This window comes from Amycolatopsis sp. NPDC059657 (assembly GCF_042734395.1).
GTDB lineage: Bacteria > Actinomycetota > Actinomycetes > Mycobacteriales > Pseudonocardiaceae > Amycolatopsis.
Map to the genome: position 1 here is coordinate 39,892 of NZ_JBHWEB010000017.1, position 54,173 is coordinate 94,064.

Genomic DNA, 54,173 nt, shown 5'->3' on the forward strand with positions numbered 1-54,173 from the left:
GGTCTCCCCCCCCCGCGGCTCCCCCGGCCCCCCGCTTTTTTGGGGTGGTTTGTTTCCCCTCGGTCCCCCCCGGCGGGCAACACTCACGAGGCCCTAGCAGCGGCCGAGCATGTCCGTCAGCGCGGTCTTCTCGGCCGAATTGATCGTCAGCTTGTACTTGTACTTCGAGCCGACCCACATGCGGGCGTAGGTGCACCAGTAACCGGTGAGCGGCGGCTTCCAGGCGTCGGGCGACTTGTCGCCCTTCTGCTGGTTGACGTTGTCCGTGACCGCGATGAGCTGCGGGCCGGAGAGATCGTTGGCGAAGGCCTGACGCTGCGCCGTGGTCCATTTCGCGGCGCCGGTGCGCCAGGCGTCGGCGAGCGGGACGACGTGGTCGATGTCGATGTCGGAGGCCGCTGTCCAGGTCGCGCCGTCGTACGGGCTGACCCACTTGCCGCCGGTCGGCGCGCAGTCGGAGCCGGTGGTGACGCCGATGCCGTCGCGTTTGAGGACGACCTCGCGGGTGTTGCAGCTGTTGCCCTGGTCGATCCAATGCGGGAACAGGGTGCGGCTGTAGCCGTTGAGCGTGCCGTCGGGTGCGACGGTCAAGGTGGTGAGGTTGGACTTCGCGGTGGCGGCGGACGGGATACCCGGTGGGGTGGCGTCGGCCGCTCCGGCGATACCGACGGTGAGCATCGCGCTGATGCCCAAAGCGGTCAACGAGCGACGAACCAGGCGAAACGTTGGCATGGGCTGCCTCCGTGTCGAGTGCAGGGACAGCTAACCCTGGCTCACGGAAGTGACCTCGGCAACACTTGTGGGTGACATTTGGTTAATGGCTAACCAACACCGCGTACCAGGCGCAGGTCCTCGGTGTGCCGATACCAGGTCCACCGGTTCAGCGCGCGCGGGTGCACGACGCCGTCGTAGATCGGCCTGGTCGGGATGCAGCCGAGCTGGAACGCGCGTGACTCGAAGTCCGCCGGGCGCTTGAAGAAGGCGCCCTTCACCACGCGCACCGCGAGCCCCGGTCCTGTCCCGCTCGGCTCGACCTCGATCGACCGCGCGGGGCCACGCAGCGCGAGCTTCTCGTCGCAGTACGCCACGCCGCGCACGGTCGGGATCCGGCCGCGGCCGACCAGCACGCCGCCCGCGTCGTCGCGGATGAGCGGGACCGGGTCGGCGTCGCCACGGACAGCGAGCGCGAGCGCACGCAGCGGATCCGTCGGCAGGCCCCAGATCTCGGCGACCGCGGACTCCGGGTCGGTCGGCACGAACCCGACCGACACGCCAGCCAACTGTTCTTTTCGTAACAGTCGCAGCACCACCGCCGCGAGGTCCGCGTCGGACCCGCCGACGATCAGCCGGTCGCTTTCGCCCAGCAAGGGGTCCACATCCGCCTTGCCGGGACGTGACGGCAGCCGCACGGTCCTGACCTCGTCCACGTCAGGAATTTTCTCCGTATCGGGTCCACAAGCCAGCACCAGTCCCCGCACGCCAGCGGCCTCCGTTACGCTCATGCACCGGCATTCGCCTGCGCCCTTGTCTGTCGAACATCAGGAGTGTCACATGCCGGCCATCGTGCTCATCGGCGCCCAGTGGGGCGACGAAGGTAAGGGCAAGGCCACCGACCTGCTCGGCGACCGCGTCCAGTGGGTCGTCCGCTACCAGGGCGGTAACAACGCCGGTCACACCGTCGTTCTACCCAACGGCCAGGACTTCGCGCTGCACCTCATCCCGTCGGGCATCCTCACGCCCGGCGTCACCAACGTGATCGGCAACGGCGTCGTCGTCGACCCCGGTGTGCTGCTCGAGGAGATCGCCGGGCTCGAGGCACGCGACGTCGACACCAGCCGCCTGCTGATCTCCGCCGACGCGCATTTGATCATGCCGTACCACGTGGCGATCGATAAGGTCACCGAGCGTTACCTCGGTAGCCGCAAGATCGGCACCACCGGCCGCGGCATCGGGCCCTGCTACCAGGACAAGATCGCCCGCGTCGGCGTCCGTGTGCAGGACCTGCTCGACGAGAAGATCTTCCGCCAGAAGGTCGAGGCCGCGCTGGAGTTCAAGAACCAGGTGCTGGTCAAGGTGTACAACCGCAAGGCACTCGACGCCGACGAGGTCTGCGACGAGGTGCTCGCGGCAGGCGAGAAGTTCGCGCACCGCATCGCCGACTCGCGGCTGCAGCTCAACCAGGCGCTGGAGCGCGGCGAGACGATCCTGCTCGAGGGCTCGCAGGGCACCCTGCTCGACGTCGACCACGGCACGTACCCGTTCGTCACCTCGTCGAACCCGACCGCGGGCGGCGCGAGCGCCGGTTCCGGTATCGGCCCCGGCCGGATCGGCACCGTGCTGGGCATCCTCAAGGCGTACACCACGCGCGTCGGCTCCGGCCCGTTCCCGACCGAGCTGCACGACGAGTCCGGCGAGTACCTGCGCAAGACCGGCGGCGAGGTCGGCGTGACCACCGGCCGCGCCCGGCGCACCGGCTGGTTCGACGCGGTCATCGCGCGGTACGCGGCGCGGGTCAACGGCATCACCGACTTCTTCCTCACCAAGCTCGACGTGCTGTCCGGCTTGGAGAAGGTTCCGGTGTGCGTCGGCTACGAGGTCGACGGGTTCAAGACCTACGACATGCCGATGACGCAGACCGACGTGCACCACGCCACGCCGATCTACGAAGAGCGTCCCGGCTGGTTCGAGGACATCTCGGCCTGCCGCACCTTCGAGGAGCTGCCCGCGAACGCCCGCGCGTACGTCGAGTACCTCGAAGAGCTTTCGGGCGCGCGTATCTCCGCGATCGGTGTCGGACCGGGCCGCGAGCAGACGATCGTGCGGCACGAGTTCATCTAACGGGACATTTCATCTGGCGAGACGAGGAATAACCCCGGCCGGACCGGGTTGCCCCTGCCATGACCATTGGGGTAGCCCTTCCGTCCGGGGACACGGACGGCGCGAGCAATCTCGTCGAAGAGCTCATCGACCAGACCAGGCAGGCCGCGGCCGCCGGTATCGACTCGGTGTGGTTCTCGCAGCTGCAGAACTACGACGCGGTGACCGTGGCCGCGCTCGCCGGGCGTGAAGTGCCCGGCATCGCGGTCGGCAGCTCGGTCGTGCCGATCTATCCCAGGCACCCGCTGCTGCTGTCTGCGCTCGGCCAGACCGCGCAGGCGGCGACCGGCGGGCGGTTCACGCTCGGCGTCGGCCTCGGCTCAGAGAAGCTGCTGAAGCCCGCGTACGGCGTCGACTACCCGCCGCCGATCCGGCACCTGCGCGAGTATCTGACCGCGCTGCGGCCGTTGCTGAACGGCGAAGCGGCCGAGTTCGACGGCGAGCTCCTCAGTTCGCACCCGTTCGCCCCGACGGCCGTTCCCGGCTCGGCGCCGGTCCCGATACTGGTCGCGGCGATGGGCCCGCAGGCGCTCAAGGTGACCGGCGAGCTGGCTGACGGGACGCTGCCGTTCCTGGCAGGGCCGCGTGCGCTCGCCGAACTCATCGTCCCGGTCATCAACGCGGCCGCTGAGTCGGCAGGGCGGCCCAAGCCGAAGATCGTCGCCGCGTTCCCGGCCATCGTCACGAGCGATGTCGACACCACCCGTGAGAAGGCGGCCGCGAACCTCGCATTCTACGACTCGATCCCGTCGTACCAGAAGATCCTTGCCGCGGAAGGTGTTTCGGCCGCGCACGAGCTCGCGGCGATCGGCGACGAGGAGACCGTGGCCGCCGCCATCCGGCGGTACTTCGACGCGGGCGCCACCGAAGTGGTCATCACTCAGGCCGGTATCCACTCGTCCGAAGATCGGCTGCGCACCTGGAGACTGGCCGGTGACCAGACATTGGTGCACTCGAATTGATCGGGGTTGCCGATAAGCGGGTTTAGCGTGGCGCATGACCATCGGTGTGACCATCCCGGCCAGTGACACATACGCTGCCGCCAATCTCGTCGACGAGTTGGTGGTCCAGACCAGGCAGGCCGCCGACGCGGGGCTGAGCTCGGTCTGGTTCCCGCAATTGCTGGACTACGACGCCGTCACGGTGGCCGCGCTGGCCGGCCGGGAGGTTCCCGGCATTTCGGTCGGAACGGGTGTGGTGCCGCTTTATCCGCGGCACCCGTTGCTGGTGTCCGCGCTCGCGCAGACCGCGCAGGCGGCCACCGGCGGGCGGTTCACGCTAGGTCTCGGGCTGGGCGCGAGGCCGTTCCTGGAGCCGGTTTTCGGGCAGCCGTATCCGTCGCCGATCGAGCATCTGCGTGAATACCTGACCGTGCTGCGGCCATTGGTCAACGGCGAGGAGACCGAGTTCGACGGCGAGACCGTCAGCCTGCATCCGTCGATGCCGACGGCCGTGCCCGGTGCGAAGCCGGTGCCGATCATCGTGGCCGCGATGGGACCGCGTGCATTGGCCGTCGCTGGTGAACTCGCCGACGGGACCCTGCCGTATTTGGCGGGGCCCCAGGCTTTGTCGGCGAACATCGTGCCGGTGATCGGCCGGGCGGCCAAGTCGGCGGGCCGCCCGGCGCCCAAGGTCATCGCGGTGTTCCCGGCCGTGGTCACCCGCGAGGTCGACGCGACCCGTGAGGTGCTGGCCGAGCGGCTCGCGGTGTACGAAACGATTCCGTCTTATCAGCGAATCCTTGCCGCGGAAGGGGTTTCGCACGCGGCCGACCTGGCGGTGATCGGCAACGAGGAGACGGTCGCGGCGGCTGTACGGCGGTACTTCGACGCGGGGGCGACCGATGTGGTGATCAGCCAGGCGGGTGTCCGTTCGAGCGAAGACCGCCTGCGCACGTGGCGATTGCTGGGTGAGCTCAACAAACGCTGACGACCGTCGAGAGCGCGCCCTGCCAGCCGCCCGCCTTCGCTCGTACGGCGAGGTAGCTTTTCTGGTTGTTCACGGGGAAGTTCGGCAGCGAAGTCGCGGTCGTCGACGTGATCTGAGGGCTGCTCAGGTTCGCCTTGGTGTCGAGGTAGACGTCATACGCCGATGCGCCGGGGATCGCGGGCCACGAGAGGTTGGCGTTGCTGTTGGAACCGTTGCAGGCATTGGCGGTGGCCGTGAGCGCCGGCGCGGCCAGCGTGCCCGCCTTGCCGTAGGCGGAGCCGGTGTTCGACGTCGACCACGCCGCACCGGCTTCGCCCGCGAGCACCAGGATCGCCGCCAGCGCGAGTACGGCGATCCTGGTCATCCGCTCACCACCGTGACCGTCACCGGGATGGTGAAAGTGGCGTTCTGGCAACCGTTGTCCGAAGCCGTCGACATGGTCACCGCGTCGGCCAGCGTCAGCGTCGCGCTGCCGTTGGCGGCCACCGAACCGGACAGCGCCTGTGTGGTGAACGTGACCCCGGTGACCGAGCAGGAGCCGGACCCGCCGGTCGCGGTCGCCGCGCCCGCACCGGCGATCGTGGTGACCTTGACGGGATACGGGTTCGGGTTGTTCACCAGCACCTTGGCGGTGCCCTTGCCACCGGGGTACAGGTCGCCGGTGGTCACCGCGGTGACGCCGGTGGTCGGCGCCAGCGCGGAACCTGCCTTCGCCGACGCGGTGCCCGCGCCGGTGGAACTCCAAGCGGCGTAAGCGATTCCGCCGGTGAGCGCGACGGCCGTGACGCCGCCGACGATGAGGTAGTGCCGAGGCCGGAGCCTGCGCTGGGTGACGCGTCGGTGCGAGGTCATGATTTCGTGGCCGTTCCGGAGTAGGTCAGCGGGAAGGTGACGTTCTTGCAGGCGTCCGGCGCGGCGACCGCCAGATGGGTGGTCAGCGCGACCTCGGCGAACCCCTGCTTCGGCACCACGAGTGCCGTGGCGAGCGGGTCGACCCTGACCAAGTCGGGCCGGCACGCGGGGTTCGAGGTCGCGGTGACCGTCGCGGTCAGCGCGGTGACCTTGATCGGGAAGTTCTCGGTGTTCCCGATCCGCACCCACCGTGCGCCGGTGGCGCCCGGGTACAGCGCGGTGCTGCGCCCGGGCACGTCCGAGACCGTGAACCCCGCCTTGCCGGCTGACTGCTGCGGGACGCACGCCGCGGTCAGCGCGAGTGTCACCGCCAGGACGGCGTAACGCATCAGGCCGCGGAGGCCAGCGTGGCCGTCAAGTTGAGCGAGAAGGTCTTGCCCTGACAGGCATCGTCGGCGTCGGTTGTCATGTGCGCTGTGAGCGTGTACGTCGCCGAACCGTTCGCGCCGATCGTGCCGCTCGGGTTGCTCACGGCGTCGCTGGTGACCGAACCCGCGCCACAGCCGCCGTCGGCGGCCGAGCTGCCGGTCGAAATCGAGGTGACCTTGACGGGGTAGGAGTTCGGGTTGTTCACGGTGATCGTGAAGGTCTTGGCGGCGCCGGGGTAGAGCGCGTCCGAAGTGCCGGTCGGCGAAATCGTGGAGTTCAGCGCGGTCGTCGAAGTGACGGAGCCGGAACCGGCGCCGGAGCTGGACCATGCGGCGTACGCGACGCCCGCCATGGTCAGCGCGCCTGCGGCGGCGAGAGCGATCGCGGTCTTCTTGCTGAACTTGCGCATCAACGGCTCCTCGGTGAGTTCCTTGGGGAATACCGAGAATTCTGCGGGTAACGCGATTCGCGCGCGGCGGTAAACCGGCCCGGTTTTGCTTGCCCCTAGGCCCCTTGTGATTCGAATCGGCGCCTGTTATGCGCGAGTTCGCTCGTGATCGGCATGTATTCGAAGCGAGATCACGAACAATGTAACGGCCTCATCCGGCGCGTGTGCTGAACCTCGACGTCAGCGTGAGCTCCTCCAAATCCAGCTCCCGCAAGACCTTGCGAAGGATGTCGTCATCGAGCCTGCCGGCCTCACGTTCGGCGATCATTGCCTCACGCTGGATGACGAGCAGTTCGCGGCGCGCCTTGGCGAATTGGGCTTGCGGGCTGGCGACGCGTTCCTCCGCCGACAAGGAAATGCCGGCGGCGGCGAAGCGATAGCGGCTTTCGATGAGGTTGTCGAGGCGCTGCCTGATCTTTTCCACTTTCTCCTGCGGTACGTCCATAGTGGACACCCGCTCGCGCATGATCTCCGCGAGCCGCTCCTTGGCGGCCGCCTGCGCGACCGTGCGGGCGGCCATCTCCTCCTCGGCGTCGCGGATCGCCTCGTCGGGGTCCGCCACTTTCAGCTTCCTGATCAGCGCGGGCAGGGTGAGGCCTTGGATCAGCAGCGTCCCGATCGCCACGGTGAACGCGAACAGCTGGATCTCGGTGCGGCCTGGCACGTCGACGGGGATACCGGTCGCTGCCGCCAGCGTGACCACGCCTCGCATGCCGGTCCACGAGACCACCGCCAGATGCCGCCACGGCGGCACCGCGCGTTCGCGGCCGAACAGCCGTGCCGTCTGCGGGAGATAGCTCGAAATGAACACGGCCGGTATCCGCACGAGCATGGTCACCATCAGCACGACCAGCGCGCACCACAGGAGCGTGCCGTCGGACCGGGCGGCGGCGTGCGCGTTTTCGAGCACGAACGGCAGCTGCAGGCCCATCAACGCGAACACCAGCGCTTCGAGCAGCACGTCGATCGACGCCCACACCGACGAGTCCTGCATACGCGTCGCGGGACTGCCGTACCGCAGTGACTTGTGGCCGAGGTAGAGGCCCGCGGCGACGACCGCGAGCACGCCGGAGCCGTGGATGTGCTCGGCGGCGACATAGGCGGCGAACGGAACGATGATGCCGAAGGTCGACTCGATCAGCGGATCGTCGAGCTTGTGGCGGATCAGCCCGACGAGCACGCCGATCACCAGCCCGATCCCGATGCCGACCACGGTCGCGACGGCGAACACCACCACACCGCCGCCGATCGACCCCGCCGTGCCGAGTGCGGCGGCGATCCCGATCTTGTACAGGGTCAGCGCGGCGGCGTCGTTGACCAGGCTTTCCCCGGTGAGCACCGCCATCACCCGGCGTGGCAGGCCGAGCCTGCGGCCGATCGCGACCGCGGTCACCGCGTCCGGCGGGGCGACCACGGCGCCGAGCACCAGCGCCGAAGCGAACGGCAGGTCCGGCAGCAGCAGGTGCACGACCAGTCCGACCACCAGCGCGGTGACCACGACCAGTGCCACGCCGAGCGAGATGATCGGCCGCAGGTTGCTCTTGAAATGCGCGACCGAACTCTCCAGCGAGGTCGAGTAGAGCAGCGGCGGTAGCACGACCGTCAGCACCAGTTCCGGCTCCAGTTCGACCCTCGGCATGCCGGGAATGAACGAGACGCCGAGCGCGACCACCACGATCAGCAGCGGCGCCGACTGGTTGAACCGGCGCGCGAACGCGGTCAGGCCGAGTGAGCCCGCGAGTACGGCCATCAGGGTGAGCAGCTGCATGGGTGACCTCCAGCGCTGATCTTCGCCGACCCGCCGTCCCGCCGCGCGGAAAGGGGTTCACAGTTCTTCTGGTGAGTGGAAGTAATCTGGACTACACTGTGCGCTATGCGAATGCTTGTGCGCACTTAGAACAAGTGCTCTTGACGGAGGTTCCCGATGCCGGAGACAGCTGAGAGAAGTCGCTGGGTGGTCCCGCTCGCCTGGTCCGCCGTGCTCTTGGACGGCTTTGACCTGGTGGTGCTGGGTGTGGTCGTCCCGGTGCTGCTGGCGGGCAAGGTATGGGGGCTGACGGCGGGCTCGGTGGCGGTGGTGTCGACGTTCGGACTGGTCGGCATGACCATCGGCGCGATGGCCATCGGCACGATCACCGACGTGATCGGCAGGCGCAAGGCGTTGATCATCGCGGTGGCCGCGTTCTCGGTGTTCACCGCGTTGTGCGCGGTGGCACCGTCGGCGTTCTGGTTCGGGCTGCTGCGTTTCCTGGCCGGGCTCGGCCTCGGTGGCTGCCTGCCAACGGCCATCACGCTGGTCACCGAGCATTCACGCCGCGGAAAGGGCAGTAGTGCGGCGACCACGGTGATGACCGGGTATCACGTCGGCGCGGTGCTCACGGCGCTGCTGGGCATCTCGGTGATCCCGGCCTTCGGCTGGCAGGCGATGTTCGTCATCGGCGCGCTGCCCGCGGTCGTGCTGGTCCCGTTGATGGTGCGCTACCTGCCCGAGTCGGAAGCCTTCAAGCAGGAGGAGACCAAGCCGGGCGCCGAGGTGGTCGGCAAGCTGTTCAAGGGCGGGCTGTTCCTGTCGACGATCGCGTTCTGGGTGACCTCGTTCATGGGCCTGCTGCTGGTCTACGGCCTCAACACCTGGCTGCCGCAGATCATGCGCGTCGCCGGTTACCCGCTGGGCGCCGCGCTCGGCCTGCTGCTCACCTTGAACCTGGGCGGCATCGTCGGCCTGCTCATCGCCGGCTACGTCGCGGACCGCGTCGGCGTCCGCCGCTCGACCATCACGTGGTTCGCCGCGGCGGCGGCCTTCTTGGCTCTGTTGAGCGTGAAACTGCCCTCGGTGGGCCTGTATGTGGCGGTCTTCCTGACGGGCATGTTCGTGTTCAGCGCCCAGGTGCTGGTCTACGCCTTCGTCACTCGGACCTACGGCGCCGAAATCCGCGCCACCGGCCTCGGCTGGACCGCGGGCGTCGGACGGCTCGGCGCCATCACCGGCCCGCTGCTCGGCGGCTTCCTCCTCGACGCGGGCATCGCCTACCCCTGGGGCTTCTACGCCTTCGCCATCGTCGGCGCACTGGGCGCCGCCAGCATCACCCTGGTCCGCACCCGCTCCCGCACCCCCGTCGCCTAACCCACCCCTCGTTCCGCCAAGGAAAGGTCAGTGCCAGGTCGGCCTAGCGTGCCGACTTCCCAGGTACGCGTGTCGACTCCCTGGGTACGCGTGTCGACTCCCTGGGTACGCGTGTCGACTCCCTGGGTACGCGTGTCGTCCATCTGTGCACGGGTGGCGTCCGTCTGCGCACGCCTTCGGCTAAGGGGTCGTGAGTGTTGCGGCCGGTTCTAACCGGCCGTACCACTCACGACTCGTGTGTCGGCGCGAGTGGGAGATTTGCTCCGTTGGGTGCATTAATTCCTCCACTCGCTCGCCCCATCCACCCTTGGCACGTGACAAGGGGCGCCCTTGCGACGCTCTGGGTGACAAGGGCCGCCCTTGTCACCCAGACCGGTCGCAACGCTCACGACCCCAGGCGGCGGTGGCGGGTTGACGGGACGCGCAGGATCGTGGCGTCGGCCGGGCTCAAGGACTTGGCGAGGAAGACGGCGGCGCCCCAAGACCGGATCAGCGTCCGGGACTCTGCGATCAGCAGCAGGTCCGTCTCGGGGTCGGTGGCGAACTCGATCGCGTAGCGGAGCAAGGACGTGCAGCGCTGGGCGACGTCGTCGGCGATGACCTCGGTCGCCCACGCGGTGATGCGCAGGTCGTGGTCGAGCGCGAAGCGTCGGCAGTTGTCGCGGAGTTCCGCGAGGCTCGCGGCGGCGGAGGACGCCGTGCAGCAGTAGGCGGTCGCCGACGGCAGGCGCGCCAGTTTCGGGTGCCCGAAGAGAATCATGGGTAGCCCCTTCCCACCCACTCAGTGTGCGGAAGGAATAAGGGGACGTCAGCGGCACAACGGCCTTGAGCGGAAGATCCGTTAGCCTCTTGTTTTCAGTACAAGCGGGTGATAATCGGCCGTTCGGCGGTAACCTCTTGCGCGTGATCGGTGACTCCGACCGTCGAGAGCAGTGGCTGCGTGCCTCCCAGGACATCACGGGCGCCTTGTTGTCCGGCGATGATCCGCGCGCCGCGCTGCGTGTCGTCGCCGAGCGGGCACGCATGCTCGCGAACGCGCCCATCGCCGTCATCGCGGTGCCAGACGAGGACAATGCGGCGAACCTCATTTTCGACGTGGTGGACGGCGTCGGCATGGGCGGCGAAAAGGTGAACGGCTTGTCGGTGCCGATCGCCGAAACGGGATCGGGGCACGTCTATCTCAGCGGCCGGTCAATGATTTTCAATCAATACGGCACTAAGGTTCGCGCCAGGTCGAAAGACCCCGAAAATGAACTGCCGGAGCGGGTCACCGAACTCGACTCGTCCGTGGCCGTTCCGCTTTCCTTCGCCGACGAGGTGCTCGGTGTGCTGCTGCTGGCCCGGCTCCACGGTCAGCCCGAGTTCACCAACGCCGATCTGGAGCTCGCGGAGAGCTTCGCCGCGCACGCCGCCGTCGCGATCCAGTTCGGCCGCGCCGCCGAAGCCAGGCGGATGCTCGCGATCTTCGAGGACCGCGACCGGATCGCGCGCGATCTGCACGACCTGGTCATCCAGCGGCTGTTCGCCATCGGACTCGGCCTCGAAGGCGTCAGCATGCAGACGGAGCCGAAGACCGCGGACCGGCTGACCGCGTTCACCAAGCAGCTCGACGAGACCATCCGCGAGATCCGCCGCACGATCTTCTCGCTGCAGGAAGAGCCGGACGGCCAAACAAGCCTGCGCACGGAAATGCTCCGCTGCGTCCGCGAGGTGACGGCCGCGCTCGGGTTCGAACCCAGGGTCTCCTTCGACGGCCCGCTCGACTCGCTCGTGCCGGACGTCGTCCGCCCCGATCTGCTCGCGACGCTGCGCGAGGCGTTGTCCAACGCCGCGCGCCACGCGAAGGCCTCGGCCGTCGACGTCGACATCCGCGTCGACCGCGGTGGCACCGAACTCGTCCTGTCCGTCACCGACGACGGTGTCGGCCCGCCGGTCGAACCGGGCAGGCGCAGCGGACTTTCCAACCTCGCGAGCCGGGCCGAACGCTGGCATGGCGCGTTCACCTTCAAGCCGGCGCCCGGTGGCGGCGCCGCACTCAACTGGACCGTGAAACTACCCCGGGAGGCCCGAGTATGACGATCTCCGTGTTCCTGCTCGACGATCACGAACTGGTCCGCGAGGGCCTGCGCACCGTGCTCGAGAACGCGGGTGACCTGGAGGTCGTCGGTGAGGCAGGCTCGGCGGCCGAGGCGCTGGTGCGGATACCGGCCGCCAAGCCGCAGGTCGCCATCCTCGACGTGCGGCTGCCGGACGGCGACGGCGTCACCGTCTGCCGCGAGATCCGCTCGCTGCTCGACCCGCCGCCCGCGTGCTTGATGCTCACCTCGTACTCCGACGACGAGGCGCTGTTCGGCGCGATCATGGCCGGCGCCGCGGGCTACCTACTCAAGCAGATCTCGGGTATGGATCTCGTCGCCGCCGTCCGGACAGTTTCGGACGGCGGTTCGCTGCTCGACGCCAAAGTCACCGCGACGGTCATGAGCAGGCTGCGCGGTGAGACCGGCGCGACCGACCCACGTTACGCCTCGCTGAGCCCGCAGGAGCAGCGCGTGCTGGCCCTGATCGCCGACGGCCTGACCAACCGCGAGATCGCCAGGCGGCTTTATCTCGCGGAGAAGACCGTGAAGAACTACGTGTCCGCTGTCCTGCACAAACTGGGCCTGACCAGGCGAACAGAGGCAGCGGTCTACGCCGAACGCAACCGTCCGAAGGGGGCGTCTACTTCTGAGTAGGGTCCTTCGGCCCTGGTTGCTCCTGCAGGCATCACCGAAAGTGGAGATCACCGTAGTGGGTGAATGCAGGAGTGAACATGTTCGATTCAGTCGGTCCGGAGGTGTTGGACCGCCTCGCGTGCCTGGAGCTGCTGGGCAGCGTTGGTCTCGGCCGGATCGTCTACACCGAACGTGCCATGCCCGCGATCCAGCCGGTCCAGTTCACCGTGCACGAAGAAGCCGTGATCATCCGCGCGAGCCCCGGCGGCAAACTGTCCGCTGCGGCTCGCGGCGCGGTGGTCGCGTTCGAAGCAGGCTCCTTTTCGGACGATCTCTCCAGTGGCTGGAGTGTCCGGGTGGTCGGCCAGGCCACCGAGATCCGCTGCCCGCAAGAAGTCGCCATGCTCAAAGGCATTTCACTGCCCGGCTGGTCACCCGCGCCCGACGACCTCTACCTCCGCATCCCCATCGAGGTCGTGTCCGGCCGCCGCATCCGAGATGACCAGAACGGCATAAAGCCCGCTCTATCCCAGTAGCTTTTCGAGCTGATCGGGGATGACCGAGCCGTCGGGGCGCAGTACGGGGCCCGCGCTGCCGTCGGGGTTCGTGTAGGCCGTCGTCGAGCAGGGGTAAGGCGAGGTCTTGGCCGGCAGCGGCTGGATGAACATCGGGTTCACCAGCCATTTCCCGTCGCCGTCGCCGAACGCGTGGCACATCAGCTCGGCCTTGTTCCGGTTGATCACCAGCCGGAGTCCGCGCGCGTCGCCGGTGAACGTGACGTCCGTGGTCGAGTCGCCTGCCGCGAACACCTGACGGCCACGCGTGGTCCACGCCGCCGGTCCGCGCTCGCCGAAGATCTCCTGGTTGATCCAGCAACGCTTGCCGTCGATGTACGTGATCGCGGCGCCGTCACCACCGCACGGCACGAGCCGCGCGGTCTGCTTGCCGCGCGAGATCTCCGTGCGCACGCCGATCACCCGGCCGGGGGCGATCCCGACGCCGGACGCCCACACCTTCGCGACCACGTCGGCGGACGCCGACACGATCCATACGTCGTAGTGCGCGCGCTGCAGCGCGCGGATCAAGTCGCGCTGCTGGTCGTAGTAGCGCACCCAGCCGGTCACCTGCTTGCTGCCGACCCGCTGCGTCGTCCCGATCGGCGCGGCGAGATTTTCCCGCCTGGCGGCCAAAGTGAACGCCGCGAGCTCCCACGGCGTGTGCCCGGCGAGCAGCTGCGCGGCCCACGCGTACTGCGGTTCCACCCGACGGTGGTTCCAACCGGCGAAAGCCGCCTTGCCGCCCGAGGTCTTGCCGTCGGTGTAGATCGACAGGATCTCGTCGGCGCACCGGGTGTCCAGCCCGCTTGTCCACAAAGGACCGCTGCCGCAGTTGGCCGCGAGCGAAGCGGCCGCGTCATCGGTCAGGAAAGCCGACGTGGATTTCCAGTCGCGCGGTGCCACGATCTTGTTGTTGCGCAACATCCAGAACGTCATCGCATCGCCGATGTCGTTGCGCACCACGGTGTTGTCCCAGTCGAAGACCGCGACCCCACGCTCGGTGCAGATCATCCGCTGCAACTCGGCGTGGTTCTGGCCGTACCAGGCCGGATCCGCCTTGAGCTGCGGGCAAGCCGGGTGGCGTGCCGGCGCCGCTTGTGCGGGCGGCGCCACGAGTCCGAGTACCGCGGCGACCGCCGCCAGCACGCCACCCAGCTTCATCCCAGCTCCTTGAGTTCCTGTTCGACGGCGGCCAGTTCCGCCTCGGAACCTTGCACCTTCGGTCCCTTGAACCACTTCCGCGCGGACAGTACCCACCACAGCGCCGCGCCGCCGAGCACGACGAGGAACGCGATCGGGGTGTAGTTGAAGCTGTCCACGGTGACCGGTGCCGCCTGCGGCAGCATGAACAGCACGAAGATCAGCGCGACCCAGATGGTCGCCACGATGCCGACCGGCTTGCCCCACTTGCCGAGGTTCCACGGGCCCTTTTCGAAGTCGTCGCCCTTGCGGACCCGCAGGAACACCGGGATCACGTAGGCGACGTAAAGCCCGACGACCGCGATCGACGTCACCGCCGCGTAAGCCGTCGCGCTCCACAGATACGGCAGCGCCAACAGCAACGCGCCGCCCGCGGCGAGCCAGACCGCGTTGGTCGGGGTCTGCGTGCGCTTGTTGATCTTGTGCCAGAAGTTCGATCCAGGGATCGCGCCGTCGCGGGCGAAGGCGTAGATCATCCGCGAGTTCGCGGTCACCGAAGCCATGCCGCAGAACAACTGCGCGCCGATGCAGATCAGCAGCAGCAGCTTGCCGGTGGTCGCGCCGGTCGCGTCGATGAAGATCTGTGCTGGCGGCACGCCGGTGGCCGAGCCGACCGAACCGTCGTAGTCCTGGATCGCGAAGGTCAGCCCGATCAGCAGGATCCAGCCCGCGACGAGCGAGACGAGGATCGAGTTGATGATGCCGCGCGGTCCCGCTTTGGCCGCGTTCTTGGTCTCTTCGGTCATGTGCGCGGACGCGTCGTACCCGGTCAGCGTGTACTGCGCGAGCAGCAGCCCGAGTGCGAACACGTAGACCGGAGAGCCCCAGCCGGTGTTGTTCACGAAACTGCCGAACACGAACGACGCGCTCTGGTGCTTGTCCGGCACGACGATCAGCACGCCGACGATCACCAGCACGCCGAGCAGGTGCCACCACACGCTGATCCCGTTGAACAACGCCACCAGCTTCACGCCGAAGGTGTTCAGCGCGCCGTGCACGACCAGGATGATCGCGAGCAGCAGGATGGTGTGCCCCGGTGTCGCCGCGTACCCGAACTGCAGGTCCAGGAAGGCGTTGAGGAACAACGCGGCGCCGAAGTCGATACCGGCGGTGACCGCGATCTGCCCGATCAGGTTGAACCAGCCGGTGAACCACGACCACGCGGCGCCGTTGCTGGGCGCCAGTTTCGCGGCCCAGTAGTACAGCCCGCCCGCGGTCGGATAGCTCGAGCAGACCTCCGCCATGCCGAGGCCGACCAGGATGACGAACACGCCGACCAGTGGCCAGCCCCAGATCATCGCGGCCGGCCCGCCGGTCTTCATGCCGAACCCGTAGAGCGTCAGGCAGCCGGAGAGGATCGAGATGATGGTGAACGAGACGGCGAAGTTGGAGAACGCCGACATCGTGCGTTTGAGCTCTTGGGCGTAACCGAGCTTGTGGAGGAGGGCGGCATCGTCGTCGGCGGCGCTCTGCTTGTCTGACACGTCCATGGGGCACCCACTTAAAAGGTATACGGACAGACCATTGAGACCCGCCGAAATTAGACCCCGCTGCTCAGAGGTGTCAAGGCCCCGTCAAGAACTCGTCCGCAGGCTACGGAACCTGGCGTGGAACACCCATGGAACGCCCGTGGAACGCCTTGAGGGTGAAGGCGCGGCCATCGGGCCGCCGCCAGTCCACAAGGAGAAGCAGCATGAGCACCTCCAGACCCTGGAAGCGCCGCATCACGCGGGCGGCCGCCATCACCGCCGTCGGCGCGAGCGCACTCGTCATGTCCGCTGTCCCGTCGATGGCCGCGCAGAAGTGCACCGGCGCGGCCGAGGCCAACGTGTGCCTGTCCATCGACCGGCTCTCGAACGGGGAGTACGCGGTCCACCTCGGCATCGACTGGCACATCAGCAAGTCGGACGCCGAGGCGATCATCCTCGGCGGCGGGCCGCTCCGTGCCGAGATGATCGGCGACGACGCGTTCTCCGACGATCACCTCTTCGACGTGCCGCTGACCGACGCCGGCGCTTCCGACGGATTCGGCCTCAGCATCGACTTCGACCGCGTCGTCCCGGCGTTCTTCCTCGACGAGGACAACACCCCGTTCGACCGCACGGACGAGGTGTTCGGCCGGATCAAGATCACCGACCGGCGCACCAACTCGACGCGGACGTTCGACACGCCCGAGTTCGTCCAGCGTTTCTGATTCGCCGTTTCGGTGCGGTGGTCACGGCCCGGTGGCGAACTCCGCCTCGAGCTGCCGGGCCGGTGGCCACGCGCCTTCGAAGACGTTGGAGACGACCGTGTGCGTGATGCCGCGCACGGGGTCGTGGACGCTGCGGAACGAGACGCCGGGATCGCCGCCCTGCAGCATCACCACATCGTCGCGGTGGCGCCAGAAACCGAGTGCGTAGCCGGCGCCGCCGTGCTTGGTCTCGGGCGTGCGCCGCCGCATCACCTCCGGCACGTCCGGGATCAGCTTCCCGGCGAACAACGCCTGCCAGAAGGCGTGGAAGTCGGCGACCGTGGTGTAGATGCCGCCGTCGCCGTTGCCGCGGACCGGCAGGTCGAAGAGGTTGGACCGGGTCTCGGAGACATAGCCGGTCGCCATCCGGCCCAGAGGTTCGTCCGAGCGCAGGAATTCGGTGTCGTGCATGCCGGCGGGCACGCACACCCGCTCGCGCACGAGATCGTGGAACGGCACGCCGCTCACCCGCTCGGCGATCAGCGCGAGCACGACGAAACCGCCGTTGCAATAAGAAAAGTCGGTGCCTGCGGCGAATTTCGTCGGATAACCGTCGAGTATCGGCACGAAACTCTCGGTCGTGTCGAGCAGCGCGACATTGAAGACCGGTTCTTCTTCGGCGTCTTCGTCGTAGTAATCGCCGATCCCGGAACGGTTCGCGAGCAAATGCTCGACGGTGACGTCGGCCGCGATCAACGGCAGGTCGTCGCCGAGCACCGAACGCGCGGTGGTCGACAGCGAGAGCGAGCCGTCGGCGATCAGGCTCAGCACGGTGACCGCGGTGAGTCCCTTGGTACCGCTGGCGATCGCGAAGCGGGTGTCGACGGTGTTGGCGACGCCATGGCCGCGATGCGCGAAACCATAGGCCTTCGCCAACACCGTCTCACCGCCGCGATCAATGCGGATCACGCCGGAAAAGTCCTGGGGAGGTTCGATCATTCACCCAGGATCGACGGTCTCAGCGGAAAGCGCGAACGCTTTCCAGAGCCGTGTCCGGCTGGTCGGCGAAAAAGCCGTCGATTCCTGCCCTTAAGTACGCCTCTTCTTCCGCGAAGACGTTCCCGTAGCGCGCCGGGTCGGCCGACGAACGGAGGCCGACCGGCAGGAAGTTGTTCTCGTTGCGGAAGGTGTACGGCTGCACCTGCAGCTTGGCGGCGTGCGCGTCCTTGACGAGCGCGGTCGGCTTGGTGAGGTTGCCGGTCGCGTCGAGCGGGATGATCTGCGCCTTCTCCGGGCCGAGGTAGGTGGCGTAGCGAGCGATCTCCTTGAGCCCCGCCGGCGTCACCAGGTCCTTGTACGTGCGCGGGTCACCCTTCGCGACGAAGTCGGCAGGAGCTCCGGTCGCCGAGGTCAGCTGCAGCAGCGGCACCCTGAGCTGCTTGTGCAGCTCGATCAGGTTGGACACCTCGAACGACTGGATGATCACCGGCGCGTTCGGCCGGTTGAGGCCGTTGCGCTTGAGGATGTCGACCAGCTTCGGCTCGGTCGGGTTGCCGAGCTTCTGGAAGTAGGTCGAGTGCTTGACCTCGGGGTAGGTGCCCAGCGTGCGGTGCAGTTCGCGGCCGAGGCGCTGGGTGAGGTCGAGCACCTCCTGGTAGGTCGCGATCTGGTAGCGGCCGTCGTAGAGCTGGTTGTTCGGGCGGAACTGCGGGATCCGCTCGGTCGCGCGCAGCGTCTTCAGCTCGGCGAGGGTGAAGTCCTCGGTGAACCAGCCGGTCAGCGGCGCGCCGTCGACGATCTTGGTCGTCTTGCGGCCGATGAACTCGGGGTGCTTCGAGACGTCGGTGGTGCCGCCGATCTCCGGCTCGTGCCGCGCGACCAGCTGGCCGTCCTTGGTCGGCACGAGGTCGACGTCGACCCAGTCGACGCCCTGGCGGAACGCGAGCTCGTACGAGGCGAGCGTGTGCTCCGGCCGGTAGCCGGGCGCGCCCCGGTGCCCGACGACGACGGCGCCGTCGCGGTGGTGCCCGTAACTGTCCACGCCCTGTTCCTCCGCGTTCGCCGCACCCAGTCCCGCGACCCCGATGACGGCCAGTCCCGTCAGTGCGAGCACGCCCAGTCGCCTGCGCATCATGAATGACCTCTTCCTTAGGGAGACTGGAGACCTACCGCGACACCCTTGTTCGCGCAAGCGACCAACGACGGTCTCCGGGCTGACCAGCGAGTGAACGCCGAGTGCCGAAATTCGCGGACGCCGGGAGGCCGACTACGCTGCTCTGCGTGCGCGTACTGGTAATCGGGTCCGGGGCCCGAGAGCATGCCCTCGTCCTCGCTGTCGCTCAGGACCCTGCCGTCACCGCGCTGGCCTGCGCGCCAGGCAACGCGGGGACGGCTGGTGTCGCCGAGCAGCTCGGTGTCGACGCCGTCGACCCGGAAGCCGTCACGGCGCTGGCCAAGAGCTGGAAGGCCGACCTGGTCGTCGTCGGCCCCGAGGTCCCGCTGGTCGCCGGTGTCGCCGACGCCGTGCGCAAGGCCGGTATCGCCTGCTTCGGCCCGTCGGCAGCCGCCGCGCGCATCGAGGGCTCGAAGGCCTTCGCCAAGGACGTGATGGCCGCGGCCAACGTCCCGACCGCGCACAGCGAGATCGTCGACAACCCGGCGAAGCTCGACGCCGCGCTCGGCCGCTTCGGCCCGACCTGGGTGGTCAAGGACGACGGCCTCGCCGCAGGTAAGGGCGTGGTCGTCACCCCGGACATCGACGTCGCGCGCAAGCACGCGCTGATGCTGCTCGACGGCGGCCACCCGGTGCTCCTGGAGTCCTTTTTGGATGGCCCGGAGGCCTCGCTCTTCTGCTTCGTCGACGGCAAGACGGTCGTCCCGCTGCTGCCCGCGCAGGACTTCAAGCGCGTCGGAGACGGCGACGCGGGCCCCAACACCGGCGGCATGGGCGCCTACGCGCCGCTGCCGTGGGCGCCGGAAGGCCTGGTCGACGAGGTCGTGCGCGACATCGTCCAGCCCGTGGTCGACGAGCTGGTCAAGCGTGACTCGTCGTTCAGCGGCCTGCTCTACGCCGGCCTCGCGCTGACGTCGGAAGGCCCGTCGGTCATCGAGTTCAACTGCCGCTTCGGCGACCCGGAGACCCAGGTCGTGCTGGCGCTGCTGCGCACCCCGCTGGCCGGGCTGCTCAAGGCCACCGCCACCGGCAAGCTGCACAAGCAGCCGCCGCTCGAGTGGGACCCGGGTGCCGCGGTCACGGTCGTGGTCGCCGCCGACGGCTACCCCGGCAAACCGCGCACCGGCGACGTGATCTCCGGCGGCGAGATCGAAGGCGTGCTGCACGCCGGCACGCGACGTCGCGACGACGGCGCCGTGGTGTCCTCCGGTGGCCGGGTGCTCTCGGTCGTCGGCACCGGCAAGAACCTCAAGGCCGCGCGCAAGCAGGCCTACGCCACGGTCGAGCGGGTCCACCTGGCAGGCTCGCACCACCGCACCGACATCGCGTTGCTGGCGGCCAAGGGCGAGATCACCACCCCGGCTTCGTGAAACTTAGCTCGCGCCTACATCGGGGTTGGTAGCCTCGGAATCCGAGACCGGTCGGCTACCGTCCGTAGGAGGGGTGCGCGCACATGTCCGGAACCACCGCTGTCCACGAGCTCAACTCGACCGTGCCGACGGTGCCCGGGATGGCCGATATCCAGGTCGACCCGGACAAACTGCTCGCCGTGGCCAAGATCGTCGAGGACCAGGCCAACGCGTTGCAGGACAAGCTGCGCGAACGTCTCGGCGAGCTGCACATCGACGCTCCCTCCGACGACGCGATCAGCACCTACGCGACCAAGGCGTGGAACATGCTGGTCTCCGACGGGGACCAGTCGTACGCCAAACGGGTGCGCTCGTACGTCCAAGGCCTGCGTGACCTGGTCGAACAGCTACGCGAGGCGGCGAAGCGGTACAAGCTCGGCGAGGACGAGAAGACCGCGGCGTTCGGGGACCGCGGTGTCCATCGCGCGTAGCGGGGTGATCGTGGCCGTGCTGGCGCTGGCCGCCTGCGGATCCGATCCGGTCGTCACGCCGACGACCGAGTCGGCGCTGTCCTCGTCGCCCGCTCCGGTGTCCAGGCCGAGCGAGCTGTCGCTCACCGGCGTCGACGCGTGCTCGTTGCTCACCGACACCCAGCTGGACCAGCTCAAGGTCAACAGCAAGCCACGGAAGACGGCCGAGGGCTGCTCCTTCGACGCCGATCTGACCAAGCCGTACTACTCGTACGGCGTGACGCCCGTCGCCGCCGACCTCGAGGCCTGGGTGAGCGGCGACCGGCGCAAATCCAGCATGACCGTCGAACCCGTGCAGGTCGACGGCTTCCCCGCGCTGCGCAACTACCGCGCGAGCGCCGATCCGAGCGACTGCGAAACACTGGTCGGCGTTGCCAAGGGCCAGACGATGGTGGTGCAGGCGTTCCCGGTGAGCGGCGGCTTCGGCCAGCAGCAGCTCTGTGACATGTCCCAGCAGGCGGCGGAACTCGCACTGCGGACCCTGAAAGCGAGGCCCTGATGGACTTCTCGGACATCGCGGCGGTGGCGGAGACCATCCGCGGCAACCGGTTCGACGGCATGACAGACAACTCGCTCGCCGACGAGATCGACAAGTTCCGCCGCGGCCCCGGCATCAAGAGCATCGGCTCCGCGGTCGACGCGCTCAAGGCGGTCAGCGGCGCGCTCGCAGACACCGACAAGACGTTGCGCGACGAGCTGGCCAAGCTCGGCGTCGAATGGCAGAGCCAGGCCGGTGGCCAGGCTGGCCAGGTCTTCGCGAAGGAGGCCGGGTTCTCCGTCGACGCCAAGTCGAAGGTCGACCACGCGTCCGAGCAGCTCTTCGCGCAGGGCGAGGGCTTCGTGCGGACGCTGCACAAGCTCCCGGACTCGGCGGTCGTGCGCAAGGGCGCCGGCGGGTTCACGCTGAAGGACAACCTGCTCAGCCTGATCGGCTTCGAGACCGATCACTCGCGCGACGTCGCGGCCGCCGCCAACGCGCGTGCGCAGGCCGTCGAGGCGATGAACGCGTACTCGGTCTCCAGCGGCGACAACCTCGCGACCACGCAGGTGCTGTCCGAGCCGGAAGGCCTGCGCATGGGCTCCGGCCCGACCGGCCCGAGCCCGGCGGACCTCGGCGGCGCGGCCGTCGACGTCGGACCCGGCCCGGAGGTCAAGGAGAGCACCAAGGCAGCCCACATCTCGACCACCCACAAGCCGCCGGTGGTCACGCCGCCGCCCACGGGCGGCCCGACGCCGCCGATCGGCATCCCGGCCCCTGACTGCGACCCCGTCACCACGCAGCCGGTCGCCAAGGCCACCGTGCACGAGACCAAGCCCGCGTCGAACGCCACCGCCCCCGCGGCGGCCAGGCCCCCGGTCATGCCGAGCGCACCCGGTGTGCCTGGCGTTCCCGGCATGCCGTCCGCCCCGATCGCGGGCGGCTCCCGTCCCGTCGCCGGTGGTTCGGGCCCGATCGACGACGTGCTCGGCGGTTCGACCACGTTCGACGGCCTGCCGACCAGCGGTGGCCAGGGCTCGAGCTCGGGAGCCCGCAGCGGCCTCGGTGGCGGTTCGGCAGCCCTGCCCGGCCTGACCGGCGGCGCCGAGCAGCACCTCGGCAAGGGCAAGCTGATGGGCTCCGGCCCGCAGGCCCCGCTCCCGCAGTCCGACGGCGGCAAGCCGTTCACCCCGATGCCCAAGCCCGCGATGTCGGCAGGTGACATGGGCTCCGGTGCGGCGGCCATCGCGGCAGGCGGCGCGGGCGCGGCCGTCAGCGGCGAGCCCGAGAAGCGCCGCGGTCCCCGTGGCCCCGCCCGTGCCGGCAACGTCCCGCTCGCGGAGCTGCCAGAGGAAGAGCAGCGCAAGCTACGCGGCGCGGACAAGCTCAACACCGAGCAGCGCAAGCCGAAGCCGGGCCTGCTTTCCGAGGCCGCCCCGCAGGAGCAGGACGCCGAGCACATCCGCCGTTATGGCGTCGACGACAAGGATCTCTTCGCCGACCAGCGCATGGTTTCGCCCGACACGATCGGCGACGAGACCTAGGATGCCGACGAACAACGACAGCGTGGTGCTGTCCGCGCTGGAATTCGACATGCTCTGGGAGGCCGAGCGCCTCCCGCAGCGTCACCCCGCGCTCGACGTCCCCACCCCCGGTTTGACGTACGCCGAGCGCGCCTCCCTGATCGAGCAGGCCTGGGAGTCGCTCGCCGAGCGCGGCCTGGCTCGCGGCCACAAGGCGTCCGGCGAGCTCATCGACATGCTCAACCTGTTCGCCCACCCCCAGACCGCCATCGACGTCTGGGTCTGGACCGACCGCGAGATCAAGGGCCAGGCGGTCAGCGTCGGCCGCGACGCACTGCTCGGCGTCGTCGACAACGGCGAGCTCTGGCTCATCCCGGCCCGCCCGGACACCCTGGTCGAGGCCGCCGTCTCGGTCGCGGGCGTCCTCGCGCCCGGCATCGGCCAGTCGATCAGCGTCCCCCACGAGTCACTGGTCGCCGCCGACGCGGAAGCCGCTGGCGAGGCGAAGGCTTTGGTCACCGCACTCGAGGACCGGGGCTTGCCTCTGTGGCAGAGCCAAGAGCTCGCCGGGATGCTTCTCGGCCAGGAGGCGCGCGGGCAGTTCGGCGTCGAGCGACGTGGCCGTGACGGCATCTCCCATCGGGCCGACCGCGTGGTGTCGTTCTTCGACACCGACGCCGGGCGGTACCTGTTCCAGCTGGCGCGCAACACCGACGGACGGGACTGGGCGACTGTCACACCCGCCGACAACGCGTTGCTGGCAGGCAAGGTCTGGGATCTGCTCGACCGCCTTTAGGGCTTGGGTAGCTTGGGTGCGATCGCTTTGATCAGATCGGCCGCGTGCGCGCAGCTCTCCTCGTTCAGGCTTTCGTCTTGGTACCAGAATTTCGCCTCGACTATTTCGCTTTTGGACTGGGATATGCTCCGGTGTTGAATGTAGGCGCTGCACCTTCCTTTGTCGGGCTTGTCCACGTAGCCCTTCTCGTCGCCGAGATCGACACTGGCCATGCTTTCAATGCTCGGTTGTATAGTCCGTTTATTTCTACGGTCACCGTCGCCGCATTGCTTTGCCAGTCGCAAGCACGTAAGTCTGTCGGTCGCGCGGGTGCGTCGAAGCCCGTCGTGGCCTTGATGACTTCGGCGGTCAACACCGTGCAAGGATCGGTCGTTACCAGGCTTCCCTGTGGTTGATCGAGCAGGGGAGGCGTGGTCGTGGCTTTGTCCACCGCAGACCGAAGAATGACGAGCGCGGCTTCACAATTCTTTCCGTCCGCCAGGTTTCGAGCTGTCGTCGTGATGCCTGACGGGGGAGATTTGACCATTAAGGCGGCGGCTGAGCAATAGTTCGACTGGTCTGTCTTCGATACAGAGAATCCGTTTATTTCCCCGCTTGCCGTAGGATAGTTCCCCTCTGGAATTCCAGTGGCGCCGACGGTGAAAGACGGTTTGTCTGTGCCCTTCTCTTTTGAGGACGTGGTGCACTCTCTCCAGTTGCTTATCCTGATTTCCGATGTTGGGTCATACTTCGCCACGTCGTTCCGGTTGATGAGCGCGCAGACATCGAGGAGCCGCAGCTTTTCCACGGAGATGCCGGTACCGGTCGTGCTCGAAGTGGTGGGTCCGGCGCCAAGTGTCGTGGGTGCGTCGCGATTCAACGCCTTGACGCCGACGATCGTCGCCGCGATCAGGACGATCGCGCCGGCGAACGCCCCAACGGCAAGACCCCATCGCCGTCCCTGTTTTCTCGCGGGCGCTGCCGCAGTGGCTTGGGGCGGCGGCAAGGAGAGTACGTGCCGCACCGCCGTCTTCTGCTTGGCGATCAGACTTTGGACAGCCGGCGGCCATGGCGTGGCGGTAGGGACCACCGGGCCCAAGAAGTCGAGAATCTGAGCCGGAGTCGGGCGTTTCGCGGGATCTTTCGCGAGGCACGGCTCCGCCAGGCGGCGAATCGCCGGATGGACCATTCGCAGGTCCGGCTGGGAATGAACGACGTTGTACAACGTTTGCGGCGTCGAGGTTCCGGTAAATGGCCCTTGGCCAGTGGCGGCCATCACCAAGAGCGCACCGAGCGAGAAGACGTCACTCGCGGGGGTGACCGGCCTGCCGTCAGCCTGTTCGGGTGACATGAACCCGGGTGAGCCGATGATCGAGCCGGTGTGCGTCAGTTCCGAGCCCGCGTCGACCGCCCGCGCGATGCCGAAGTCGATGACTCGGGGTCCGTCATCGGTGAGCATGACGTTGCTCGGTTTGAGATCGCGGTGGATCAACCCGACACGGTGAATCTCGGTGAGCGCTGACGCGAGGCCGACGGCCAGGAACCGAATGGATTCGACTGGAAGTGGCCCGGCCGCGTCGACAGCCTCCCGAAGCGATGGACCGGCGACGAACACAGAGGCCAGCCACGGTGTCGCCGCCTCCGGATCGGCGTCCATCACGGCGGCGGTGTAGGCGCCCGACACCATGCGAGAGGTTTCGACCTCCCGCCGGAAGCGGGATCGGAACCCCTCGTCGTGAGCGAAACCTGGATGGACCTGCTTGAGCGCGACCAACCGGCCGTCCTGTCCGACGCCCAGCAGCACCCGTCCCATGCCACCTTCACCGAGTAGAGCGACCAGGCGATAGCGCCCGACTTGCCGGGGTTCACCCGGATTCAACTGTTTCACCGCACCCCCTCCTCCCGGAGTGGATGCTACAAAGCGTGTCCGTGCCGTGCCCGACGCACATCCTCGGGTGAGAGTTGCGCGGATCCGCACACGGAGCGCAGTCGAGGTCATACAGTATGCGCGGGAACCGTCTTGGCCGGAGTTGCGTCTGACCAGGCGGACGCAGACTTCTTGCGAAGGGGATGACAACCGTGCCGAAGTACGACCTGGAGTCGATGCGAATCGCGGCTGGGCAGGTGGAGAAGCTCCAGCACGAGTTCGAAGAGTCGAAGAAGAAGGTCACCGGCTTCGAACACGAGAACGACAACCCCTTCAAAGGCATGACCGGCGCCGACGACGCGCACGGGGCGACCGACGAGTTCAAGAAGGGCGTCCACAAGGAGTTCGACGCGGGCGGCGCGGTGATGGCGGGGACCGCGAGCGCGCTGCGCAAGGCCATGCAGCTGATGCAGGAAGCCGACCAGATCGGCGCGGACAACGTGACCTTGCACGAAGACAAGAGCCGGAAAGCGTGAGCGTCGTAAACGGGGACGGCGAGGTAAGGGGGCGACGTCGTGTCGGGTAAGACTGGAGTGGAAGCTCCGGAACACACAGACAACTGGGGTGACGTGACGGCGCAGGCCGAGCGTGTCCAGAATGTCAACATCGAGGCGATTTCGGCCGCTTCGCAGCAGTTCGCCAAGGCCGCGGAAAACGCCGACGACCACAACACGTCGTTGACGAATTCAGTCAAGCCGCTGGGCAACGGGGTCTGGGAAGGCGCGGCCGCCGAATCGTTCTTCAACTACGTCAAGCAGGTCACCGCCGCAGGCGACAAGGTTCGTGATCACCTGCAGGAGGTCAGCAAGGATCTCCAGGATCTGGCGAACCAGCTCGGCGACATCAAGAACCAGGCTTTGACAAAGCGTGACGGGGCCGCGAAGGAAATCGGTCTTCGCAACGAGACCGTCATGAACGGCGCGATGCAGACCGCCCGCACACAGCAGGCTCTACATCTTCAGCACGAAGATCAGCCCGCGCCGAACCCAAGCCCCGCGGAAATCCTCAAGAAGCTCGAGGCTGACAACCACACGACCGCGGCTACCGCGGCCGAAGCTATGAAGACTTTGGTCGACTCCGCCGACCAGAAGATCGGCGAGTCTCAGAAGCTGATGAAGACTCAGATCGAGGGCGGCTATTCCTCGGTTCCCTTGCCAGGCAAGGACGGCACGCTCCCCAAGCAGACCGGCGGCATCCATTCGAACGGCGCCTCGCACGGTGGCGGCGGCAGCAGCAGCGGCGGTGGCGGTGGGCTCGGGCCGAGCGGTGCGCCGCCGTCGACGACTCCGCCGGGCAATGTGCAACAGTGGATCCAGGAAGCCATCAAAATCCTGCAGGCCAACGGGATTCCGGTGACCGACGCCGACATCAGCAAGATCTGGACGATCATCGAGAAGGAGTCCGGCGGCAATCCCAACGCCATCAACAACTGGGATTCCAATGCTGCCAAGGGAACGCCGTCGAAGGGCCTGATGCAGTGCATCGACCCGACCTTCAACTCGCACAAGCTGCCCGGCCACGACAACATCTACAACCCGGTCGACAACATCATCGCCGGTGTCCGCTACACCTTCAGCCGCTACGGCGGCTTCGACGGGCACCCCGGGCTGAAGTCGATGTCGCACGGCGGCGGCTATCAGGGCTACTAGCGGCTCTGGGGTCGTGAGTGTTTTGGCCGGTTAGAACCGGCCGTACCACTCACGACCCCAAGTCCTTAGGCGACCACCTGCACCTCGTCCCCTCGTTGGAGCGCGGCGAAGAAGCGCTCCGAGTCCTCTTTGGACAGATGAAGGCAGCCGTGTGAGTACTCGGTGAGACTGCCCTCGTGGAAAGCCACACCAGGGTAGAAGAAGACCGAGTTCGGCATCGGCAGGTTGTACTGCCGCGACCGGTAGACCTTGTTCTTGCGATCCACCCGCCAAGTCCCGACCGGCGTCGGATCGGCAGGCCCGCCCGGCATGGTCGGCACCGGCCCGTGCACGACCTGTCCGCCTTCGAGCAGCCAAGCCAGCCGCTGCGAGAGGCTCACACAAGCCCGCGCCGTCGCGCCGCATGGCATGACCGGGGCAGGGGGTGGCGTTGACGTCGCGACCGCGTGCTGCGGGGCCGCTGGTGGCGGCGCGGGCGCAGGGATCGGCGCGGACACGGCCGGGGAGCACGCGGTCAGCGTCAAGGCGAGCAGCAAAACACAGAAGCCCCTGTTCATGACCTCCTCTACGAGTGAGCACCCCAAAAGGTTTAGCGTGACGGCCATGGTCGACTTCCCCGGGCCCGCCGCCCGGTCCAATGTGCCGCCGTTCCACGTGATGGACGTGGTGTCCGCCGCGGGCGCGCGACAGCGCAGTCATGGCGATCTGGTGAGCCTCGCCGCCGGTCAGCCGACGGCCGGTGCGCCCGCTCCGGTCCGCGCGGCCGCCGAGAAGGCGTTGCGGAGCGGGTACCTCGGCTACACCGAGCAACTGGGCATCCCTGACCTGCGCGAAGCCATCGCCGGGCACTACGGCACTCGCTACGGGCTCGACGTCAGCCCGGCGGATGTGGTGGTCACCACCGGCTCGTCCGGCGGGTTCCTGCTCGCCTTCCTCAGCGCGTTCCAGCCGGGTGACCGGGTCGCGATGGCACGCCCCGGCTATCCCGCGTACCGGAATCTCTTGAAGGTGCTCGGCTGCGAGGTGGTCGAGTTCGCCACCGACGAGAGCACCCGCTTCCAGCCGACGACCGAGTTGCTCGACGGGCTCGGGCCGATCAGCGGGCTGATCGTGGCCAGCCCCAGCAATCCGACCGGCACGGTGCTGCCGCCCGGTGAGCTCGCCGCGATCTCAGGCTGGTGCGCGTCGCGCGGTGTGCAGTTGATCAGCGACGAGATCTACCACGGTATTTCGTTCGGTGCGGAGCTTGACTGCGCGTGGCAGTTCAGCCGGGAGGCCCTGATTCTCGGGTCGTTCTCGAAGTACTTCGCCATGACCGGGTGGCGGATCGGCTGGATGCTGGTACCGCAACGGCTGCATCGCGCGGTCGACGTGCTGACCGGCAACTTCACCATCTGCCCGCCCGCGATCGCCCAGCACGCCTGTGTCGCCGCGTTCACGCCCGAGTCGTACGCCGAGGCCGACGGTCACGTCGAGCACTACCGTGCCAACCGCGATCTGCTGTTCGACGGTCTGCGTGGCATCGGGCTCGACCGTGTGGCGCCGGCGGACGGCGCTTTCTATGCCTATGTCGACGTTTCCGAGCACACCACCGACAGCCTCTCGTGGTGTCAGCGGCTGCTCGCCGACACCGGTGTCGCCATCGCTCCCGGGGTCGATTTCGACCCGGTCGACGGCGGTCGTTTCGTCCGGTTCTCCTTCGCGGGCGCGCGGGAAGACATAGAGGAAGGCATACGGCGGATCGGCGCTTGGCTTAAGTGACCAGGTCAGGGGGAACCCTGGTCGTTCCCTGAACGTTGGCCGGAAGACGGGTGTTTCCGGTCCGCACGTGGCAGCCTGATGACAAGGGCCACGGGGGTCCGGAACCGAGCGGAGGAATGTCATGTTCTGGAAGATCGTCGGTGCGTTGATCGTCATCTGGCTGGCGTTCACCGTGCTCGGATTCGTGATCAAGGGCCTGTTCTGGCTGGCCATCATCGGTGGCGTGCTCTTCCTGGGCACCGCCGCTTACGGCGCCATCAAGGGCAAGAACGACCCCAAGCGGATCAAGTACTAAGGCTTGCGGCCTACCCCGCCGAGTGTCGTGAAGTTGCAGGGCGAGAGCGGCGTGAACCGCGGCCCGTCCGGCCACCACTCGTGCGGGTAGGTCAGGCCCGGCTCCACCAGGTCGAGGCCTTCGAAGAAGGAGGCGATCTCGGCGCGCGTGCGGTAGAGCGTGTCGAGACCGGTGCCGCTGAAGCGGTCCTGCAATGACTGGGCGACGTCGCTCGACGCACTGCCGTCGCCGGGGTTGAACTGATGCGCCAGCACCAGGTACGAGCCAGGCGCGAGCACGTCGATGTAGGTGCGCACGATTTCCCGCGCCTGCGCGAGATCTTCGATGTGGTGGATGATCGCGCACAGGATCAGGCCGACCGGCCGTTTCAGGTCGATATGCCTGGTCACGTCGGGATCGTTCAGCGTCTCGTGTGGCTTGGTGAGGTCGTTGCCCGCGATGTGGGTGAAGTCGTTTTCCCCGAGCAGCTGTCGTCCGCGTTCCTGCACGACCGGGTCGTTGTCCACGTAGACGACCTGCGCGTGCGGGTTGTAGCGCTGCGCGATCGTGTGCGTGTTGTCCGAGGTGGGAAACCCGGACCCGAGGTCGATGAACTGCTCGATGCCGACCTGGTCGGCGAGGAACCGGACCGTCCGCTTGAGCCAGTCGCGCAGTTCCCTGGCCATCACCAGCGCTTCGGGCGCCAGCTCCAGTATTTGACGCAGCACCTCCCGGTCGGCTTCACGGTGTTCGTGACCGCCGACCAGCGCGTCGAAAACCCTGGCGATGCTGGGTCTGTCGAAGTCCGCGGGAGACGACATGAGCAACCCCGTCGTGACATGCGTCCGGCATATGACGGGGTCCACTGTAGGCCATTCTGCTCACCGCGGGTGAGCAGAAGGCCCTGCACCGTCACATTGGGCTAACCCACCTGGCTTTTCGCGCTTTCCGCGCCCAACCAGCGGTGTGCCTTCCAACCCGCGGCGACGGCGCCGTCGACGTTGACCTGACGGTCGTCGAAGAACAGGCAGTCGGACGGCTCGGCGCCCAGCTTCGCGGCGACGAAGTCGTAGATCCGCTTGTCCGGCTTGGCGAAACCGAGGTCGCCGGAGAAGACCAGCGTCCGGAAATGCGCGGCCCAGGCCTGCCGCTCGACGACCCTTCCCATGGTGACCGGCGCGTTCGACAGCAACGCGAGCGCGACGCCTGCCTCGGCCAGCGCTTCCAGCAACTCGATGGTCGACGGTTCGACGTCCAGCCAGCCCTCGATGTCGAGCGCGGTCAGCTCGTCGGAAAGCGACTTGTCGACGCCGACACCGAGCGCGGTGCCGATCCCGCTCCAGTACTCGAGATCCGGGCAGCCGCGGTCGTAGACGTCACGCAGTTCCCAGTACGGCGGCTCGAAATCCGCCAGAGCGACACCCATGGTCGCGGCGAGTTTCGGGATCGCCTGTGTCCGCTTGACGATGACCTCGCCGTAGTCGAAGACGGTCCAGTTCACGACGCACTCCCTGTCTTGATCCGGCTCAGAGCGTCTTCGACAGCGGTCGGAGCGAGATCGCGATGCAGCACGAAACGCACCCTTCCTGACATCGGGAGCGCGAGAATTCCCAGTGTTCCCAAGTGATCCAGCGCCATGCGGAGGTCGGGAACGCCGGCGAGGACGATGTTCGTCTGCGGGGTTTCGACCTCCCAGCCGAACTCGTTGAGCCCGGCCGCGAGCCGCCGCGCCGCCTCGTGCGTCTCGCCGAGATCGCCGACCCGGTCGAGCGCGACCAGGCAGGCCGCCGCGAGGATCCCGCCCTGGCGCACGCCGCCGCCGAGCATCTGCCGCATCCGCCTGGCGCGGTCGACGAACTCCACGCTGCCCGCGACGACAGAGCCGACCGGCGCGCCGAGTCCCTTGCTGAAACACGCCGAAACCGAGTCGACGCCGACGGTCAGCGCCGCGGGCGGCACGCCGAGCGCGACGGCCGCGTGCCACAGCCGCGCTCCGTCGAGGTGGACCTTCAGTCCCTTGTCACGCGCGGCGGCCACGAGTTGCGCGTGCTCGTGCGGCGGGGTGACCGCGCCGCCTGCAGCGTTGTGCGTGTTCTCCAAGCACAGCAACGTGGTCCGCAGCGTGTAGTACGGCCCGTCCGCCATGCCGACGGCCATCTCCACCGCTTCGGGCGTCGGACGGCCGGGGCCCGCGTCGTGCTCCAGCGTCTCCGGCATGCCACCCGCGAGCCAGGCCGCGGAGCCGAGCTCGTTGTTCAGCACGTGCGCCCCGCGCGTCGCGAGGAAGCGGTCTCCGCGTTTCAGATGCAGGCTCAGCGCGATCAGGTTGGCCATCGTGCCGCTCGGCGTCCACAGCGCGTCGGGCATGCCGAGCACCTTCGCGGCCCGCTGTTCGAGCGCGCGTACGGTCGGGTCGGTGTCGATCACGTTGTCGGCGACTTCCGCCGACGCCATCGCGGAGCGCATCGTTTCATCGGGGCGAGTGACGGTGTCGGAGCGAAAGTCCAGCTGAGCTGCGGTGAAGGTCACGGTTCGATCACATCACAGACTGCGACACGCTCGCAAACGGTCCGGTGGTGCAACCGTGGACGCCCTCGGTTCCGTCTACCACCTCGAACGCGAAAGAGCGGAGAACACAGGCGCGTGAACCAGCGCGACGAGCAGGAATTCGCGGAGTACTTCGCTGCGAAGCGCGACTCCGTGCGCCGAACCGCGTACATGCTCTGTGGCGACTGGCACAAGGCAGACGATCTCGCGCAGACGGCGTTCGTGGCTCTGCATCGGAGGTGGACGAAGATCCGGGACCGCGCGGCGACGGACGCCTACGTCCGCAAGACACTGGTGCGCGCCTCGATCGACGAGTCGAGACGGCCATGGCGCCGCGAGCGGGACACCGAAGTCCTGCCGGAGCCCGACGTCGTCGGTGATCGGCTCGATGATCAGGTGGCGACCAGGCAGGATCTGATCGTCGCGTTGCGTCAGGTGCCGCCACGGCAGCGCGCGGTGCTGGTGTTGCGCTTTTTCGAGGGGATGGACGTCAGCGGGGCCGCGAAGGCGCTCGGCTGCAGCGAAGGCAATGTGAAGAGTCAGACGGCGCGAGGACTCGCGAACCTGCGCGAGGTGCTCGGTGAGGAGGTGGAGACCAATGGATGACCGCGAACTGGAACGTATGTTCGCCGGGGCGTCAGTGGAACCGCCGCCCCCGTCGTTCGATCACGGCGATATCGTCAGCGAGTCGAAGAAGATCACCGCCCGGCGGCGCAAGACGCTCGGCGTCGCTGGGACTTTTGCCGTACTTGTCCTTTTCGGTCTCGGCGCGATCCGGCTGTCCGGCGTGATCGGCGGAATGGAGGAGACGGCAAGCGCACCAGGGAATGCCGCCGTTGACACCCAATCGGGTGGTTCGGCGCAACCTCTCGACTCCTCCGGGCGTCCCACTAGCGGTGGGGAGAAACAAAGCCTTCCCAGCACGACTCCCATGCAGGGGGGTGACGTGTCAGGGAAGAACGGCCCCCATGGGGCCGGTAGCGCCTTCGGGTGCGAAGCGGCGGACGGACAGCTCGCCACAGCCCTCGCTGGCGAGCTGTCCGTCCCCGTGACGGCCCCCAGTATCGGCGGCTTCTGTGAGACGGCGATGCGCTCGGCCAGGTTCCCCGTCGACGGCGGCGAATTGACCATCGCGCTCATGCAGCCCGGCACCGCCGTTCCGCAGGCGACGGACTCGGCGACCGCCTCCGCGACCACGGCCACAGGGCTGACACTGGTCGTGCGCAGTGTCTCGACCACCGGAAATACCACGCCACCGTTCGCGGCCGACCTCTCCCGCGCCGTGAACCGGCTGGCCGCCCGGTTCTAAACTGGTCCGCCATGACCGCAGCAGCCAGCACGCCCAAGGGTGAGCGACGACGCGCCGCGCTCGTCGAAGCCGCTGCTCAGCTGCTCGGCGAGGGCGGGTTCGACGCGATCCGCCACCGCGCCGTCGCCGAGCGTGCCGACCTGCCGCTGGCGTCGACGACGTACTACTTCGACTCACTCGACGAGCTGGTCACCGCGGCCGTCGAGCACTACTCGTTCACCGAGCTCGCGGAAAGCCGCAAGCGTATCGAGGCCCAGTCCGACCCGGCGAAAGGCGTCGAAGGACTGCTCGACCTCATCCTGTTCATGCTGCTCGGCGACGAGACCGGCGACACCGAGGCCGACAACGAAGCCGTCGTGCTGCGCTACGAACGGCTGGTGGCCACCGGCCGCCGGAAGTACCTGCGGCCGGTGATGCGCAAGATCACCGTCGAGTTCAACGCCCAGCTCGGCGAGATCTTCTCCCGTGCGGGCCGCCCGATGTCGCCCACCGGGGTGGAACGCCTGGTCGCGCTCGTCGACGGCGCGGTGGTCAACGCCTTGATCGAGATCGACCCCGATCCGCGCGGGGTCGCGAAGCGGATGCTGCTCGCCGAACTGACCTGAGTATCTTGGGGTCGTGAAGCCTCGTATCGCGAACGTTCTGGCCGCCCGCTACGCCTCGCCCGAGATGGTGACGCTCTGGTCGGCGGAGGAGAAGGTCAAGCTGGAGCGCAGGCTCTGGCTCGCCGTGCTGCGTGCGCAGGCCGACCTGGGCGTCGAGGTCGGCGAAGGCGTCGTCGAGGACTACGAGCGCGTGCTGGACAACGTCGACCTCGAGTCGATCGCCGCCCGCGAGCGTGTCACACGTCACGACGTGAAGGCCCGCATCGAGGAGTTCAGCGAACTCGCCGGGCATGAGCACATCCACAAGGGCATGACCTCGCGTGACCTCACCGAGAACGTCGAGCAGCTGCAGCAGCTCCGTTCACTCGAACTCATCCGCGGCCGGGCCGCCGCCGTGCTCGCCAGGCTCGGCGCGCTGGCGCTGGAGCACACCGACCTGGTGATGGCCGGGCGTTCGCACAACGTCGCAGCGCAGGCCACCACGCTCGGCAAGCGGTTCGCGTCCGCCGCCGACGAAATGCTGGTCGCCTTCTCGCGGCTGGACAACCTCATCGAGCGCTACCCGCTGCGCGGGATCAAGGGCCCGGTCGGCACCGCGCAGGACATGCTCGACCTGCTCGGCGACGAGTCCACTTTGGACGAGCTGGAGGACCGGGTGATGCAGCACCTCGGTTTCAACCAGCGCTTCGACAGCGTCGGCCAGGTTTACCCGCGCTCACTGGACTTCGACGTACTGTCCACTGTGGTCCAGCTCGCCGCCGGGCCGTCCAGCCTGGCCAAGACGATCCGCCTGATGGCTGGCAACGAGCTGGTGACCGAGGGCTTCAAGCCCGGCCAGGTCGGTTCGTCCGCCATGCCGCACAAGATGAACACGCGATCCTGCGAGCGCGTCAACGGCCTTGCCGTGATCCTGCGCGGCTACCTGTCGATGATCGGCGAGCTGGCTGGCGACCAGTGGAACGAGGGCGACGTCTCGGATTCCGTGGTTCGGCGCGTCGCGCTGCCGGACGCGTTCTTCGCGCTCGACGGCCTGCTCGAGACGTTCCTCACCGTGCTCAACGAGTTCGGCGCGTTCCCGGCGGTCGTCGCCCGCGAACTCGACCGCTACCTGCCGTTCCTGGCCACCACCAAGGTGCTGATGGCCTCGATCCGCGCCGGTGTCGGCCGCGAGTCCGCGCACGAGGCCATCAAGGAGAACGCGGTCGCCGCCGCGCTCGCCATGCGCGAGCAGGGCTTGGCGGACAACGACCTGCTCGACCGGCTGGCCGCCGACGAGCGCATCCCGCTCGACCGCGGCGAACTCGACAAGCTGCTGGCCGACCGGATCTCGTTCACCGGCGTCGCGCCGCGGCAGGTCGACGCCGTGGTCAAGCGGATCGAAGCGGTGCTGGAGCGCTTCCCGGAGGCGCGCGGCTACGCGCCCCAGCCGATTCTTTAAAGGGGTCGTGAGTGGTATGGCCGGTTAGAACCGGCCGTACCACTCACGAGCCTGTAGCCGACGTCACGGCGAGGCGTTCACAGAGTGGGACGAATACGGCTCGAACGGGCGAACTTCCTACTCTCGCCCCATGAGATCCACGCTGTCGAAAATCCTTGCCGCCGCTACCGCGGTGCTCGCGCTCACCGCTTGCGGTTCATCGACCGGCTCCGGGGCCAAAACGCTACGGGTCGGCACGCTCACGGACGCGCCGCCGTCGATCTACCTGGAGAACGGCACGTTCACCGGGTTCGACAACGAACTGCTGCGTGACATCGCCAAGCGCGAGGGCTTCGAGGTCCAGTTCGTCGGCACCGAGTTCGCCAGCCTGCTGGCGAACGTGGCGAACGGCCAGTTCGACATCGGCAGCTCGACGATCTCGACCACCGAGGCACGCAAGAAGACCGTGGCGTTCAGCAACGGCTACAGCACCGGTTTCACCACCATCGTCACGAAGAAGGGCGCCGGGCTGACCGCGCTGCCCGCCTTCGCCGGAAAGCGACTCGGCGTCGTGCAGGCCTCGGTCCAGGACGACTTCGCGTCCAAGGTCGGCGGTGCCGAAGTGGTCAGGTTCCCCGACTACAACGCGGGCTTCGCCCAGCTCAAGAACGGCACGCTCGACGGATGGGTGGTGCCGAAGGACATCGGGCAGAAGTACATCGACCAGAACCCGGCCGTCCCGCTGGACTTCGGCTACACGGTCGAGACCAAGGACACCCCGTCCGCGTTCGCCGTCGCCAGGACCAACAAGGACCTGCTGGCGAAGCTGAACGACGGGCTGGCCAAGGCGGTCGCGGATGGCACGGTCGCGCGGTTGCACGCACAATTCTTCAAGACCGAGCCGCTGCCGAAGGAACTCGAGCAGGGCGGACCCGGCCTGCCCGTCCAGAACCCGGGGGTCTGAACCAATGCGCAAGGCACTTCTCGCGGCCGCTCTCCTGCTCTCGCTGACCGCCTGCTCCGGCGGCTCAGGAGGCTCGGGTGAGGCGACGCTCAAGGTCGGCACGCTCAGCGACGCGCCACCGAACATCTTCCTGAAGGACGGGGTCTTCACCGGCTTCGACAATGAGCTGCTCAGGGCCATCGCGGCCAAGCAGAACCTGAAGCTGGAGTTCACCGCCACCGACTTCTCGGCGTTGCTCGGCCAGGTGAACAACGGCCGGTTCGACATCGGCAGCTCGGCCATCGCGCAGACCGACGAGCGCAAGAAGACCGTCGACTTCTCGGCCGCGTACGACTACGAGACGATGAGCATCCAGGCCAAGGAGGGCACGCCGGTCACCGACGAGGCCTCGCTCGGCGGCAAGCGGGTCGCGGTCATCCAGGGCACGGTCGGCGACAAGTGGCTGACCGACAAGGTGCCGGCCGCGCAGGCCGTCCGCTTCCCCGACTACGCCGCGGCGCTGGCCGGGCTGAAGTCGGGCGCCGTCGACGCGTACATCCTCGACCAGAGCATCGCCGAGAAGAACGTCACCGAGAACCCCGACGCGAAGCTCAAGGTGGTCAAGTCGTTCACGCTGGACATCCCGCATGGCTTCGCGGTGAAAAAAGGCAACAAGGAACTGCTCGACAAGGTCAACGCGGGCCTCAAACAGGTGATCGCGGACGGGACCTGGCTTAAGCTGCACAACCAGTTCCTGCCGACCGCGCCGGTGCCGGCTGAGTTCAAGGGTTAAGGGGTTTGAAATGAGGCAGCGACGCGCAGCGTCTCCGTTGAGGGTGGCGGCGGGAGACGGGCGAGTGAGGAAGACACTGGTCGCGGGCATCACCGCGGCTCTGCTCGCCGTGCTCACGGCGTGCGGCGGGAGCGACAGCGGCGGCGAGAAGACGCTGCGGGTCGGCACGCTGAGCGACTCCAAGCCCAACGCCTACCAGGAGAACGGCAACTACACCGGCTTCGACAACGAACTGCTGCGTGCCATCGCCGCGAAGCAGAACCTGAAGCTGGAGTTCGCTTCGACCGAGTTCTCCGCGCTGCTCGGGCAGGTCGCCAACGGCACGTTCGACATCGGCAGCGCGGGCATCTCGCAGACCGAGCCGCGCAAGAAGACCGTCGACTTCTCCGCGCCGTACAACTACCAGGCGCTCGGCATCGAAGCGAAGGACGGCGCGGGCATCACCGACGAGAAGTCGCTGGCGGGTAAGCGAGTCGGCGTCGTGCAGGGCACCGTCTCGGACACCTGGCTGGCCGAGAACTCGCCGCAGGCGCAGGCCGTCCGCTTCCCGAACGACGCCGCCGCGCTGGCCGCGCTGAAGACCGCTGCCATCGACGCCGCGGTGTTCGACCAGGCGACGGCCGAGGACTACGCGGCCAAGAACGCCGACGCGAAGCTCAAGGTCACCAAGGCCATCGTGACCAACCTGCCGCACGGGTTCGCCTTCAAGAAGGGCAACACGGAGCTGATCAACAAGATCAACGAAGGCCTCAAGGCGGTCATCGCCGACGGCACCTGGGAGAAGCTGATCAAGCAGTTCGAGCCTAACGCTCCGATTCCCGCGGAGTTCAAAGCCAAGTGAACGATTTCCTCAATACCTTCCTGAACTGGGAATACATCTGGAAGGTATTCCCGGACCTGCTCACCACCGGGCTGCTCAACACGTTGATCCTGACCATCTCCTCGGCGCTGATCGGCACCGTGGTCGGCATGGTCATCGCGGTCATGGGCCTGTCGGTCAAGCCATGGCTGCGCTGGCCGGCGCGGGTCTACACCGACATCTTCCGCGGGCTGCCCGCGATCCTGACCATCCTGCTCATCGGTCAGGGCCTCGGGACGCTCGCGCGTGACATCGTCGGCACCAACCCGTATCCGCTGGGCATCCTCGCGCTGTCGCTGATCGCGTCGGCGTACATCGGCGAGATCTTCCGCGCCGGTATCCAGAGCGTGGAAAAGGGACAGCTGGAAGCCAGCCGCGCGCTCGGGATGACCTACACCAGGGCGATGCTGCTGGTGGTCATCCCGCAGGGTGTGCGGCGGGTGCTGCCCGCGCTGGTGAACCAGTTCATCGCGCTGGTCAAGGACTCCAGCCTCGTCTACGTGCTCGGCCTGCTGGCCGAGCAGCGCGAGCTGTTCCGGATCGGGCAGGACATGGCGGCCAACACCGGCAACCTGTCCTCGCTGGTGGCGGCCGGATTCGTCTACCTGGTGATCACGGTCCCGCTGACCCACCTGGTCAACTTCATCGACAAGCGGCTGCGCACCGGCCGCAAGGTCCAGACCAACCCCGACGAGGGCGACGAACTGGACGAGCTCACGGTTTCGGGGAAGGTACAGCCATGACGACCGCGATCCATTCGGCGAGCGTCGAGCTGCGCGACATCCACGTCTCGTTCGGCACCCTGGAGGTGTTGCGCGGGGTCGATCTCAAGGTCGAGCAGGGCAAGACGACTTGTGTGATCGGCCCGTCGGGTTCCGGAAAGTCGACGCTGCTGCGCTGCGTGAACCGTCTGCAGGAGCCCGATTCCGGCGACCTGCTGCTCGACGGCCAGAGTGTCATCGACTCCGACCCCGACAAGCTGCGCCAGCGCGTCGGGATGGTGTTCCAGCACTTCAACCTGTTCGGCCACCGCACCGTGCTCGACAACATCACGCTGCCGCTGCGGAGCGTGAAGGGGCTGGACAAGGAGGAGGCGGCCGAGATCGCCCGTGCCCGCCTCGCCGAGGTCGGCTTGGCGGACAAGGCCCCGTACCGGCCTGCCGCGCTTTCGGGCGGGCAGCAGCAGCGGGTCGCCATCGCCAGGGCACTGGCGATGGACCCCGACGTGATGCTGTTCGACGAGGCCACCAGCGCGCTGGACCCGGAGCTGGTCAAGGGCGTCTTGAACCTGATGGCCGGGCTCGCGGAGCGCGGCCTGACCCTGATCGTGGTCACCCACGAAATGGGCTTCGCGCGCAGCGTGGCCGACGAGGTCGCGTTCATGGACCGCGGCAAGGTCGTCGAACTCGGCAAACCCGAGGCGCTCTTCGACGACCCGCGAAGCCCCCGGCTCCAGCGCTTCCTCTCGCAGGTCCTGTGACGGGAACCCCGGGATAAAGCCTGCTTTATCCCGGGGCCGGCCGGGTAACCTGCGAGGCATGGCGAGGATCGCGGAGCTGGTGTATTACCCGGTCAAGGGGTGCAGGGGCACGTCCGTGACCACGGCGCGGGTGACCCAAGCCGGGCTCGCGCACGATCGCGTCTTCATGGCCATGGGCGCCGATGGGGCGTTCCGCAGTCAGCGACGGCACCCGATGATGGCCACGATCGAGCCCGAGGTGCTCGACGACGGGCGCAAGCTGCGGCTGTCCGCGCCCGGTATCGAGGACTTCGAGCTCGACGTGGTGTTCGACGGGCCCCGGCACCCGGCCGCCACCTTCACCTGGCAAGGCAAAGGCGTCGACCAGGGCGCTGAGGCGGCGGACTGGTTCTCCACCGTGCTCGGTGAGGCTTCGGTGCTGGTGCGGGTGCCGCCGGACCACGACCGCGTGACCAATGGCGAACGCGCGGGCACCGCCGGGTTCGCCGACGCGCACGCCGTTCTCGTCACGTCTGAGTCCTCTTTGGACTTACTGAGCGAGCGGATTTCCGCCCATGGCGCGGAACCCGTGCCGATGGATCGGTTCCGGGCCAACCTGGTCGTGTCCGGATGGCCGGAACCGCATACCGAGGACCGCGTCCGCGTGCTGCGCGCGGGGACGGCCGAGTTCGGGTATGCCAAATTGTGCGTGCGCTGCGCGGTGCCGACGATCGACCAGGAGACCGGGCGGAAATGCGGCCCTGAGCCGACTCGTACGCTCGCCGGCTACCGGCGCGCACCCGAAGGCGGGGTCACCTTCGGGATGAAGGCGATGGTGCTGCGGCCAGGTCAGCTGTCGCTGGGCGACGAGGTGATCGTGCATTCCTGGGAAGGCACGGCGTCGAGCACCGAAGCGGCCGAGCCGCCATTGACCGCGACGGCTAGCCTGCCTGCCGAGTCGGCGTAGAGAACCGTTGGGGCGTCAGCGAAAGTACGCGCGAACTCCACGCGTAGCGTCTTGCGTCCACGGTGGACGTACAGCGGGCCGTTGAGCTCGGCCTTGTCGAAGTCGTTCGGCGTCGCGGCCAGCTGGACGTTGCCGAAGTGGTCGACCGTCAGCACCTCCGAAGTGAGCTTGCCCGGCTGTGCGTCGACACGCGGCTCCGGGAGCACCACGAGGTCGGGTACCGGCTTGCCGAACGCCTCCGGCGCGACGCCCAGCGCCAGATGCGCGGCGGCGGGGGCGAAGATGTCACGGCCGTGGAAGGTCGCCGAGACGTGCGGCATCCGGTAGTCGGGGTTGGTGAGCTCGTACGCCTCGCGGACGCCACCGAGCGCCTCTGCCGCCGGTAGCAGCAGGCCGTTGTCCGGCCCGACCAGCAGGCCGCGCGGGGTCACCACCACGACACCGCGGCGGTCGGTGCCGACACCGGGGTCGACCACCGCCACGTGCACGGCCTCCGGCAGGAACGGCACGGTCTGCGCCAGCACGGTCGAGCCGGGCCGGATTTGCTGGGGGTTGACCGAGTGGGTGACGTCGATCACCCGGATGGGGGGTGCGATACGCGCGATCACCCCGTGGCAGGCCGCCACGAATCCGTCGCACAGGCCGTAGTCGGTCGTCAAGGAGATCCAGTCATACGCCATCAAGGCATCATCCTCCCGACAGCTAGGGTGCATGCGTGAGCACCCTCGCGGACTACCCGAAGATCGCAGCCGGAAAGGTACGAGAGCTGTACGCGGTCGATGACGACCACCTGCTGCTCGTCGCCTCCGATCGCATCTCCGCCTATGACTTCATCCTGGACACGCCGATCCCTGACAAGGGCCGCGTGCTCACCGCGATGAGCGTGTTCTGGTTCGAGCAGCTGGCCGACCTACTGCCCAACCACCTGGTCGCCTACGACGACCCGCGCATCCCCGCCGAGGTCCGCGGCCGCGCGCTGATCGTGCGCAGGCTGGCCATGGAACCCGTCGAGGCGGTCGCCCGCGGCTACCTCACCGGCTCCGGTTTCGCCGACTACCAGCGTACCGGCGCGGTGTGCGGTGTGCTGCTGCCCGAAGGACTGCCCGAGTCCGCGAAGCTGCCGACCCCGATCTTCACGCCCGCCAGCAAGGCCGAGATCGGCGAGCACGACGAGAACGTCACGTTCGACGACGTCGCCGCGCAGATCGGGCTCAAGCAGGCCGAGGAGATCCGCGAAGCCACCCTCGCCATCTACGAGCGCGGCGCCCAGCTGGCCGCCGAGCGCGGCATCCTGCTCGCGGACACCAAGTTCGAGTTCGGCCGCGACGCCACCGGCGCGCTGGTGCTCGGCGACGAGGTGCTCACCCCGGATTCGTCCCGCTATTGGCCTGCCGACAGCTACGAGCCCGGCCGTTCGCAGCCCTCGTTCGACAAGCAGTACGTGCGCGACTGGCTGACCGGCCCCGAGTCCGGCTGGGACCGCAAGTCCAACACCCAGCCGCCACCGCTGCCCGCCGAGGTCGTCGCGGCGACGCGGGCGCGTTATGTCGAAGCGTACGAACGGATTTCCGGGCGTTCACTGGCAGACTGGCCCGCGTGATCCTGCTGATTTCGGGGAGTCTGCGCGTGGGCTCCAACGCGGCCGCCCTGCGTACCGTCCACGAACTGGTCCCCGGGTCGGTGCTCTTCGACGGCTTGGCGATGCTGCCGCACTTCAACCCGGACGACGACGCCGAGCCGCTGCACCCCGCCGTCGCCGCGCTGCGGTCGGCGATCGCAGCGGCCGACGCGGTGCTGTTCTGCACACCGGAGTACGCGGGCGCGCTGCCGGGGTCGTTCAAGAACCTGCTGGACTGGACGATCGGCGGCGGCGAGATCTACCAGAAGCCGGTCGCCTGGATCAACGTCTCGGTGCGCGGCGCCGAAGCCGCGCACGCGTCGCTGCGGACCGTGCTCGGCTATGCGGGCACGCGGATCGTCGAGGACGCCGTCGCGCACATCCCGCTCCCGCCGGAGTCGATGAGCGGCGGGCTGGTGACCGATCCGGAGCTGCGTGCCCGGATCGCAGATGTAGTCGCGAAACTCGTGCCCGCTTAACCTCAGAGTCAGATCGCTGTCACTGAACGCGTGCTTAATGGCGAACGTGGACGCTGAACTGGTCGTTTCCCTCGCCGGAGTGACGCCCCGGACGCTTCACCGCTGCGCCGACCTCGCCGCGGAGCTCGAACGCCGTCAAGTGCCGTTGTCCGTGCTCTACCCGGCCAGCACCGGTGAAGGCCCGGTCACCGAGTGGGTCCGCGAGCGGACCAACCGTGGCGATGGCCTGCTGCTGCACGGCTATGACCATCAGGTGCCGCCGACCGATCGCCCCGTGGTGAGCCTCGCCAAGAAGGCCGAGTTCGCCGCGCTGGGCGCACACGAGGCGCGGCTGCGCCTCATCGCGGCGAAAGCCGCCATGGAGAACACCGGCCTGACCCCGCACGGGTTCGCGCCGCCGCGCTGGCTCGCGTCGCCAGGCACGCTGGACGCGTTGCGGGAGCACGGTTTCCAGCTCTGCGCCGATCAGCACGGCGTGCGTGACCTCAAGACCGGCGAGCTGCGCCGGGCGCGCGTGCAGGAGTTCGCGAGCCAGTCGCAGCGCACCGAGACGATCCGCTGCTTCGCTTTGGTCTTGGCGACCGCCCGCGCGGCACGGCGTGGCGGGCTGGTGCGGCTCGGCGTCGAGGCTTCGGACCTGGCCAGGCCCGGTCTCCGTCAGGCGCTGCTCGACGCGGTCGACGTCGCCTTGGAAAACCGGGCCTTCGGCACCACCTACGCGAAGCTCAAAGTTTCTCCGGCTCTCCAGGCGTGAGCACGCGGACCTCGGCGCCCCGCGGCCCGAGGTTCGTGAACAGGCCGTAGATCATCGCGGGGTTGGCCAGCGTCTTTTCGTGGATCGGCACCGCCGCGCGCGGGCTCACCGCACGGAAGAAGTCGACGGCCTCGCTCGCCTTGAGCCACGGCGCGCCGGTGGGCAGGCCGAGCACGTCGATCTTCTGCTCCGGCACGAAGAACGAGTCGCCGGGGTGATAGAACGCGCCGTGGTCGACGACGTAGCCGATGTTCGGCACGACCGGGATGTCGGGGTGGATCACCGCGTGGTCACCGCCGACGGTGTTGACCACCGCGCCCGCGAACTCGAACGCGTCGCCGGGGTGCGCGACCCGGAACTCGACGCCGAGCTTCTCGACCTCGGTGACCGAGCCGGGGTCGATGATCAGCTGAGCGTTGGGGTTCGCCTGGAGCAGCGCGGGCAGCTTGGTCACGTCGAGGTGATCGAAATGCTGATGCGTGATCAGGATCGCGTCCAGCTCACGCTCGTTCTCGAACCCCTCGGAAAACGTGCCGGGGTCGAGCAGGATGCGGGCGGATTCGGTCTCCAGCAGTACGCAAGAGTGTCCAAAATGGACAATACGCATGGGGAAGCTCCCTTCTGTCACTCAGACTATGCCTCGCAACAGCGCGTCGCCAAGATCGGTTCGCCGATAGTGGACCGCGTGCCCGCGCCGCACCGAATCGAGCAGCCCCGCCGTTTTGAGCGCGGTGAGATGCTCGGAAACCGTGCCGGGTGAGAGTTCAAGCCGGATCGCGAGAGCCGCGGTGCTCGCCGGTTCGTCCAGCGTCGTGAGCAATGCGGCCTTCGTGCGTCCGACGACGTTCGCGAGCGCGTCGCTGGGCTTGGTTTTCTTCGTCCAGAGCTCCGCGACCCCGCGCGCCGGATAGAGGATCGCGGGTTGCCACGGTGGCAGCGTGATCACGCCGAGCGTGGGCCACCCGAAGACGGCCGGGATGAGCAGCAGGCTTTCGAGTTCGACGCGGCTGCGGTCCTTGAGGTCGATGAGCAGTGTGTCGCCGACGAGCCGCAGCCGCGGGTGCAGATCCTTGAACACCGCGGTGGTGCCCTGCTCGGCAAGCCGGCGTGAGCGGTACTCGATATCGGCGACGAGCAGCCGATGCATCCGTGGCCAATGCGGCTCGACCAGCTCGATCCACACCTGCTCGAGCTGATCGGCCAGCAGATCACGGGCCGCCGCCGGGTCCTGCGGCAGTCCGCTGAGATCGGCGTCGACCATGGCGAGCTCCTGCTCGACCTGCTCGGCCGGGGTCTGCCGCACCTTGGCGAGCTGCGCTTGCGCGGTCGTCTCGGGCCCGCTCGGCGGCGGGCACAAGAAGTCGGTGATGTAGTGGCGCGCCCCCAGCACTTTGGCCAGCTCCACGGGCAGCTCCCGCGGCTGCCTGAGCCACTCCGGCTGACTGGGATGCCCCCGCAGCCCGAGCACGGTCTGCACGGCACCGAGCACCTCCTCCAGCGGCGAGATCCCGAACCGCACCCGCTGCGCGCTCTCAGCGTCGAAAACCAGCTCGATCACACATTCCCCCAGCTCACCCGTGGAAAAAAATCCCAATGCGGCATTCGTCAGTTTTCCGGCCCCCAATGTGGCTTTGGTCAGCCAAAAGCTGACCAAAGCCACATTGGGGGTAACGACGGCCAAGATTTGGGTATGGCCGAATCAGTATGCCGGGGTGGGTACGGACGGCAGCGTTGAGCGCATGGGTTTGCTGCGAAATGGTGGGTATTGGCGCTGGTCGGCGGGGGTTCAGCTGATGCGGCTGCCGAATGCGATGGCGCCGCTCGCGTTCACGATGCTGACCACGGCGACCACCGGGTCTTATCGGCTCGGCGGGGTGATGATGTCGGTGTTCGTGGTCGCCGAGCTGGCAGGCGCGATCCCTGGCGGGCGGTTGCTCGACCGGATCGGCGTCCCCAGGGGGCTCGTGCTGATGCTGGTGATCGCCGGGGCCGGGTTCGGGGCCGTCGCGTTGTTCGCGGCGTACGGGAGTCCGGCCGCGACGCTGGTCGCCGTGGTGATTCCCGGTGCGGCCGCCGGTGGGTTGTCGGGCGGGTTTCGCGCGTTGCTGGCGGGAACGGTCGACGCCGCCGATCTGCCGAGGGCCATCTCGATCGACGTGATGATCCTCGAGAGCGTGCTCATCGCGGGGCCCGCGTTCGTGGCGGTGCTCGGCGGGCCGTTCTGGCCGCTGGTCGTGATGGCGCTGGCCTGCGTGCTGTCGGCGGTTTTCGTGCCGCGTCGGCAGGTGGCGCCCAAGCATTCGGAACGGAGTGACGTACCTCTCAAAGCCTGCCTGCCGTGGCTGGCGTGCATGTTCACCGTCGGTCTTCTGCTGGCGACGATCGAGCTCGCGACGTTGCCGCTCGTGCAGCGGCTCGGTGCGCCGGATGGGATGTCCGCGCTGGTCATGGCCGTGTTGTGCGGGGCGAGCATCGCGGGGAACGCGGGGTACGCCTGGCGCGGGACGACTGGTGACGCCCGGCTGTTCCTGGCCGGGTTCATGGCCGGCGGCACGATCGTCGCGGCGAATCTCGGCTGGACCGGATTGGTCGCCGGCATCATTCTGGTCGGCCTGTGCACCGGGCCGCTGGCCACCGTCGCCTCTGTCAACCTGCAGGCTTTGTTACCGGAAAGTAGGAGGTCAGAAGGGTTCTCGGTCGCGTTCACCGTCCAAGCCGCCGGATTCGGGCTCGGCTCACTGGCGGTCGGCGTGCTCCCGCTGTGGCTGCCACCCCTGTTCGGTGTGGTGGCAGCGGCCGCGACCTGTGGAATGCTGGCGGTGCGGGCGCGACGAGCAGTAGTTGGCACAGTGTCAGTAACGTCGTAGCCTGGTTGGCAGCCGAGACCACGGGAGACGCCGATGACCGCCGTCCAGCCGAAGCCGAGCAGCAGCGTCGGCGAGACCTTCGACTCGCTCAGCCCCGCGACCGACGAGGTGGTCGGCACCTATCCGGTGCACACCGCCGCCGAGGTCGAAGCCGCCATCGCGCGGGCGCGCGCGGCAGCGGCCTGGTGGGCCTCGCTCGGTTTCGACGGCCGCGCCGAACGGCTGCGCCGCTGGAAGGGCGTGATCACGCGCCGGCTGCCCCAGCTGTGCCAGGTCGTCCGTGACGAGACCGGCAAGCCGCTCGCGGACGCCCAGCTCGAAGCCGTGCTCGGCATCGAACACATCGCCTGGGCGGGCAAGCACGCGCGCAAGGTGCTCGGCAAGCAGCGCCGCTCGGCTGGCCTGCTGATGTCGAACCAGGCCGCGACCGTCGAATACCAGCCGCTCGGCGTGGTCGGCGTGATCGGCCCGTGGAACTACCCGGTCTTCACCCCGCTCGGCTCGATCGCCTACGCGCTCGCCGCGGGCAACGCGGTCGTCTTCAAGCCGAGCGAGTACACCCCCGGCGTCGGCAAGTGGCTGGTTGACGCCTTCACCGAGGTAGTCCCGGAGCACCCGGTGCTGCAGCTGATCACCGGCTTCGGCGAGACCGGCGCGGCGCTGGTCGGCGCGGGCGTCGACAAGATCGCCTTCACCGGCTCGACCGCGACCGGCAAGAAGATCATGGCCGCGGCCGCCGCGACGCTGACCCCGGTGATCATCGAAGCCGGCGGCAAGGACCCGGTGCTCGTCGACGCGGACGCCGACCTCGACGCCGCCGCCGACGCGACCGTCTGGGGCGCGTTCTCGAACTCCGGCCAGACCTGCATCGGCGTGGAACGCGTCTATGTCCACGAAAAGGTCCACGACGAGTTCGTCGCCAAGGTCGTCGAGAAGTCCCGCGACGTCCGCGCGGGCTCCGATGTCGAGGCCAAGTACGGCCCGGTCACCATGCCTTCGCAGATCGCGGTGATCAAGCGGCACATCGAAGACGCGCTTTCCCGCGGCGGCAAGGCGGTCCTCGGCGGGGTCGAGTCGGTCGGCGACCGGTACGTCCAGCCGACCGTGCTGGTCGACGTGCCAGAGGATTCCGAAGCGGTGCAAGAGGAAACCTTCGGCCCGACGGTCACCATCGCCAAGGTCCGCGACATGGACGAGGCGGTCGACCGCGCCAACAACACGCGCTACGGCCTGGGTTCCACGGTCTTCTCGAAGGCACGCGGCCTCGAACTCGCCGGGCGCCTGCGCACCGGCATGACCTCGATCAACGCCCCGCTTTCCTTCGCGGGCATCGCCTCGCTTCCGTTCGGTGGCGTCGGCGACTCGGGCTTCGGCCGGATCCACGGGCCGGAGGGCCTGCGTGAGTTCGCCCGCTCGAAGGCCATCGCGCGCCAGAAGTACAAGGCGCCGATGACACTGACCTCGTTCTCCCGCAAGGAATCCACGGACGCGCTGGTGGCGAAGCTGATCACCATCCTGCACGGCAAGCGCTGAGTCAGACCGCGACAGTGAGCGTCGCGGTGTAGCCGGAGACGTCGCCCGTGACGGTGGCGAGCTGATGCTCGGTGCCGTCACGGAACACCATGTCCCGCGCCAGTGAAGTCTGACTCAGGTTGCGGACGCTCGTCTCGTAACCGCTTGTCGCGTAGACGGTTTTGCACACGTCTTCCGGCAGCGCGAGCTGTGAGGTGACGGACTTCGTGCCAGCCGAGGTGGCCTGGGCGAGGTCCGGGTACACCTCGAAGTGGATGTGCGGCCAGCGCCCGGTGTACGCGGCCGGGAAGATGCTCTGGAACGTCACCGCGCCGCTCGTGTCCGCTTCCTGCACGCCGCGCAGGTAGTTCTCCGTGGTGACGCCTTGGGAGTACATCGAGTATTTACCGTCGATGTCGCAGTGCCACAGGTAGATCGCCGCGCCGGCGTACGCGGCGCAGTCCTTCTGCAGGTTCAGCTTGATGGTGAGCGGAATCCCTTGCGCCACAGCGGAAGCGGAACCGAAGCTCGACCGGATGTCGCTGCGCACGATTCCACTCGTGGTGAGGATGTTCGGCCCGTTGGAGCCGTCGCCGGGATACGGCCCGGCGGTCTCCTCGGGGATCTTGTCGGTGCAGGCCTTTACAGTGGTGGTTGCCGCGGCGGTCGTGGTTTCGGCGGATGAACAGGCGGCCAGCGCGGTCAGGCTCGCGCCGCCGAGCAGGAACAGCGCGCGCCTGCGGTTCAGCAGGGTCTTGAGGTCATAGGCGAGGCCTCTGTCGTGGTTGTCCATGAAGTCGAGTTTGGGCGGCCCGGCTGTCCCGAGCCTGTGAGCGGACTGTCCGTTCGCTGTCGGTTCAGCCGAGGTCGCGGGCGAACAGGTCCTCCTCGGTTTCGCGGCGCACCAGCATCGTCGCGACGCCATCGCGGACGCCGACCAGCGGCGGGCGGCCGATGAGGTTGTAGTTCGAGGCCAGCGAGTGGTGATAGGCGCCGGTGCACGGGACCGCCAGCAGGTCGCCGGGGTGGATGTCGTCCGGCAGCGCCAGGTCGGCGAGCACGTCGCCCGACTCGCAGTGACGGCCGACGACGCTCATCGGGCGGTGCGGTGCGCGCGAGTGCCTGCCGACGAGCCGCGCGGTGTACTTCGCACCGTACAAGGAAGGCCGGGGATTGTCGCTCATGCCACCGTCGACGGCGACGAAGGTCTTGCTGCCGCGCTTGACGGCGCACACCCGGTAGACCGTGATCCCGGCCGGGCCGACGATCGCCCGGCCCGGCTCGATCGTCAAGCGGGGTAAGGGAAAGTCGCGCGTCGAGCATTCGTAGGCGAGTGCGACACGCAGGCGCCGCGCATAGCCGTCGAGGTCGAAATCGGTGTCGCCGGGCAGATAGGGGACGGCGTGCCCGCCGCCGAGGTCGAGCTCGCGCAAGGTGACACCGTATGCCGTGCGGACGCCGGCGAGCACGTCGACCATCCGGCGGGCCGCCTCCTCGTATCTGTCCACACGCGACACTTGCGAGCCGATGTGGCAATGCAGGCCCACCAGCGAAAGGCTCGGCTGCGCGAGCACGGCGCTGACGGCGGCGGCGAGGTTGTCGCGGACACCGTCCAGCAACGAGAAGCCGAACTTCTGGCCCTCGGTGCCGGTGGTGATGGCCGCGTGCGTGTCGGCCTGGACGCCGGGCGTCACGCGGATCATCACCTGCTGGCGGCCGTGCGCGAGCGAGCCGAGTTGCTCGATCTCGTCGAGTGAGTCGAGCACGATCCGGCGGACGCCGTACTCGAGCGCTGCCTTGAGGTCCTCCGGGGTTTTCGCGTTGCCGTGCAACAGGATGCGCTCGGCGGGGAAGCCGACGGACCTCGCGGCGGCGATCTCGCCGGCCGAGCACGTGTCGAGCGAGAGACCTTCTTCGGCGAGCCAGCGCAGCACCGAACGCGTGCACAACGCCTTTCCGGCGAAAGCGACCTCGGCGTCGGGCAGCGCCGCGCGGTACGCACGGGCCCGCGACCGGACCTCTTCCTCGTCGAGCAGATAGAGCGGCGTGCCGAACCGGGCGGCGAGATGGCTGATCGGCACGCCCGCGAACCGGGCTTCTTCGTGGCCGAGATCGAGACTCGGCAGTAGCTCGCTGAGCGTCATGCAGCCAGCACAGCGCGCGGAGCGCCGGTCAGCCGCCTTGGCAACGCTCCTCTGACGCCCCGGCGGCTCCCGCTGACGCGTCCTTTACGCGCGAGTAACCCCCGTCACGGCTCAGTACGGCACTCGCTTGCGCCGCCAGGCGAAGAAGGCGATGACCTTGCCGAGCACGATCGCGCCGATGAGCAAGGCCCACGGGAACTCGGCGGTCTCGGTGGGCTTGGCCTGGGCTTTGGGCTGTTGTGACCCGGGCGGCACTTCCTCGTCGACCGCGTCCTCAGGCGTCGAGGAAGACGGCGGCGCACTGCCCGAGGACGGCGCCGCCGAACTCGAGGGCGCGGCCTGCGGCTTCGGCGCAGGCACGACCGGGACGCCACCGCCTTTGCCAGGGTTGGTGCCGCCATGCTGCTCTTGCGAACGAGGGGTCGGCGGTGGCGGGCTTGCGGGCTGAACCGGCCGGGACGGCGTGAACCGCGGCGCCGCCTTGCCGAACGACCAGCCTTCGAAGGTGCCCTGTGGCGGCATCGAGGATGACGCGGCGCGCTGGCTCGCCGTCCAGGTCCCGCCGTTCCAGGCGTTCCAATAGGACCACTGGCCTGCTTCGCAGGTTTCCGGCTTGCCCTGCAGACGGCAGACGCCCGACTCCAGCGTCGCGACGGTGATGCCCGCGCTCTGCAACGCGGTCAGCCCACTGCGCTGCGCTCCGGGCGCACAGCGGACCAGCATGTCGCCGCCGAGCTCGCGGAAGTCGACGACGACCGTCACGCCGCCGTCGGTCGTGCAGTACCCGGCCGTGCTCGCCGACGCGGGCGTGGCCGGGGCGAGTGCGAACAGCACCCCGGCGGCGGCGAGCAGGCAGGCGAGTCTCATTGCGGTGTCCGCCGCCTGGCCAGCAGCACGAGCGCGGAGCCCGAGACGAGCAGCGCCAGCCCGACGAGCAGGCCGGTGGGCGCCGAGAACCCGGTGTCGGCCAGGTTCGGCGAGCCCGAGGACGAGGTGTCCGTCGAGCTCGTCGTCGTGGTGGTGGGCGTGGTCGTCGTGGTGTCGGTTGGCGAGGACGTGGTGGTTTCGGTCTGCTCCGACGGGAGCACGAGCGCCGGGGCGGTGTGCCCCAGCCCGGTCTTGGTCAACGCGAGCACGGCGCGTGCGGTCCAGCCCCGCCACTTGGCGCGAGCCGTCGCGGCGATCTTGCCGTCTTTCGCGTTCGTCAGGCCGTCATCCAAGGCAGCCTTGTTGAACGCGATCGCGCCCAGGTCACCGGAAAGCTTTGTGGCGTCCTTGGTGACCTGCATGCTCGCGACCCAGTCGGCCGCCTTCTCCGCGACATCACCCTTGCCGGCGATCCAGAGCGCTTGCCCTGCGAGCCCGGTGGCTGCCGAGTTCAGGTCATTCGCGTCCTTGAAGCCACCCGAGGCGTCCTGCGTTGTCATCAGGTACGTGGCCGGCTTCTCCACCTCTTCCAGCTTGAACGCGTCGTGCAGTGCCTGCATCGCCAAGGCGGTGGTGGCCGCGTCGGAGTGCTCATCCGGACCGCAGGTGGGCTTGTCGTCGCCACCGAGCCGGAATCCGCCGTCGGCGCACTGCTGATTCCTCAGGAAGTTGATCGCCTGCGCTGGTGGCACCACGTTGGCTTTGACGAGTCCGATGATCGCGAGAGCCTGGTCGCTGTTGGTGCTCGCCTCGCCGTATTTGCCGTCGAGGGTCGGTTCCCCGGAGTCGGGGTTGCTCACCATCAGCTCGCCGAGTTCTTCGATCAGGTTGACGCTGCCGAACTCCGTGGGCTTCTCGGCGGCGATCAGCTCCTTGGCGATCGCACCCGCGACGCGCTTGCCCGCCGGTCCGATGAAGGACTCGGCGTGTGCTGGCAGCGCCGCGGCGATCTTGCCAACGGCTTCTTTCTCAGTGCCGGTCGCCTGGAACGCGAGCAGCGCGTCGATGGTGACGTGCCAGTCGGTCGCCCCGGCATCCCCAGGCAGCGTGTTCTCGACCAGCGCGCCCGCCACGGTGGGATTCGCCTTATCGAAGGCGGACACGTCGGCCGCGGTGGCGAGCTGCCCTGCCAGCCAGTGTGTGGCCGCGTACATCTCCTGGCCGTGCGGCGTCGGCTCGGCGTCCGCGGCGAACGCCGTGCCGCTGAACACCAATGCCGCGCCGGCGACCGCGCCCAGCGATCGGCGCAAGGCCGTAGTCATGAAACCCCCACTGCGAGTACTTAACTCAGCGTACAGACGGTAACCCAGTCAGGTGAGGTGCGGAAGGCCGCCGGGCTCACAAATAGACTCCCCACCGTGGACACCCCGTTGCGCGTTGGCCTTGTCGGTGCCGGACCCTGGGCGAAGCTCATCCATGCCCCCGGCCTGGCGGATCATCCGGGAACCAAGCTGACCGCGGTCTGGACGCGGCGTCCCGAGCCGGCCAAGGAGCTCGCGGACAACTACGGCGCGGTGGCCGTCGGAAGCTTCGAGGAGCTGCTGGACCAGGTCGACGCCGTGGCGTTCGCGGTGCCGCCGTCCGTGCAGGCCGAGCTGGGCGTCCAAGCGGCGCGGGCCGGAAAGCACCTCATACTGGAGAAGCCGATCGCGCCCGACCTGGCCTCCGCCGAGCGCCTGGCCGACGCCGTGACCGAGGCGGGCGTGGCTTCGCTGGTGGTGTTGACGTTGCGTTTCGCCGCTATCACCCGTGAGTGGCTCGCCGATGTCGCCGCATCGGGTGAGTGGCGTGGCGGGACCGCGCGCTGGCTGTCCGGCGCACTGCTCGGCGGCGCTTACGAGGGCTCGCAGTGGCGGACCGACGAGGGCGCGCTCGCTGACATCGGGCCGCACGCGTTCGACCTGCTCGACGCCGCGCTCGGCAAGATCACCAGTGTGGTCGCCGCGCATGTCACCGAAGATGACCTGTGGCAGGTCCTGTTCGAGCACGACGGCGGGGCCACCAGCACGGCGACGCTCTCGCTGCGCCTGCCCATCGACCCGACGATCGTCGAGCTCAGTGTCTACGGCCTGCACGGGTACCGATCGCTGGGACGCAAGCCCGGCTCGGCGCTGGAATCGTATGTCGCGCTGCTCGACGATTTCGCCGCAATGGCGGCTAGCGGAACCACCGAACACCCCTGCGACGTGCGGCGCGGCCTGCATCTCCAGCGGCTCATTCACCAAGCGCGAACCCTCGCCAACGCAAAGTAGTACACAGGCACCACAATCGGGAAACCGTTTACGCGCAAGGGTTTTCACGTACGGCCGAAAACTTGTCCACAGGGTTGTCCACAGAGTCCACTGTGGACGGTAGCGACTGCTACTGAACCACGGCAGCGACACGCGCGCGAATCGAGAATCACCGAATAGTGGTCCTCGTTCAGCGCGCAGAGTTGATCTTGCCGTGCCTAAGGTTGATCTTGAAAACGCAACCTGGGAAAGGGGGTCGCGTGGGGGATTTGCTGCGAAATTTCGGGGCGATGATCCCGCTGACGATCATCGCCGTTCCGTACGCATTGATCGCCTGGCCACTCTTGACGGCGGCACGGAGGCGGAAAAGAGAGCACGACGCGAAGCTCACGGCAGCCATGGATGTCACCATCTGCCTGGTTTCCGTTCTCGTGCTCGCGCTGGTGATGATGCCCGTCGCGGGTTCGCGTACCAGCACCCTGCATTTGACTCCGGGCGCGGACATGGCGACCGCGTTCGGCGACGGCGGTTCGTTCTGGCAGGTGGGCGGCAATCTGCTGATGCTCACCCCACTCGGGATGTTCCTGCCGTTCCGGGTGCGGTTCCTGCGGTCGGTGGGGCGGATCGCAGTAGCCGCACTCGTGCTGTCCATGCTGGTGGAAGCGGTGCAGTACCTCCTGCACGCCGGCAGGGTGACCGCGACGGACGACGTCATACTCAACGCGCTCGGCGCGACCATGGGTGCGGCGATCGCCCGTCCATGGTGGCTGCGCCCGCAGGTGGTCATCCCGGTCCAGGCCCGCCGTGTTTGCGAGGCCTCGATCCAGCTGCGGGTGCCGAGATCGGTGTGGGAGCCGACGTGTTTCCGTGTCGTCGACACAAGCCGCCTCGCCAACGGTCCGGCTCGGCTGTGAAGTTCGCTCGATAAACCGGTTGCCCCCGCATGACATGATGGGCTCACCTTCGGACAACAGGGGAATGCCTCATGCCTGACGCCTCCTAGTGGCGTCATCGCGACGCCTACACGTCGACCTGAGTTCATCCTGCCCGAAAGGTTCCCAGACAAATCATGTCTGCTGTTCAGTCCTACATGCGCACAACCGCGGCCAAAGCCCGTGAAACCGAGCGAATCGGGCCGTTCCTGGCCACTTTCTCCCGGAGCTCAGCCAATCCGTTCCTGAACTACGCCATTCCCGATGACGGCGCCGTCCCGACACACGCCGATGTGGACGGGCTCACCGAGGCCTACCGGAAGCGGGATCTGATCCCGCGCCTGGAGTTCCTCGGCGAGTCGATGCCGGAGGTCGAGCCGGTCGTGCTCGCGGCCGGCTATCAGCTCGAACGGCGCGTTCCCCTGATGGTCTGCCCGCGTGGCGAGGTCGCCGTGCAACCGGTGGCCGAGGGTTTCGAGCTGCTCACCCCCGAGTCGGACGAGGAATACCTCGCCATGATGGGTGCGCAGAGCGAGGCGTTCGACGATCCCGACCCGATCACCCCGGAGTCGCTCGCCGGGCGGCGCGAGATGGTCGCCAATGGCGGCCTCGCCGTGCTCGCCAGGCATGTCGACTCCGGTGAGGGCGCCGGCGGCGGCCTGGCAACACCGATGGCGGACGGCACCATCGAGGTCGCCGGCTTCGGCGTCCGCGCGAAGTACCGGCGGCAAGGTCTCGCGGCCGCGCTCACCGAGTACCTCACCCGTGCGGCGCACGAGCGGGGAGCGCACACCGTGTTCCTCACCCCAGCCGGTGTCCCGGAGGAGCGGATCTATGCGAGGGTCGGGTTCCGGCCTGCGGGTAGCTTCGTGAACCTGCGCCTGGAGTAGCGATTTTCAACGTGAGGGCCTCCCGCGCGGGAGGCCCTCACGTCTTTCGAAAGGGAGAGCCGTGACCGAACGACCCGATCCGCCCCGCCAGGGTGACGAGCGCGAGACGCTGCGCGTGTTCCTGGACTTCCACCGCGCCACGCTCGCGATGAAGTGCGAGGGCCTCGGCGACGAAGACCTC

Annotated in this window: 61 protein-coding genes (1 of these 61 running past the window's edge); 36 read left to right on the forward strand and 25 right to left on the reverse strand. The window is 68.0% G+C overall.

What is annotated here, in order from left to right; genetic code table 11:
* Positions 1–93 precede the first annotated feature (93 nt).
* Both ACFV15_RS11875 and ACFV15_RS11880 read right to left on the reverse strand, forming a co-directional pair.
* Positions 94–732: an HNH endonuclease family protein gene (locus ACFV15_RS11875; protein WP_378350197.1), complete on the reverse strand. Its 639-nt coding sequence runs from the start codon at positions 730–732 to the stop codon at positions 94–96.
* Between the two features lie 89 nt (positions 733–821).
* A complete protein-coding gene (locus tag ACFV15_RS11880; RefSeq protein WP_378350280.1) occupies positions 822–1,478 on the reverse strand; it encodes a hypothetical protein in 657 nt (218 codons plus the stop codon).
* 73 nt (positions 1,479–1,551) lie between these two features.
* Here ACFV15_RS11880 and ACFV15_RS11885 point away from each other — a divergent pair, with 73 nt between their 5' ends.
* From ACFV15_RS11885 to ACFV15_RS11895, 3 genes are read left to right on the forward strand one after another with little or no spacing between them, the layout of a single operon-like run.
* Positions 1,552–2,838 (forward strand): adenylosuccinate synthase, encoded by a 1,287-nt coding sequence (locus ACFV15_RS11885; RefSeq protein WP_378350198.1) that lies wholly within the window; start codon positions 1,552–1,554, stop codon positions 2,836–2,838.
* 59 nt (positions 2,839–2,897) lie between these two features.
* A complete protein-coding gene (locus ACFV15_RS11890; RefSeq protein ID WP_378350199.1) occupies positions 2,898–3,839 on the forward strand; it encodes an LLM class F420-dependent oxidoreductase in 942 nt (313 codons plus the stop codon).
* 34 nt (positions 3,840–3,873) lie between these two features.
* Positions 3,874–4,806, forward strand: coding sequence for a TIGR03564 family F420-dependent LLM class oxidoreductase (locus ACFV15_RS11895; RefSeq protein ID WP_378350200.1), 933 nt, complete (start codon positions 3,874–3,876; stop codon positions 4,804–4,806).
* Here the strand turns inward: ACFV15_RS11895 and ACFV15_RS11900 are convergent.
* The 5 genes from ACFV15_RS11900 to ACFV15_RS11920 all read right to left on the reverse strand — a co-directional run bounded on the left by ACFV15_RS11900 (position 4,793) and on the right by ACFV15_RS11920 (position 8,303).
* Positions 4,793–5,170: a hypothetical protein gene (locus ACFV15_RS11900; RefSeq protein WP_378350201.1), complete on the reverse strand. Its 378-nt coding sequence runs from the start codon at positions 5,168–5,170 to the stop codon at positions 4,793–4,795. The two genes, ACFV15_RS11895 and ACFV15_RS11900, sit on opposite strands and share 14 nt — an antisense overlap.
* Entirely contained in the window at positions 5,167–5,658 is a 492-nt protein-coding gene (locus ACFV15_RS11905) for a hypothetical protein (protein WP_378350202.1), read from the reverse strand. Before ACFV15_RS11905 ends, ACFV15_RS11900 begins: the two co-directional genes overlap by 4 nt.
* Positions 5,655–6,047, reverse strand: coding sequence for a hypothetical protein (locus ACFV15_RS11910; protein WP_378350203.1), 393 nt, complete (start codon positions 6,045–6,047; stop codon positions 5,655–5,657). Before ACFV15_RS11910 ends, ACFV15_RS11905 begins: the two co-directional genes overlap by 4 nt.
* Positions 6,047–6,496, reverse strand: coding sequence for an LEA type 2 family protein (locus tag ACFV15_RS11915; protein ID WP_378350204.1), 450 nt, complete (start codon positions 6,494–6,496; stop codon positions 6,047–6,049). The genes ACFV15_RS11910 and ACFV15_RS11915 overlap by 1 nt, the downstream gene beginning before the upstream one ends.
* 190 nt (positions 6,497–6,686) lie before the next feature.
* Positions 6,687–8,303, reverse strand: a complete 1,617-nt coding sequence (locus ACFV15_RS11920) for a Na+/H+ antiporter (protein WP_378350205.1) — start codon at positions 8,301–8,303, stop codon at positions 6,687–6,689.
* Positions 8,304–8,459: 156 nt separating this feature from the next.
* On the opposite strand from ACFV15_RS11920, the gene ACFV15_RS11925 reads away from it, so the two are divergent.
* The gene (locus ACFV15_RS11925; protein WP_378350206.1) at positions 8,460–9,659 is read left to right on the forward strand and encodes an MFS transporter; all 1,200 of its coding nucleotides are present in this window, start codon (positions 8,460–8,462) and stop codon (positions 9,657–9,659) included.
* 385 nt (positions 9,660–10,044) lie between these two features.
* Here the strand turns inward: ACFV15_RS11925 and ACFV15_RS11930 are convergent, their stop codons facing one another.
* Positions 10,045–10,419: a hypothetical protein gene (locus ACFV15_RS11930; protein WP_378350207.1), complete on the reverse strand. Its 375-nt coding sequence runs from the start codon at positions 10,417–10,419 to the stop codon at positions 10,045–10,047.
* 143 nt (positions 10,420–10,562) lie between these two features.
* Between ACFV15_RS11930 and ACFV15_RS11935 the strand changes: the two genes are divergently transcribed.
* From ACFV15_RS11935 to ACFV15_RS11945, 3 genes are all read left to right on the forward strand, one after another.
* A complete protein-coding gene (locus ACFV15_RS11935; protein WP_378350208.1) occupies positions 10,563–11,735 on the forward strand; it encodes a GAF domain-containing sensor histidine kinase in 1,173 nt (390 codons plus the stop codon).
* Positions 11,732–12,391: a response regulator gene (locus tag ACFV15_RS11940; protein ID WP_378350209.1), complete on the forward strand. Its 660-nt coding sequence runs from the start codon at positions 11,732–11,734 to the stop codon at positions 12,389–12,391. The genes ACFV15_RS11935 and ACFV15_RS11940 overlap by 4 nt, the downstream gene beginning before the upstream one ends.
* A gap of 77 nt (positions 12,392–12,468) precedes the next feature.
* Positions 12,469–12,906 (forward strand): pyridoxamine 5'-phosphate oxidase family protein, encoded by a 438-nt coding sequence (locus ACFV15_RS11945; protein WP_378350210.1) that lies wholly within the window; start codon positions 12,469–12,471, stop codon positions 12,904–12,906.
* Here the strand turns inward: ACFV15_RS11945 and ACFV15_RS11950 are convergent.
* Positions 12,895–14,088: a haloacid dehalogenase-like hydrolase gene (locus tag ACFV15_RS11950; protein ID WP_378350211.1), complete on the reverse strand. Its 1,194-nt coding sequence runs from the start codon at positions 14,086–14,088 to the stop codon at positions 12,895–12,897. The two genes, ACFV15_RS11945 and ACFV15_RS11950, sit on opposite strands and share 12 nt — an antisense overlap.
* Positions 14,085–15,617 (reverse strand): amino acid permease, encoded by a 1,533-nt coding sequence (locus ACFV15_RS11955; protein ID WP_378350212.1) that lies wholly within the window; start codon positions 15,615–15,617, stop codon positions 14,085–14,087. Before ACFV15_RS11955 ends, ACFV15_RS11950 begins: the two co-directional genes overlap by 4 nt.
* Before the next feature lie 203 nt (positions 15,618–15,820).
* Between ACFV15_RS11955 and ACFV15_RS11960 the strand changes: the two genes are divergently transcribed.
* Positions 15,821–16,321, forward strand: a complete 501-nt coding sequence (locus tag ACFV15_RS11960; protein ID WP_378350213.1) for a hypothetical protein — start codon at positions 15,821–15,823, stop codon at positions 16,319–16,321.
* Between the two features lie 21 nt (positions 16,322–16,342).
* On the opposite strand, the gene ACFV15_RS11965 is transcribed toward ACFV15_RS11960, so the two are convergent.
* A complete protein-coding gene (locus tag ACFV15_RS11965) occupies positions 16,343–17,299 on the reverse strand; it encodes a serine hydrolase domain-containing protein (RefSeq protein WP_378350214.1) in 957 nt (318 codons plus the stop codon).
* Positions 17,300–17,318: 19 nt separating this feature from the next.
* Complete coding sequence (locus ACFV15_RS11970; protein WP_378350215.1) at positions 17,319–18,434, reverse strand: glycerophosphodiester phosphodiesterase; 1,116 nt, start codon at positions 18,432–18,434, stop codon at positions 17,319–17,321.
* A gap of 146 nt (positions 18,435–18,580) precedes the next feature.
* Between ACFV15_RS11970 and purD the strand changes: the two genes are divergently transcribed.
* The 5 genes from purD to ACFV15_RS11995 all read left to right on the forward strand — a co-directional run bounded on the left by purD (position 18,581) and on the right by ACFV15_RS11995 (position 23,149).
* Entirely contained in the window at positions 18,581–19,843 is a 1,263-nt protein-coding gene (gene purD, locus ACFV15_RS11975; protein WP_378350216.1) for a phosphoribosylamine--glycine ligase, read from the forward strand.
* A gap of 83 nt (positions 19,844–19,926) precedes the next feature.
* The gene (locus ACFV15_RS11980) at positions 19,927–20,313 is read left to right on the forward strand and encodes a hypothetical protein (RefSeq protein WP_378350217.1); all 387 of its coding nucleotides are present in this window, start codon (positions 19,927–19,929) and stop codon (positions 20,311–20,313) included.
* On the forward strand, positions 20,297–20,851 hold the full coding sequence (locus ACFV15_RS11985; protein ID WP_378350218.1) for a DUF3558 domain-containing protein: 555 nt from the start codon (positions 20,297–20,299) through the stop codon (positions 20,849–20,851). The genes ACFV15_RS11980 and ACFV15_RS11985 overlap by 17 nt, the downstream gene beginning before the upstream one ends.
* Positions 20,851–22,374 carry a hypothetical protein gene (locus ACFV15_RS11990; protein ID WP_378350219.1) on the forward strand — a complete coding sequence of 508 codons (1,524 nt, stop codon included), beginning with the start codon at positions 20,851–20,853 and terminating at the stop codon, positions 22,372–22,374. Before ACFV15_RS11985 ends, ACFV15_RS11990 begins: the two co-directional genes overlap by 1 nt.
* Before the next feature lies 1 nt (position 22,375).
* The gene (locus ACFV15_RS11995; RefSeq protein WP_378350220.1) at positions 22,376–23,149 is read left to right on the forward strand and encodes an ESX secretion-associated protein EspG; all 774 of its coding nucleotides are present in this window, start codon (positions 22,376–22,378) and stop codon (positions 23,147–23,149) included.
* A 100-nt stretch (positions 23,150–23,249) separates the two neighbouring features.
* Here the strand turns inward: ACFV15_RS11995 and ACFV15_RS12000 are convergent, their stop codons facing one another.
* Positions 23,250–25,016, reverse strand: coding sequence for a serine/threonine-protein kinase (locus ACFV15_RS12000; RefSeq protein WP_378350221.1), 1,767 nt, complete (start codon positions 25,014–25,016; stop codon positions 23,250–23,252).
* 191 nt (positions 25,017–25,207) lie between these two features.
* Here ACFV15_RS12000 and ACFV15_RS12005 point away from each other — a divergent pair, with 191 nt between their 5' ends.
* The gene (locus ACFV15_RS12005) at positions 25,208–25,531 is read left to right on the forward strand and encodes a hypothetical protein (RefSeq protein ID WP_378350222.1); all 324 of its coding nucleotides are present in this window, start codon (positions 25,208–25,210) and stop codon (positions 25,529–25,531) included.
* Between the two features lie 39 nt (positions 25,532–25,570).
* Entirely contained in the window at positions 25,571–26,704 is a 1,134-nt protein-coding gene (locus ACFV15_RS12010; RefSeq protein WP_378350223.1) for a WXG100 family type VII secretion target, read from the forward strand.
* A 65-nt stretch (positions 26,705–26,769) separates the two neighbouring features.
* Here ACFV15_RS12010 and ACFV15_RS12015 read toward each other — a convergent pair whose 3' ends face one another.
* A complete protein-coding gene (locus tag ACFV15_RS12015; protein ID WP_378350224.1) occupies positions 26,770–27,261 on the reverse strand; it encodes a L,D-transpeptidase in 492 nt (163 codons plus the stop codon).
* 46 nt (positions 27,262–27,307) lie between these two features.
* Between ACFV15_RS12015 and ACFV15_RS12020 the strand changes: the two genes are divergently transcribed.
* On the forward strand, positions 27,308–28,465 hold the full coding sequence (locus ACFV15_RS12020) for a pyridoxal phosphate-dependent aminotransferase (protein ID WP_378350225.1): 1,158 nt from the start codon (positions 27,308–27,310) through the stop codon (positions 28,463–28,465).
* Positions 28,466–28,586: 121 nt separating this feature from the next.
* A complete protein-coding gene (locus ACFV15_RS12025) occupies positions 28,587–28,760 on the forward strand; it encodes a hypothetical protein (RefSeq protein ID WP_176968566.1) in 174 nt (57 codons plus the stop codon).
* Here ACFV15_RS12025 and ACFV15_RS12030 read toward each other — a convergent pair.
* The 3 genes from ACFV15_RS12030 to ACFV15_RS12040 form a co-directional block, all read right to left on the reverse strand.
* Complete coding sequence (locus ACFV15_RS12030; protein ID WP_378350226.1) at positions 28,757–29,560, reverse strand: SAM-dependent methyltransferase; 804 nt, start codon at positions 29,558–29,560, stop codon at positions 28,757–28,759. The genes ACFV15_RS12025 and ACFV15_RS12030 overlap by 4 nt on opposite strands.
* A 101-nt stretch (positions 29,561–29,661) precedes the next feature.
* A complete protein-coding gene (locus ACFV15_RS12035) occupies positions 29,662–30,240 on the reverse strand; it encodes an HAD family hydrolase (protein ID WP_378350227.1) in 579 nt (192 codons plus the stop codon).
* A complete protein-coding gene (locus ACFV15_RS12040) occupies positions 30,237–31,268 on the reverse strand; it encodes a threonine aldolase family protein (RefSeq protein ID WP_378350228.1) in 1,032 nt (343 codons plus the stop codon). The genes ACFV15_RS12035 and ACFV15_RS12040 overlap by 4 nt, the downstream gene beginning before the upstream one ends.
* A 114-nt stretch (positions 31,269–31,382) precedes the next feature.
* On the opposite strand from ACFV15_RS12040, the gene ACFV15_RS12045 reads away from it, so the two are divergent.
* Positions 31,383–31,892, forward strand: a complete 510-nt coding sequence (locus ACFV15_RS12045) for a SigE family RNA polymerase sigma factor (protein WP_370945555.1) — start codon at positions 31,383–31,385, stop codon at positions 31,890–31,892.
* Positions 31,893–31,923: 31 nt separating this feature from the next.
* On the opposite strand, the gene ACFV15_RS12050 is transcribed toward ACFV15_RS12045, so the two are convergent.
* Complete coding sequence (locus ACFV15_RS12050; protein WP_378350229.1) at positions 31,924–32,151, reverse strand: hypothetical protein; 228 nt, start codon at positions 32,149–32,151, stop codon at positions 31,924–31,926.
* A gap of 183 nt (positions 32,152–32,334) precedes the next feature.
* Between ACFV15_RS12050 and ACFV15_RS12055 the strand changes: the two genes are divergently transcribed.
* The 9 genes from ACFV15_RS12055 to ACFV15_RS12095 all read left to right on the forward strand — a co-directional run bounded on the left by ACFV15_RS12055 (position 32,335) and on the right by ACFV15_RS12095 (position 39,638).
* The gene (locus ACFV15_RS12055) at positions 32,335–32,595 is read left to right on the forward strand and encodes a hypothetical protein (RefSeq protein ID WP_378350230.1); all 261 of its coding nucleotides are present in this window, start codon (positions 32,335–32,337) and stop codon (positions 32,593–32,595) included.
* Between the two features lie 11 nt (positions 32,596–32,606).
* Positions 32,607–33,200 carry a TetR/AcrR family transcriptional regulator gene (locus ACFV15_RS12060; RefSeq protein WP_378350231.1) on the forward strand — a complete coding sequence of 198 codons (594 nt, stop codon included), beginning with the start codon at positions 32,607–32,609 and terminating at the stop codon, positions 33,198–33,200.
* Between the two features lie 13 nt (positions 33,201–33,213).
* A complete protein-coding gene (gene purB / locus ACFV15_RS12065) occupies positions 33,214–34,638 on the forward strand; it encodes an adenylosuccinate lyase (RefSeq protein ID WP_378350232.1) in 1,425 nt (474 codons plus the stop codon).
* A 130-nt stretch (positions 34,639–34,768) separates the two neighbouring features.
* Entirely contained in the window at positions 34,769–35,581 is an 813-nt protein-coding gene (locus ACFV15_RS12070; protein WP_378350233.1) for a substrate-binding periplasmic protein, read from the forward strand.
* A gap of 4 nt (positions 35,582–35,585) precedes the next feature.
* The gene (locus ACFV15_RS12075) at positions 35,586–36,353 is read left to right on the forward strand and encodes an ABC transporter substrate-binding protein (protein ID WP_378350234.1); all 768 of its coding nucleotides are present in this window, start codon (positions 35,586–35,588) and stop codon (positions 36,351–36,353) included.
* 64 nt (positions 36,354–36,417) lie between these two features.
* The gene (locus tag ACFV15_RS12080) at positions 36,418–37,194 is read left to right on the forward strand and encodes an ABC transporter substrate-binding protein (RefSeq protein WP_378350235.1); all 777 of its coding nucleotides are present in this window, start codon (positions 36,418–36,420) and stop codon (positions 37,192–37,194) included.
* Positions 37,191–37,955, forward strand: coding sequence for an amino acid ABC transporter permease (locus ACFV15_RS12085; RefSeq protein WP_378350236.1), 765 nt, complete (start codon positions 37,191–37,193; stop codon positions 37,953–37,955). The genes ACFV15_RS12080 and ACFV15_RS12085 overlap by 4 nt, the downstream gene beginning before the upstream one ends.
* On the forward strand, positions 37,952–38,692 hold the full coding sequence (locus tag ACFV15_RS12090) for an amino acid ABC transporter ATP-binding protein (RefSeq protein ID WP_378350237.1): 741 nt from the start codon (positions 37,952–37,954) through the stop codon (positions 38,690–38,692). Before ACFV15_RS12085 ends, ACFV15_RS12090 begins: the two co-directional genes overlap by 4 nt.
* Before the next feature lie 58 nt (positions 38,693–38,750).
* Positions 38,751–39,638: an MOSC domain-containing protein gene (locus tag ACFV15_RS12095; protein ID WP_378350238.1), complete on the forward strand. Its 888-nt coding sequence runs from the start codon at positions 38,751–38,753 to the stop codon at positions 39,636–39,638.
* Here the strand turns inward: ACFV15_RS12095 and ACFV15_RS12100 are convergent.
* The gene (locus ACFV15_RS12100; RefSeq protein WP_378350239.1) at positions 39,521–40,318 is read right to left on the reverse strand and encodes an S-adenosyl-l-methionine hydroxide adenosyltransferase family protein; all 798 of its coding nucleotides are present in this window, start codon (positions 40,316–40,318) and stop codon (positions 39,521–39,523) included. The genes ACFV15_RS12095 and ACFV15_RS12100 overlap by 118 nt on opposite strands.
* A 35-nt stretch (positions 40,319–40,353) precedes the next feature.
* Between ACFV15_RS12100 and ACFV15_RS12105 the strand changes: the two genes are divergently transcribed.
* From ACFV15_RS12105 to ACFV15_RS12115, 3 genes are read left to right on the forward strand one after another with little or no spacing between them, the layout of a single operon-like run.
* Positions 40,354–41,238 carry a phosphoribosylaminoimidazolesuccinocarboxamide synthase gene (locus ACFV15_RS12105; protein WP_378350240.1) on the forward strand — a complete coding sequence of 295 codons (885 nt, stop codon included), beginning with the start codon at positions 40,354–40,356 and terminating at the stop codon, positions 41,236–41,238.
* Complete coding sequence (locus ACFV15_RS12110; RefSeq protein WP_378350241.1) at positions 41,235–41,735, forward strand: NADPH-dependent FMN reductase; 501 nt, start codon at positions 41,235–41,237, stop codon at positions 41,733–41,735. The genes ACFV15_RS12105 and ACFV15_RS12110 overlap by 4 nt, the downstream gene beginning before the upstream one ends.
* A gap of 37 nt (positions 41,736–41,772) precedes the next feature.
* Complete coding sequence (locus ACFV15_RS12115; protein ID WP_378350242.1) at positions 41,773–42,489, forward strand: DUF2334 domain-containing protein; 717 nt, start codon at positions 41,773–41,775, stop codon at positions 42,487–42,489.
* Here ACFV15_RS12115 and ACFV15_RS12120 read toward each other — a convergent pair.
* Both ACFV15_RS12120 and ACFV15_RS12125 read right to left on the reverse strand, forming a co-directional pair.
* Positions 42,461–43,096, reverse strand: a complete 636-nt coding sequence (locus ACFV15_RS12120) for an MBL fold metallo-hydrolase (protein ID WP_378350243.1) — start codon at positions 43,094–43,096, stop codon at positions 42,461–42,463. The two genes, ACFV15_RS12115 and ACFV15_RS12120, sit on opposite strands and share 29 nt — an antisense overlap.
* Positions 43,097–43,117: 21 nt before the next feature.
* A complete protein-coding gene (locus ACFV15_RS12125; RefSeq protein WP_378350244.1) occupies positions 43,118–44,047 on the reverse strand; it encodes a DUF5937 family protein in 930 nt (309 codons plus the stop codon).
* Between the two features lie 181 nt (positions 44,048–44,228).
* Between ACFV15_RS12125 and ACFV15_RS12130 the strand changes: the two genes are divergently transcribed.
* Both ACFV15_RS12130 and ACFV15_RS12135 read left to right on the forward strand, forming a co-directional pair.
* On the forward strand, positions 44,229–45,356 hold the full coding sequence (locus tag ACFV15_RS12130) for an MFS transporter (protein WP_378350245.1): 1,128 nt from the start codon (positions 44,229–44,231) through the stop codon (positions 45,354–45,356).
* 33 nt (positions 45,357–45,389) lie between these two features.
* The gene (locus tag ACFV15_RS12135) at positions 45,390–46,889 is read left to right on the forward strand and encodes an aldehyde dehydrogenase family protein (protein ID WP_378350246.1); all 1,500 of its coding nucleotides are present in this window, start codon (positions 45,390–45,392) and stop codon (positions 46,887–46,889) included.
* A 1-nt stretch (position 46,890) separates the two neighbouring features.
* Here ACFV15_RS12135 and ACFV15_RS12140 read toward each other — a convergent pair whose 3' ends face one another.
* The 4 genes from ACFV15_RS12140 to ACFV15_RS12155 all read right to left on the reverse strand — a co-directional run bounded on the left by ACFV15_RS12140 (position 46,891) and on the right by ACFV15_RS12155 (position 51,201).
* The gene (locus ACFV15_RS12140; RefSeq protein WP_378350247.1) at positions 46,891–47,661 is read right to left on the reverse strand and encodes an intradiol ring-cleavage dioxygenase; all 771 of its coding nucleotides are present in this window, start codon (positions 47,659–47,661) and stop codon (positions 46,891–46,893) included.
* Positions 47,662–47,725: 64 nt separating this feature from the next.
* A complete protein-coding gene (lysA, locus tag ACFV15_RS12145; protein ID WP_378350248.1) occupies positions 47,726–49,012 on the reverse strand; it encodes a diaminopimelate decarboxylase in 1,287 nt (428 codons plus the stop codon).
* A 111-nt stretch (positions 49,013–49,123) separates the two neighbouring features.
* Positions 49,124–49,879, reverse strand: a complete 756-nt coding sequence (locus ACFV15_RS12150) for a hypothetical protein (protein WP_378350249.1) — start codon at positions 49,877–49,879, stop codon at positions 49,124–49,126.
* The gene (locus tag ACFV15_RS12155) at positions 49,876–51,201 is read right to left on the reverse strand and encodes a prenyltransferase/squalene oxidase repeat-containing protein (RefSeq protein WP_378350250.1); all 1,326 of its coding nucleotides are present in this window, start codon (positions 51,199–51,201) and stop codon (positions 49,876–49,878) included. The genes ACFV15_RS12150 and ACFV15_RS12155 overlap by 4 nt, the downstream gene beginning before the upstream one ends.
* Before the next feature lie 96 nt (positions 51,202–51,297).
* On the opposite strand from ACFV15_RS12155, the gene ACFV15_RS12160 reads away from it, so the two are divergent.
* The 4 genes from ACFV15_RS12160 to ACFV15_RS12175 form a co-directional block, all read left to right on the forward strand.
* A complete protein-coding gene (locus ACFV15_RS12160; protein ID WP_378350251.1) occupies positions 51,298–52,191 on the forward strand; it encodes a Gfo/Idh/MocA family protein in 894 nt (297 codons plus the stop codon).
* Between the two features lie 239 nt (positions 52,192–52,430).
* Positions 52,431–53,084 (forward strand): VanZ family protein, encoded by a 654-nt coding sequence (locus ACFV15_RS12165; protein WP_378350252.1) that lies wholly within the window; start codon positions 52,431–52,433, stop codon positions 53,082–53,084.
* Positions 53,085–53,239: 155 nt separating this feature from the next.
* Entirely contained in the window at positions 53,240–53,992 is a 753-nt protein-coding gene (locus ACFV15_RS12170) for a GNAT family N-acetyltransferase (RefSeq protein ID WP_378350253.1), read from the forward strand.
* Between the two features lie 61 nt (positions 53,993–54,053).
* Positions 54,054–54,173 carry the beginning of a DinB family protein gene (locus tag ACFV15_RS12175; protein ID WP_378350254.1) on the forward strand. The gene runs 384 nt beyond the window's last position, so 120 of the gene's 504 nt are visible here — the first part of the coding sequence; its start codon is at positions 54,054–54,056; its stop codon lies off the right edge, out of view.

Excerpts from the sequence above, each read along its gene's own strand:
- ACFV15_RS12015 (WP_378350224.1), bottom strand. The coding sequence starts at position 27,261 with ATGAACAGGGGCTTCTGTGTTTTGCTGCTCGCCTTGACGCTGACCGCG.
- ACFV15_RS11950 (WP_378350211.1), bottom strand. The coding sequence starts at position 14,088 with ATGAAGCTGGGTGGCGTGCTGGCGGCGGTCGCCGCGGTACTCGGACTC.
- ACFV15_RS12095 (WP_378350238.1), top strand. The coding sequence starts at position 38,751 with ATGGCGAGGATCGCGGAGCTGGTGTATTACCCGGTCAAGGGGTGCAGG.
- ACFV15_RS12120 (WP_378350243.1), bottom strand. The coding sequence starts at position 43,096 with ATGCGTATTGTCCATTTTGGACACTCTTGCGTACTGCTGGAGACCGAA.
- ACFV15_RS12030 (WP_378350226.1), bottom strand. The coding sequence starts at position 29,560 with ATGTCGTCTCCCGCGGACTTCGACAGACCCAGCATCGCCAGGGTTTTC.
- ACFV15_RS12130 (WP_378350245.1), top strand. The coding sequence starts at position 44,229 with ATGGGTTTGCTGCGAAATGGTGGGTATTGGCGCTGGTCGGCGGGGGTT.
- ACFV15_RS11915 (WP_378350204.1), bottom strand. The coding sequence starts at position 6,496 with ATGCGCAAGTTCAGCAAGAAGACCGCGATCGCTCTCGCCGCCGCAGGC.
- ACFV15_RS11925 (WP_378350206.1), top strand. The coding sequence starts at position 8,460 with ATGCCGGAGACAGCTGAGAGAAGTCGCTGGGTGGTCCCGCTCGCCTGG.
- ACFV15_RS11875 (WP_378350197.1), bottom strand. The coding sequence starts at position 732 with ATGCCAACGTTTCGCCTGGTTCGTCGCTCGTTGACCGCTTTGGGCATC.
- ACFV15_RS12155 (WP_378350250.1), bottom strand. The coding sequence starts at position 51,201 with ATGACTACGGCCTTGCGCCGATCGCTGGGCGCGGTCGCCGGCGCGGCA.
- ACFV15_RS11905 (WP_378350202.1), bottom strand. The coding sequence starts at position 5,658 with ATGACCTCGCACCGACGCGTCACCCAGCGCAGGCTCCGGCCTCGGCAC.
- ACFV15_RS12025 (WP_176968566.1), top strand. The coding sequence starts at position 28,587 with ATGTTCTGGAAGATCGTCGGTGCGTTGATCGTCATCTGGCTGGCGTTC.
- ACFV15_RS11920 (WP_378350205.1), bottom strand. The coding sequence starts at position 8,303 with ATGCAGCTGCTCACCCTGATGGCCGTACTCGCGGGCTCACTCGGCCTG.
- ACFV15_RS11945 (WP_378350210.1), top strand. The coding sequence starts at position 12,469 with ATGTTCGATTCAGTCGGTCCGGAGGTGTTGGACCGCCTCGCGTGCCTG.
- ACFV15_RS11980 (WP_378350217.1), top strand. The coding sequence starts at position 19,927 with ATGTCCGGAACCACCGCTGTCCACGAGCTCAACTCGACCGTGCCGACG.
- ACFV15_RS12140 (WP_378350247.1), bottom strand. The coding sequence starts at position 47,661 with ATGGACAACCACGACAGAGGCCTCGCCTATGACCTCAAGACCCTGCTG.
- ACFV15_RS12020 (WP_378350225.1), top strand. The coding sequence starts at position 27,308 with ATGGTCGACTTCCCCGGGCCCGCCGCCCGGTCCAATGTGCCGCCGTTC.
- ACFV15_RS11955 (WP_378350212.1), bottom strand. The coding sequence starts at position 15,617 with ATGGACGTGTCAGACAAGCAGAGCGCCGCCGACGACGATGCCGCCCTC.
- ACFV15_RS11885 (WP_378350198.1), top strand. The coding sequence starts at position 1,552 with ATGCCGGCCATCGTGCTCATCGGCGCCCAGTGGGGCGACGAAGGTAAG.
- ACFV15_RS12115 (WP_378350242.1), top strand. The coding sequence starts at position 41,773 with ATGGCGAACGTGGACGCTGAACTGGTCGTTTCCCTCGCCGGAGTGACG.
- ACFV15_RS12090 (WP_378350237.1), top strand. The coding sequence starts at position 37,952 with ATGACGACCGCGATCCATTCGGCGAGCGTCGAGCTGCGCGACATCCAC.
- ACFV15_RS12060 (WP_378350231.1), top strand. The coding sequence starts at position 32,607 with ATGACCGCAGCAGCCAGCACGCCCAAGGGTGAGCGACGACGCGCCGCG.
- ACFV15_RS12170 (WP_378350253.1), top strand. The coding sequence starts at position 53,240 with ATGTCTGCTGTTCAGTCCTACATGCGCACAACCGCGGCCAAAGCCCGT.
- ACFV15_RS12070 (WP_378350233.1), top strand. The coding sequence starts at position 34,769 with ATGAGATCCACGCTGTCGAAAATCCTTGCCGCCGCTACCGCGGTGCTC.
- ACFV15_RS11890 (WP_378350199.1), top strand. The coding sequence starts at position 2,898 with ATGACCATTGGGGTAGCCCTTCCGTCCGGGGACACGGACGGCGCGAGC.
- ACFV15_RS12100 (WP_378350239.1), bottom strand. The coding sequence starts at position 40,318 with ATGGCGTATGACTGGATCTCCTTGACGACCGACTACGGCCTGTGCGAC.
- ACFV15_RS11940 (WP_378350209.1), top strand. The coding sequence starts at position 11,732 with ATGACGATCTCCGTGTTCCTGCTCGACGATCACGAACTGGTCCGCGAG.
- ACFV15_RS12150 (WP_378350249.1), bottom strand. The coding sequence starts at position 49,879 with ATGAGACTCGCCTGCCTGCTCGCCGCCGCCGGGGTGCTGTTCGCACTC.
- ACFV15_RS12135 (WP_378350246.1), top strand. The coding sequence starts at position 45,390 with ATGACCGCCGTCCAGCCGAAGCCGAGCAGCAGCGTCGGCGAGACCTTC.
- ACFV15_RS11970 (WP_378350215.1), bottom strand. The coding sequence starts at position 18,434 with ATGATGCGCAGGCGACTGGGCGTGCTCGCACTGACGGGACTGGCCGTC.
- ACFV15_RS11965 (WP_378350214.1), bottom strand. The coding sequence starts at position 17,299 with ATGATCGAACCTCCCCAGGACTTTTCCGGCGTGATCCGCATTGATCGC.
- ACFV15_RS11895 (WP_378350200.1), top strand. The coding sequence starts at position 3,874 with ATGACCATCGGTGTGACCATCCCGGCCAGTGACACATACGCTGCCGCC.
- ACFV15_RS11930 (WP_378350207.1), bottom strand. The coding sequence starts at position 10,419 with ATGATTCTCTTCGGGCACCCGAAACTGGCGCGCCTGCCGTCGGCGACC.
- ACFV15_RS11995 (WP_378350220.1), top strand. The coding sequence starts at position 22,376 with ATGCCGACGAACAACGACAGCGTGGTGCTGTCCGCGCTGGAATTCGAC.
- ACFV15_RS11960 (WP_378350213.1), top strand. The coding sequence starts at position 15,821 with ATGAGCACCTCCAGACCCTGGAAGCGCCGCATCACGCGGGCGGCCGCC.
- ACFV15_RS11990 (WP_378350219.1), top strand. The coding sequence starts at position 20,851 with ATGGACTTCTCGGACATCGCGGCGGTGGCGGAGACCATCCGCGGCAAC.
- lysA (WP_378350248.1), bottom strand. The coding sequence starts at position 49,012 with ATGACGCTCAGCGAGCTACTGCCGAGTCTCGATCTCGGCCACGAAGAA.
- ACFV15_RS12075 (WP_378350234.1), top strand. The coding sequence starts at position 35,586 with ATGCGCAAGGCACTTCTCGCGGCCGCTCTCCTGCTCTCGCTGACCGCC.
- ACFV15_RS11910 (WP_378350203.1), bottom strand. The coding sequence starts at position 6,047 with ATGCGTTACGCCGTCCTGGCGGTGACACTCGCGCTGACCGCGGCGTGC.
- ACFV15_RS11900 (WP_378350201.1), bottom strand. The coding sequence starts at position 5,170 with ATGACCAGGATCGCCGTACTCGCGCTGGCGGCGATCCTGGTGCTCGCG.